Source organism: Xanthomonas bonasiae (assembly GCF_014836395.1).
GTDB lineage: Bacteria > Pseudomonadota > Gammaproteobacteria > Xanthomonadales > Xanthomonadaceae > Xanthomonas_A > Xanthomonas_A bonasiae.
On sequence record NZ_JACSQX010000007.1, the window covers coordinates 145,501 to 189,488 of the forward strand.

Annotated in this window: 43 protein-coding genes; 21 read left to right on the forward strand and 22 right to left on the reverse strand. The window is 69.9% G+C overall.

The features are described from left to right. Positions 1–42 precede the first annotated feature (42 nt). Both H9658_RS12880 and H9658_RS12885 read right to left on the reverse strand, forming a co-directional pair. Positions 43–807 carry a DUF4349 domain-containing protein gene (locus H9658_RS12880; RefSeq protein ID WP_191825627.1) on the reverse strand — a complete coding sequence of 255 codons (765 nt, stop codon included), beginning with the start codon at positions 805–807 and terminating at the stop codon, positions 43–45. Positions 808–962: 155 nt separating this feature from the next. Continuing rightward, a complete protein-coding gene (locus tag H9658_RS12885; protein ID WP_179565925.1) occupies positions 963–1,319 on the reverse strand; it encodes a GFA family protein in 357 nt (118 codons plus the stop codon). Positions 1,320–1,422: 103 nt separating this feature from the next. Here H9658_RS12885 and H9658_RS12890 point away from each other — a divergent pair, with 103 nt between their 5' ends. Further along, positions 1,423–3,240, forward strand: coding sequence for a DUF885 domain-containing protein (locus tag H9658_RS12890; protein WP_191825628.1), 1,818 nt, complete (start codon positions 1,423–1,425; stop codon positions 3,238–3,240). A gap of 209 nt (positions 3,241–3,449) precedes the next feature. Here H9658_RS12890 and H9658_RS12895 read toward each other — a convergent pair whose 3' ends face one another. Together H9658_RS12895 and H9658_RS12900 are read right to left on the reverse strand one after the other, a co-directional pair. After that, complete coding sequence (locus tag H9658_RS12895; protein WP_191825629.1) at positions 3,450–5,279, reverse strand: ABC transporter ATP-binding protein; 1,830 nt, start codon at positions 5,277–5,279, stop codon at positions 3,450–3,452. A gap of 100 nt (positions 5,280–5,379) precedes the next feature. Then, on the reverse strand, positions 5,380–6,342 hold the full coding sequence (locus tag H9658_RS12900) for a helix-turn-helix domain-containing protein (protein ID WP_191825630.1): 963 nt from the start codon (positions 6,340–6,342) through the stop codon (positions 5,380–5,382). 91 nt (positions 6,343–6,433) lie between these two features. Between H9658_RS12900 and H9658_RS12905 the strand changes: the two genes are divergently transcribed. Further along, entirely contained in the window at positions 6,434–6,850 is a 417-nt protein-coding gene (locus H9658_RS12905; protein ID WP_179565933.1) for a rhodanese-like domain-containing protein, read from the forward strand. Between the two features lie 738 nt (positions 6,851–7,588). Here H9658_RS12905 and H9658_RS12910 read toward each other — a convergent pair. The 6 genes from H9658_RS12910 to H9658_RS12935 form a co-directional block, all read right to left on the reverse strand. Continuing rightward, complete coding sequence (locus tag H9658_RS12910; RefSeq protein WP_206259551.1) at positions 7,589–7,999, reverse strand: VOC family protein; 411 nt, start codon at positions 7,997–7,999, stop codon at positions 7,589–7,591. Next, positions 7,996–9,603, reverse strand: a complete 1,608-nt coding sequence (locus tag H9658_RS12915; protein ID WP_191825631.1) for a serine hydrolase — start codon at positions 9,601–9,603, stop codon at positions 7,996–7,998. Before H9658_RS12915 ends, H9658_RS12910 begins: the two co-directional genes overlap by 4 nt. Before the next feature lie 256 nt (positions 9,604–9,859). After that, complete coding sequence (locus H9658_RS12920) at positions 9,860–11,113, reverse strand: RNA polymerase sigma factor (RefSeq protein ID WP_191825632.1); 1,254 nt, start codon at positions 11,111–11,113, stop codon at positions 9,860–9,862. A gap of 55 nt (positions 11,114–11,168) precedes the next feature. Continuing rightward, positions 11,169–11,576 (reverse strand): VOC family protein, encoded by a 408-nt coding sequence (locus H9658_RS12925; RefSeq protein WP_179565939.1) that lies wholly within the window; start codon positions 11,574–11,576, stop codon positions 11,169–11,171. A 42-nt stretch (positions 11,577–11,618) separates the two neighbouring features. Beyond that, positions 11,619–12,041 (reverse strand): VOC family protein, encoded by a 423-nt coding sequence (locus H9658_RS12930; protein ID WP_191825633.1) that lies wholly within the window; start codon positions 12,039–12,041, stop codon positions 11,619–11,621. Positions 12,042–12,083: 42 nt separating this feature from the next. Next, complete coding sequence (locus H9658_RS12935; RefSeq protein WP_191825765.1) at positions 12,084–12,500, reverse strand: YciI family protein; 417 nt, start codon at positions 12,498–12,500, stop codon at positions 12,084–12,086. A 178-nt stretch (positions 12,501–12,678) separates the two neighbouring features. Here H9658_RS12935 and H9658_RS12940 point away from each other — a divergent pair, with 178 nt between their 5' ends. After that, on the forward strand, positions 12,679–13,080 hold the full coding sequence (locus H9658_RS12940; protein WP_191825634.1) for a YciI family protein: 402 nt from the start codon (positions 12,679–12,681) through the stop codon (positions 13,078–13,080). Positions 13,081–13,190: 110 nt separating this feature from the next. Here H9658_RS12940 and rraA read toward each other — a convergent pair whose 3' ends face one another. After that, positions 13,191–13,673, reverse strand: a complete 483-nt coding sequence (gene rraA, locus H9658_RS12945) for a ribonuclease E activity regulator RraA (protein ID WP_191825635.1) — start codon at positions 13,671–13,673, stop codon at positions 13,191–13,193. A 135-nt stretch (positions 13,674–13,808) separates the two neighbouring features. Between rraA and H9658_RS12950 the strand changes: the two genes are divergently transcribed. The 3 genes from H9658_RS12950 to H9658_RS12960 all read left to right on the forward strand — a co-directional run bounded on the left by H9658_RS12950 (position 13,809) and on the right by H9658_RS12960 (position 16,849). Then, positions 13,809–14,639, forward strand: a complete 831-nt coding sequence (locus H9658_RS12950; protein ID WP_191825636.1) for a DUF72 domain-containing protein — start codon at positions 13,809–13,811, stop codon at positions 14,637–14,639. A 215-nt stretch (positions 14,640–14,854) separates the two neighbouring features. Then, positions 14,855–15,820, forward strand: a complete 966-nt coding sequence (gene kdgT, locus H9658_RS12955) for a 2-keto-3-deoxygluconate transporter (RefSeq protein ID WP_191825637.1) — start codon at positions 14,855–14,857, stop codon at positions 15,818–15,820. An 81-nt stretch (positions 15,821–15,901) separates the two neighbouring features. Next, the gene (locus tag H9658_RS12960; protein ID WP_179565953.1) at positions 15,902–16,849 is read left to right on the forward strand and encodes a DMT family transporter; all 948 of its coding nucleotides are present in this window, start codon (positions 15,902–15,904) and stop codon (positions 16,847–16,849) included. Positions 16,850–16,867: 18 nt separating this feature from the next. On the opposite strand, the gene H9658_RS12965 is transcribed toward H9658_RS12960, so the two are convergent. The 3 genes from H9658_RS12965 to H9658_RS12975 all read right to left on the reverse strand — a co-directional run bounded on the left by H9658_RS12965 (position 16,868) and on the right by H9658_RS12975 (position 20,881). Next, positions 16,868–17,935 carry a GGDEF domain-containing protein gene (locus tag H9658_RS12965; protein WP_191825638.1) on the reverse strand — a complete coding sequence of 356 codons (1,068 nt, stop codon included), beginning with the start codon at positions 17,933–17,935 and terminating at the stop codon, positions 16,868–16,870. An 88-nt stretch (positions 17,936–18,023) separates the two neighbouring features. Continuing rightward, the gene (locus H9658_RS12970) at positions 18,024–18,743 is read right to left on the reverse strand and encodes a pseudouridine synthase (RefSeq protein WP_179565957.1); all 720 of its coding nucleotides are present in this window, start codon (positions 18,741–18,743) and stop codon (positions 18,024–18,026) included. A gap of 131 nt (positions 18,744–18,874) precedes the next feature. Beyond that, entirely contained in the window at positions 18,875–20,881 is a 2,007-nt protein-coding gene (locus tag H9658_RS12975) for a DEAD/DEAH box helicase (RefSeq protein ID WP_179565959.1), read from the reverse strand. Positions 20,882–21,040: 159 nt separating this feature from the next. Here H9658_RS12975 and H9658_RS12980 point away from each other — a divergent pair, with 159 nt between their 5' ends. The 4 genes from H9658_RS12980 to H9658_RS12995 all read left to right on the forward strand — a co-directional run bounded on the left by H9658_RS12980 (position 21,041) and on the right by H9658_RS12995 (position 22,970). Next, positions 21,041–21,547, forward strand: coding sequence for an RNA polymerase sigma factor (locus H9658_RS12980; protein WP_191825639.1), 507 nt, complete (start codon positions 21,041–21,043; stop codon positions 21,545–21,547). 21 nt (positions 21,548–21,568) lie between these two features. Continuing rightward, on the forward strand, positions 21,569–22,228 hold the full coding sequence (locus tag H9658_RS12985; RefSeq protein WP_191825640.1) for a serine/threonine protein kinase: 660 nt from the start codon (positions 21,569–21,571) through the stop codon (positions 22,226–22,228). Between the two features lie 123 nt (positions 22,229–22,351). Beyond that, on the forward strand, positions 22,352–22,573 hold the full coding sequence (locus H9658_RS12990) for an RNA-binding S4 domain-containing protein (RefSeq protein WP_179565964.1): 222 nt from the start codon (positions 22,352–22,354) through the stop codon (positions 22,571–22,573). 58 nt (positions 22,574–22,631) lie between these two features. After that, positions 22,632–22,970: a hypothetical protein gene (locus tag H9658_RS12995; protein ID WP_191825641.1), complete on the forward strand. Its 339-nt coding sequence runs from the start codon at positions 22,632–22,634 to the stop codon at positions 22,968–22,970. A 364-nt stretch (positions 22,971–23,334) separates the two neighbouring features. Here the strand turns inward: H9658_RS12995 and ubiM are convergent, their stop codons facing one another. From ubiM to H9658_RS13020, 5 genes are all read right to left on the reverse strand, one after another. Beyond that, on the reverse strand, positions 23,335–24,522 hold the full coding sequence (gene ubiM, locus H9658_RS13000; protein WP_191825642.1) for a 5-demethoxyubiquinol-8 5-hydroxylase UbiM: 1,188 nt from the start codon (positions 24,520–24,522) through the stop codon (positions 23,335–23,337). A gap of 120 nt (positions 24,523–24,642) precedes the next feature. Next, positions 24,643–25,032 (reverse strand): MAPEG family protein, encoded by a 390-nt coding sequence (locus H9658_RS13005; RefSeq protein ID WP_218848113.1) that lies wholly within the window; start codon positions 25,030–25,032, stop codon positions 24,643–24,645. 50 nt (positions 25,033–25,082) lie between these two features. Further along, the gene (locus H9658_RS13010) at positions 25,083–25,637 is read right to left on the reverse strand and encodes a DUF4019 domain-containing protein (protein ID WP_179565972.1); all 555 of its coding nucleotides are present in this window, start codon (positions 25,635–25,637) and stop codon (positions 25,083–25,085) included. Positions 25,638–25,711: 74 nt separating this feature from the next. Continuing rightward, on the reverse strand, positions 25,712–25,972 hold the full coding sequence (locus H9658_RS13015; RefSeq protein ID WP_179565974.1) for a hypothetical protein: 261 nt from the start codon (positions 25,970–25,972) through the stop codon (positions 25,712–25,714). Positions 25,973–26,059: 87 nt separating this feature from the next. Continuing rightward, positions 26,060–27,142, reverse strand: a complete 1,083-nt coding sequence (locus H9658_RS13020; protein ID WP_179565976.1) for a COG3904 family protein — start codon at positions 27,140–27,142, stop codon at positions 26,060–26,062. Positions 27,143–27,332: 190 nt separating this feature from the next. Between H9658_RS13020 and H9658_RS13025 the strand changes: the two genes are divergently transcribed. The 3 genes from H9658_RS13025 to H9658_RS13035 all read left to right on the forward strand — a co-directional run bounded on the left by H9658_RS13025 (position 27,333) and on the right by H9658_RS13035 (position 31,105). Next, positions 27,333–28,808, forward strand: a complete 1,476-nt coding sequence (locus H9658_RS13025) for a DNA-3-methyladenine glycosylase 2 family protein (protein WP_179565978.1) — start codon at positions 27,333–27,335, stop codon at positions 28,806–28,808. Further along, positions 28,801–29,325, forward strand: a complete 525-nt coding sequence (locus H9658_RS13030) for a methylated-DNA--[protein]-cysteine S-methyltransferase (RefSeq protein ID WP_191825643.1) — start codon at positions 28,801–28,803, stop codon at positions 29,323–29,325. The genes H9658_RS13025 and H9658_RS13030 overlap by 8 nt, the downstream gene beginning before the upstream one ends. A 382-nt stretch (positions 29,326–29,707) precedes the next feature. Then, positions 29,708–31,105, forward strand: coding sequence for a chloride channel protein (locus tag H9658_RS13035; RefSeq protein ID WP_191825644.1), 1,398 nt, complete (start codon positions 29,708–29,710; stop codon positions 31,103–31,105). Between the two features lie 190 nt (positions 31,106–31,295). Here H9658_RS13035 and H9658_RS13040 read toward each other — a convergent pair whose 3' ends face one another. Further along, a complete protein-coding gene (locus H9658_RS13040) occupies positions 31,296–31,481 on the reverse strand; it encodes a 30S ribosomal protein THX (protein WP_003468076.1) in 186 nt (61 codons plus the stop codon). 110 nt (positions 31,482–31,591) lie between these two features. Further along, entirely contained in the window at positions 31,592–32,005 is a 414-nt protein-coding gene (locus H9658_RS13045; protein ID WP_191825645.1) for a MerC domain-containing protein, read from the reverse strand. A 168-nt stretch (positions 32,006–32,173) separates the two neighbouring features. Here H9658_RS13045 and H9658_RS13050 point away from each other — a divergent pair, with 168 nt between their 5' ends. Beyond that, positions 32,174–34,237: a TonB-dependent receptor gene (locus H9658_RS13050; RefSeq protein WP_406848127.1), complete on the forward strand. Its 2,064-nt coding sequence runs from the start codon at positions 32,174–32,176 to the stop codon at positions 34,235–34,237. Between the two features lie 304 nt (positions 34,238–34,541). On the opposite strand, the gene H9658_RS13055 is transcribed toward H9658_RS13050, so the two are convergent. Further along, entirely contained in the window at positions 34,542–34,904 is a 363-nt protein-coding gene (locus H9658_RS13055; RefSeq protein ID WP_179565988.1) for a winged helix-turn-helix transcriptional regulator, read from the reverse strand. A 165-nt stretch (positions 34,905–35,069) separates the two neighbouring features. Between H9658_RS13055 and H9658_RS13060 the strand changes: the two genes are divergently transcribed. From H9658_RS13060 to H9658_RS13090, 7 genes are all read left to right on the forward strand, one after another. Continuing rightward, a complete protein-coding gene (locus H9658_RS13060; RefSeq protein ID WP_191825647.1) occupies positions 35,070–35,477 on the forward strand; it encodes a DoxX family protein in 408 nt (135 codons plus the stop codon). 13 nt (positions 35,478–35,490) lie between these two features. Then, a complete protein-coding gene (locus tag H9658_RS13065; RefSeq protein ID WP_191825648.1) occupies positions 35,491–36,234 on the forward strand; it encodes an SDR family NAD(P)-dependent oxidoreductase in 744 nt (247 codons plus the stop codon). A gap of 4 nt (positions 36,235–36,238) precedes the next feature. After that, on the forward strand, positions 36,239–36,625 hold the full coding sequence (locus tag H9658_RS13070; RefSeq protein ID WP_225209965.1) for a VOC family protein: 387 nt from the start codon (positions 36,239–36,241) through the stop codon (positions 36,623–36,625). Positions 36,626–37,091: 466 nt separating this feature from the next. Then, entirely contained in the window at positions 37,092–39,482 is a 2,391-nt protein-coding gene (locus H9658_RS13075) for a TonB-dependent receptor (RefSeq protein ID WP_191825649.1), read from the forward strand. Positions 39,483–39,823: 341 nt separating this feature from the next. After that, on the forward strand, positions 39,824–40,657 hold the full coding sequence (locus H9658_RS13080; RefSeq protein WP_191825650.1) for a 2Fe-2S iron-sulfur cluster-binding protein: 834 nt from the start codon (positions 39,824–39,826) through the stop codon (positions 40,655–40,657). Beyond that, a complete protein-coding gene (locus tag H9658_RS13085; RefSeq protein WP_191825651.1) occupies positions 40,644–41,645 on the forward strand; it encodes an FAD binding domain-containing protein in 1,002 nt (333 codons plus the stop codon). Before H9658_RS13080 ends, H9658_RS13085 begins: the two co-directional genes overlap by 14 nt. Positions 41,646–41,667: 22 nt before the next feature. Further along, entirely contained in the window at positions 41,668–43,863 is a 2,196-nt protein-coding gene (locus H9658_RS13090; protein WP_191825652.1) for a xanthine dehydrogenase family protein molybdopterin-binding subunit, read from the forward strand. Positions 43,864–43,988 lie beyond the last annotated feature (125 nt).

Sequence of the window (43,988 nt, forward strand, 5' to 3'; positions counted from 1 at the left end):
ACCCCGCTCCTACACAAGTGGCACCTGGCGAGCGCCAACTTTCTAAGCGCGCCTGCGTCGCCGACGCAGCCAGGCGACCAGCCACCACAGCATCACCCCGAGCAGCACGAACGGGGTCAGCGCCGCGATCGTACGGATCGCCCAGGCGGTGGCGGAGGCGAAGATCGCGCCCGTGTCGGCGAAGGCTTCGCCGATCTCGCTGCGGCTGCGTTCGCCGTCGAGCGCGGCGAACTGCAGGGTCAACCGCTGCGTCTCGATACGCCGGCGCTGCTGCGCCGCCTCCTGGCTGGCGGCCAGCAATTGCGTATCGAGTTCGGCCAGCTTCGCCGACAGGCTGATCATGTCGGCGACGCTGAGGTCGCGGCGCTGCTGGAATTCCTGCAGGCGGCGCTGTTCGGCCTGCAGGCGCTGCTGCAACGCGGCGTTGTCCTGCACCGCCTGCGCCAGGTCCTCGGCATGGGTGCTGCGGCTGCCGATCTCGCCGCCATTGCCGGCCTGCGCGATCATCGGCTCCACCCCGGCGGGCACGATGCGCACGCTCAGTGCGGCCCGCGGATAATCACCGCCGCTTTGCTGCAGCGACAGCACGTTGCAGGCGCCGAAGCGTCCGTTGAGGCAGCTGTCCTGGGCCTGCTTGAGCCGCGCCTCGATCTGCGCCGCCGGCAGTTGCACGTTCACCTCGTGCTCGTAGGCCAGCATCGCCGCGCGTCCGTCCGCGGTCGGTGCCGCGGCGGGCGCGGCAGCGGGCGCCTCGGCCGCGCTTTCGGCGCTGTGCTTGGAGCAGGCGGCGAGCGCCAGCATCAGCATCAAGGGCGCACAGACGATGCGGATGGTGCTTCTTGCGGGAGCGACGCCGGGTGGACTCGGGCCATCCGTCGCGACAGGCCTTCCCGGTGCAGCCCGTCGCGACTGAACTCGCTCCCACACCATGGTAGGTAGCCACCAGTACCGCGAGCGCGCCGTCACAGGCTCGCTCCGTCCACCGCGTGCACCTGCAGCGCGCGCAGGTCCAGTTCGGGCAGGCAGCGCACGTTGACCGCCACCGTCGCCTCGCCGGTCTTGGGATGGGTGCCTTCGCTGAACGGCGCGATGCCGCAGTCCGGGCAATGGTGATGGTCGATGTGCTGGCGATGGAACCGATACGTGCCCAAGGCCTGCGGCGCGCTGCGCAGCGATAGCGCCGCGCGCGCGCCGAACCACAGCAGCCCGCCGCGGCGGCGGCACATGGAGCAGTTGCAGTCGTAGACCTCGGCGATCGGCGCCTCGGTTTCCAGTTCGAATGCGATGCGGCCGCAATGGCAACTGCCCGTGTAGTTCATCCCTGCGCTCCCGTCCAAGAAGAGGCGCCAGAATAATCCACGACAGGTGCGCGCGCCGCCGCGGCCGCCTATGCTTGGGAATCGACCCACCACAGGAAACCCGATGCGCAAGCACCTGCTCGCTGCCGCCCTGCTCGCCGCCCTCGCCGGCTGCCAGAAACCCGCCGACGCGCCGACCGCGGCGCCCGCCGCCACGCCCGGCGCGGCCGCCGATGCGGCCGACCCGGCCGCCGACGCCGCCTTCGCCGCGCTGTCCAAGCGTGCCGTGGACACCTGGATGCAGCTGTCCCCGGTCGGCGCCACCCAGACCGGCGATCACCGCTACGACAGCGAGCTGGACGATCTCAGTGCCGCCGGCCGGCAGAAGAGCCTGGAGGCGAGCAAGCAGCTGCTGGCGGACCTGGACAAGCTGCAGGTGACCAAGCTCTCGCGCGAGAACCAGGTGGATGCGGCGATCCTGCGCAACCAGTTGCAGTCGGACATCTGGAGCAGCGAAGTGTCGCAGAGCTGGGCCTGGGATCCGCAGGTCTACAACGGCCTGGCCGGCGGCGCGATCTACGGCTTGATGGCGCGCGAATTCGCGCCGCTGCCGGAGCGGCTGAAGTCCGCCACCGCGCGCATGGAGAAGATCCCGGCGCTGTTCGCGCAGGCGCGCGCGAACCTGGACCCGGCGCGGGTGCCGCAGATCAACGCGCAGACCGTGGCCAAGCAGAACCAGGGCATCCTCAGCATCGTCGATACGTTCATCGCTCCGCACGTGAAGGAACTGCCGGATGCCGACGCGCAGCGCCTGCAGGCGGCGATCGACGGGCTGAAGAAAGCGGTGGCCGAACAGCAGACCTGGCTGGACAAGACCCTGGTGCCCAACGCCAAGGGCGATTTCCGCATCGGCGCGGAGAAATACGACCAGAAGCTGAAATTCGCGCTCAACTCCTCGCTGTCGCGCGCCGAGATCAAGCAGCGCGCCGAGGCCGAGCTCAAGCGCGTGCGCGAGGAGATGTACGGCATCGCCCGCACCGTGCTGAAAGACCGCCCGAACGTGCCGGCGCTGGTCGATGCGCCGAGCGACGCGCAGCAGCAGGCCGCGATCGAGGCGGCGCTGGAGCTGGCCTACGCGCAGCACCCGGCGCGCGACAAGGTGGTCGAGGACGCCAAGGCGTCGCTGGCTTCCTCCACCGAATTCGTCCGCAGCAAGAACCTGCTGACCCTGCCCGACGCGCCGGTGGACATCATCCTGATGCCCGAGTTCCAGCGTGGCGTGGCGGTGGCGTACTGCGACTCGCCCGGCCCGCTGGACAAGAACCTGAAGACCTTCTACGCGGTGTCGCCGATTCCCGACGACTGGAGCGCGCAGCAGGCCGAATCGTTCCTGCGCGAATACAACGGCCGCATGATCCACCTGCTGAGCATCCACGAAGGCGTGCCCGGCCATTACGTCGAAGGCTGGCACTCGGCCAAGTTCCCCTCGACCCTGCGCGGCGTGCTGCGCTCCGGCACCTTCGCCGAGGGCTGGGCCGTGTACACCGAACGGATGATGCAGGAGCAGGGCTACCTGGACAACGATCCGCTGTTCCATCTGGTGCAGCTGAAGTTCTACCTGCGCACCCTCGCCAACGCGCTGCTCGACCAGGGCGTGCACGTGGACAACTGGAGCAAGGAACAGGCCATGCGGCTGATGGTGCACGACACCTTCCAGCAGCAGAGCGAAGCCGAAGGCAAGTGGGTGCGCGCGCAGCTCACCTCCGCGCAGCTGCCGACCTACTTCGTCGGCGTGCAGGAACACCTGGACCTGCGCAAGGCGATGCAGGCCAAGCTCGGCGACAAGTTCGACCTGAAGGCCTACCACGACCAGGTGCTGTCCTACGGCGCGCCGCCGGTGCGTTTCGTGCGCGAGCTGATGCTGGACGAGCCGATTCAGTGAGAGGCCGGGATTTGGGATTCGGGAGTGGGGATTCGTAGAAGCGGTCCCCCGCGCCCGATAACCTCGCGCGATCCAACTGGAGAAAAGCCCCCCTTGAGTCAAGGGGGGCGCGCCGACAGGCGCGGGGGATCTGGATGGTGATGAGCCGGGGCCCACGGTTTGCGTAGCAAACTGTGGGGGCGTTAGCGCGAATGCGATGACGCCGCTCGCTAGCGCGCTCCGACGAATCCGCCGGTCTGCCGCGCCCACAGCCGTGCGTACAGGCCTCCGTGCGCGACCAGTTCGGCGTGGGTGCCGGTTTCGACGATCGCGCCCTGGTCCATGACCACCAGCCGGTCCATGCGCGCGATGGTCGAGAGCCGGTGCGCGATCGCGATCACCGTCTTGCCTGCCATCAGTTCGTCCAGGCTGTCCTGGATCGCCGCCTCCACTTCCGAATCCAGTGCCGAGGTGGCTTCGTCCAGCACCAGGATCGGCGCGTCCTTCAGCAGCACCCGGGCGATGGCGATGCGCTGGCGCTGGCCGCCGGACAGCTTGACCCCGCGTTCGCCGACATGCGCCTCGTAGCCGCTGCGGCCTTCGCCGTCGCGCAATGCGTCGATGAAGCCGTCGGCGCGCGCCTTGCGCACCGCCGCCAGCAGTTGCGCCTCGCTGGCGTCGGGGCGGCCGTACAGCAGGTTGTCGCGGATCGAGCGGTGCAGCAGCGAGGTGTCCTGGGTGACCAGGCCGATTTGCCCGCGCAGGCTTTCCTGGGTCACCGTGGCGATGTCCTGGCCGTCGATCAGGATGCGCCCGCTCTCCAGGTCGTACAGCCGCAGCAGCACGTTGACCAGGGTCGATTTGCCGGCGCCCGACGGCCCCACCAGGCCGATCTTCTCGCCTGCGCGCACCTGCAGGTCGAGCCCGGCGATCACCCCGCCGCGCTTGCCGTAGTGGAAATGGATGTGCTCGAAACGCACCTCGCCGCGGCTGACCTGCAGCGCCTGCGCATCGGCGCGGTCCTGCACCTGGATCGGCTGGGCCACGCTCTCCATGCCGTCCTGCACCGTGCCGATGTCCTCGAAGATGCCGTTGACCACCCACATGATCCAGCCGGACATGTTGTGGATGCGGATCACCAGCCCGGTGGCCAGGGTGATCGCGCCGACGCTGATCCGGCCCTGGCTCCACAGCCACAGCGCCAGCGCGCAGGTGCCGACGATCAGGAAGCCGTTCAACGCGGCGATCGAGGAATCCATGGCGGTAGTCATCCGAGTCTGCCCGCAGTGCTTGACCGCAAGCTCCTGGATCGACTCGCGCACGTAGGCCTCCTCGCGCCGCGCATGCGCGAACAGCTTCAGCGTGGCGATGTTGGTATAGCCGTCGACGATGCGGCCCATCGCCTTGGAGCGCGCCTCCGAGGCGATCCACGCACGCTGCTGCAAGCGCGGCACGAAGTACGCCATCAGTGCCACGTAGGCGACCAGCCAGCCGATCAACGGCAGCATCAGCCGCGCGTCGGCCTGCGCGAACAGGTACAGCGCGGTGCCGGTGTAGACCAGGATGTACCACAGCGCATCGACCATCTGCACCGCCGAATCGCGCAGCGAGGTACCGGTCTGCATGACCCGGTTGGCGATGCGTCCGGCGAAATCGTTCTGGAAGAAATTCAGGCTCTGCCGCACCACGTAGCTGTGCATCAGCCAGCGCGTGCGGTTGCTCAGCCCGGGCAGGATCGCCTGGTTGACCAGCAGGTTGTGCAGCCCGGTCAGCAGCGGCCGCGCGATCAGGGTGATGGCGGCCATCCACAGCAGTTCGTCGCGGTGGCGCGCGAAGAAGTCCAGCCCCGGCGCCTCCGCCACCAGATCGACGATGCGCGCCAGGAAATCGAACATCGCCACCTCGACCAGCGCCAGCAGCAGCCCGGCCACCAGCGTGGCGGCGAACACCGGCCATACCGGGCGCAGGTAGAACGCGTAGAAGCGCCACACTCCGCGCGGCGGCGTGCGCGGATCGATCTCGGGGAATACGGGAATCAGCGACTCGAACCAGCGGAACATTGCGGACCATCCTCTTGCAAGACGCGCAGCGTAGCCGATGCCGGTGTCCTCGCCATGTGCGCTCGCGCTGGGTGGCTCGGCCTGCGCACGCGTTCAGGCCTCAGGCGAACTGCCCGAAGCCGCTGCGGTACACCGAAGGCGCCACGCCCACATGGCGCCGGAACGCGGCCCGGAACGCCTCCAGCGTCTCGAAGCCGCAGGCCGCGGCCACCCGCTCCAGATCCAGCCGTCCGTCCTCCAGCAAGGCTTTCGCCGCGCGCACCCGCTCCTGCTGCAGCCAATGCGCGGGGGTGGTGCCGATCGCGGCCTTGAAGCGGCGGTAGAAGTTGCGTTCGCTCATCGCCGCCGCCCGGGCCAGGTCCGCGGCGCCGATACCGGTGTGCAACTGCTGCCGCGCCCAGTCGAACACGCCGTCGAACGGATGGCTGCGCGGCGCGGCGACCGGGCTGGCGACGAACTGGCGTTGCCCGCCCTCGCGGTGCGGCAGCATCACCAGGCGCTGCGCCACGCGGTTGGCCACGGCGGTGCCGAAGTCGCTGCGGATCAGATGCAGGCCGGCATCGATGCCCGCGGCGCTGCCGGCCGAGGTCACGATGCGGCCGTCTTCCACGTACAGCGCATCGCAGACCAGCGTGCTGGCCGGAAAGCGGTCCTGGAACTGCTGCGCGTAACGCCAATGCGTGGTCGCCCTGCGCCCGTCGAGCAACCCGCAATGGCCGAGCAGGAACGCGCCCGAGCAGATCGACAGCAGCCGCGCGCCGCGTGCATGCGCCGCGCACAGCGCCGCCTTCAAGGCTGCGCCGGGCAACACCGCCGTCCCGCTCCAGCCCGGCACCACGATCGTATGCGCCTTGCGCAACAGTTCCAGACCGCCGTCGGCGGCGACCCGCAGCCCGCCGATGCCGCTGTGCACCTTGCGCGCGGTCATCGCCACGCCGAAGCGGTACCAGGGCAGGTCCAGTTCCGGCCGCTGCAGGCCGAACAGCTCGGCGGCGATGCCGAACTCGAACAGGCACAGGTTCGGATAGGCCAGCGCGACCACGTAGGGCGGCGTTTTCGTCATGGCAGAAAATGACCGATGTTCGTCAATCCTGCCAGTGTAGCCGCGGTGGCGCCGGCGGCACACTGTCCGCTCCCACCCCGAGGACACGCCCATGCCGAACCCCGTGCTGCAGACACCTGCCGCCTCCAGCGCCGACGCGCTGCGCCATTTCGCCGCCAAGCGCTCGCTGGAGACCGATTGCTGGGACGTGCACGCCGCGATGTCCGGCGCCGACGCCGGCTTCGTCCTGCTCGACGTCCGTTCCCCGGCGCTGTACGCACAGGGCCACCTGCCGGGGGCGCGCAACCTGCCGCACGCCAAGATCGTGCAGGGCAAGCTGTCCGCCTATCCGGCCGACACCCTGTTCGTGGTGTATTGCGCCGGCCCGCACTGCAACGGTGCCGACAAGGCGGCCGTGCGCCTGGCCGCGCTGCAACGGCCGGTGAAGCTGATGATCGGCGGCGTCACCGGCTGGCTGGACGAGGGTTTCGCGCTGGTGCGCGGCGATACCGGTACCGACGCGGCATGATCGATCGCGGTCACCTGGCACTGCACGAGTAACTGTGGGAACGGTGCTGCCGCTATATGGTTTCTTGCGGGAAGGACTTCCGTCCCGACTGCTGCCGGAGCCGCAGACCCTCTGGCTTCGATGTCGCGGCTGAAGCCGCTCCTACGAAAAGCCGTGCGTGTCGGAGGCTATCCGCACGTCCGGCCAGGCTTCTTGTGGGAGGGACTTCCGTCCCGACTGCTGCCGGGGCCGCAGGCCTTCCGGCTTCGATGTCGCGGCTGAAGCCGCTCCTACAAAAAAGCGGTGCGTGGCGAAGGCTATCCGCACGCCGACCTGCTTCTTGTGAGAGAGACTTCAGTCCCGGCTGCTGCCGGGGCCGCAGGCCTTCCGGCTTCGAGGTCGCGGCTGAAGCCGCTCCTACAAAAAGCTGTGCGTGTCGGAGGCTATCCGCACGCCGACCTGCTTCTTGTGGGAGGGACTTCAGTCCCGACTGCTGGCGGAGCCGCAGGCCTTCCGGCTTCGATGTCGCGGCTGAAGCCGCTCCTACAAAAAAGCGGTGCGCGTCGAAGGCTATCCGCACGCCGACCTGCTTCTTGTGGGAGGGACTTCAGTCCCGACTGCTGGCGGAGCCGGAGGCCTTCCGGTTTCCAGGTCGCGGCTGAAGCCGCTCCTACAGCTGGCCTGGCGATCTACACTCGTTTCCTGCGCCGCGCACCTGCACCGGGACGGCGGCCCGCGGCATCGCCGCAGCCACCGTGCTCATTCCGCGCCATGGCAGCACACGCACAGCTTGTTGCCGTCCAGGTCGCGGAAGTACGCGCCGTAATAGTGCGGGTGGTAGTGCGCGCGCAGCGCGGGTGCGCCTTCGCAGCGTCCGCCCTGTGACAACGCCAGCGCATGGCAACGATCCACCAGCGCCCGGTTCGCCGCCTGCAATGCGAGCATCTGCCCGTTGCCCGGGGTCGCCGGCTGGCCGTCGAAGGCACGGCCGATCAGCAGCAGCGGCCGCGGCGCGTCCGCCGCGGTCCAGCCGGCCCAGCCGCGCGCGTCGTCGCGGAATTTCAGCTGCAGCCCCAGTGCCTGCAACAGCGGCGCATAGAACGCGAACGCGGCCGGGAAGTCGTTCACCCCGAGATGCGCGTGCGAGAGCATCGCCACGGCCTCGTTCACGACGCGGCGGCCACCGGGGTCAACAACAGGTCCTGGAAATCGAAGCTGAAATCGGTCAGCGGCGAGATCGCTTCCATGCGTACCTCGCGCACCTTGCCGTCGGGGGTCAGCGCGAAATTGACGAAGGCATCGGCATTGAGCGAACGGTCGCGCCAGCGCACGATGAAGGTGTCGTGCTGCCAGTGCTCCAGCGTGCCGACCAGTTGCGCGGTCTTGCTGAAACGCAGTTCCAGCTGCTTGCCGCGCTGCACGATCGCCACCTCGCCGTACCACGGATCGCGATAGGTCCCTGCATAGCCGGCCAGCGGCAGCGACGGCCTGGAGGTGGCATCGCGCGCAGCCTGGTGCTTGCTCCAGTCCTCGTCGGCCTTCGCGTCGGCCTTGGCCACCGCGGCGGCATAGGCGGCGGTCCAGTCGGTCGTCGGCGCGCCCAGGTAGGCATCGAGCACCTGCAGGGTGAGCGCGTTGAACGCCGCGCCGACCTCCTGGTTGGTCAGCACGATCACGCCCAGCTTCTGCTCCGGCAGCAGCGTCAGCCGCGACACCATGCCCGGCCAGCCGCCGGTGTGCCAGACCAGCTTGTGCCCGCGGTAGTCGCTCAGGCTCCAGCCCTCGCCGTAGCCGGCGAAGTTGGGTTTGGCCGGCAGCAGTTGCGGCACGCTCGGTTCGGCGATGGCGATCGGGGTGATCACCTGCCACATCTCCTGCTGCCGCTGCGCGCTGAACAGGCGCCGCTCCTGGCCATCGGCCGACGGCAGGCGTCCGCCGTCGAGCTGCACCTGCATCCACTTGGCCATGTCGTGCACGCTGGCGTAGATGCCGCCAGCGCCGGAATTGTTCGACCAGGTCAGGGGCGGCACCGGGCGCAGGTCGCGGAAATCGAACTTGGCATGGCCGACCGCCGCGCGATCGCCGGGCTGCAGGTAGTCGCTGTTGATGCGCGCGCCGCTCATGCCCACCGGCACGAAGATGCGCTGGCGCACGAATTCTGCGTAGGACTGCCCGGAAACCTGCTCGATCACCTTCTGCGCCACTGCGTAGAGGATGTTGTCGTAGGCATAGCGGTCGCGGAAGCCGCCCTTCAGCGGCACCTGCGCCAGGCGCCGCACCACCTCCTCGTTGCTGTAGCTGGTCGCCGGCCAGAACAACAGGTCGCCGGCGCCCAGGCTCAGTCCGCTGCGGTGGCTGAGCAGGTCGCGCACGCGCATCTCGCGGGTCACGTAGGGATCGGCCATCTGGAACCACGGCAGGTGCTCGATCACCCGGTCGTCGAGCGCGAGCTTGCCCTCGTCGGCCAGGATCGACAGCGACGCGGCGGTGAACGCCTTGGTGTTGGAGGCGATCGCGAACAGGGTCTGCGCGTCCACCGGCTCGGGCTTGCCGAGTTCGCGCACGCCGTAGCCGCGCTCCAGTACCACCTGGCCGTCCTTGACGATGGCGATGGCGATGCCGGGCACGTCGAACTGCTTGCGCACGCGCTCGACCCGCGTATCCAGGTCCTGCAGCGCAGGCGGCAATGCGGCGTCCACCTGAGCGGGCGCCTGCGCCTGCGCGGTGGCGGTCATCGCCAACAACAGGCCGCAGCCCATCGACATCGTCTTCAAATCCGTCGCTCCTCGCAGAAAAAACCGAAAAAGAACCAAGCCGGCGCAGTACCGCGGCTTACGTCCGCGGCGCGGCGCAGGCCGCCTCGCCAACCACCATGCCAGCCGTCAAACCGCAGGGCGATCCGGCAGTGAGGCGAGGCGGCACCCCTGCCCGACATCGTCCGCAGCGCAGCGATGCCGCATGCGCCACCCCACCCCGCGCCAGCGCAGCACGGAGTGTAGGACAGCCGGCGGCATGCGCGGCAGTGCCGCGCTACAGCGCCGCCGCTCGCGCCAGCAGCGCCTGCCGCTCGCGCATGTTGGCGGTGAGCGCGGCGGCCTGCGCGAAGGCCGCGCGCGCCTCATCGGTGCGGCCCAGGCGCTGCAGCACATCGCCGCAGGCCGCTGCCAGCGGCGCGTAGTCGCGCAGCCGCGGATCCTCGCGCAAGGGCTGCAGCAAGGCCCAGGCCGCAGCCGCGCCCTCGGCACGCGCCACCGCCACCGCGCGGTTGAGCTCCACCACCGGCGAAGGATGCCGTTGCGCCAGCCGCGCGTACAGCGCCGCCAGCCGCGTCCAGTCGGTGTCCTCGGCGCGGCGCGCGCAGGCATGGCATTCGGCGATGGCCGCCTGCAGCACGTAGGCGTCGTCGCCGCCGCCCAGCGCATGCGCGCGCCGTAGCGCGTCCTGGCCGCGCGCGATCTGCAGCCAGTCCCAGCGCGCCCGGTCCTGCTCTGGCAACAGCACCGGGCTGCCGTCGGCGCGCACCCGCGCAGCGCTGCGCGAGGCCTGCAGTTCCATCAGCGCCAGCAGCCCATGCACCTGCGGCCACGCCGGCAACCGATGCGCCAGCACCCGGCCCAGCCGCAGCGCCTCCTCGCACAGCGCCGGACGCATCCAGTCGTCGCCGGCACTGGCCGCATAGCCTTCGTTGAACACCAGGTAGACCACTTCCAGCACCGAGGCCAGGCGCTGTCGCAGCGCCGCCTGCCGCGGCACCTCGAACGGCACCCGCTTCTGCGCCAGGGTGCGCTTGGCGCGGACGATGCGCTGCGCGATGGTCGGCTCCGGCAACAGGAACGCGCGCGCGATCTCCTCGGTGGTCAGACCGCCGAGCAGGCGCAGGGTCAGCGCCACCCGCGCGTCGGCCGGCAGCAGCGGATGGCAGGCCACGAACATCAGCCGCAGCAGGTCGTCGCCGATGTCGTCCTGCAGCGCGTCGCTGTCGTCCGGCGCGGGCAGCGCCTGCGGCTGCAGCGCCTCGCCCCACTGCGCGTGCTGGCCGGCGATGCGCTGGTGCTGGCGCAGCACGTCGATGGCGCGATTGCGCGCGGTGGTCATCAGCCACGCTCCGGGGTTGTCGGGAATGCCCTGCGCGGGCCAGCGCTCCAGCGCGGCCAGCCAGGTGTCCTGGACCAGTTCCTCGGCGCGGCCGACGTCGCCGCCGAGCAGCCGGGACAGGCGCGCGATCAGGCCCGGCGCCTCCATGCGCCAGACCGTCTCCAGGCGTTGCGCGAACGCGGTCTCCATGCGCGGAATCAGAGCACCGGATGCGCCGCGGCACAAGCCGCGGCGGCAGTCGCGCTCAGCCCGGCGCGCCGCTCATGTGCGCGATCTCCCACAGGTGGCCATCGGGATCCTCGAAGCCGCGCTGGTACATGAAACCGTAGTCGCGCGGCGGCTGCGGCTCGCGCGCGCCTGCGGCCAGCGCTTTTCCCAGCAACGCATCGACCGCGGCGCGGCTGGGTGCCGACAACGCGGTGATGACCTCGGTGCGCACACGCGCATCGCTGATCGGCTTGCTGGTGAAGCCGGCGAAGAACGGCTCGGTCAGCAGCATCACGAAGATGCTGTCGCTGACGATCATGCAGGCCGCATTCTGGTCGGTGAAGGTCGGATTGAAGGCGTAGCCCAACGCCGCGAAGAAGGCCTTGGAGGCCTCCAGATCGCGGACCGGGAGGTTGACGAAGATCATCTGCGGCGCATCGGACATGGCGGCGTTTCTCGATCAAGGGCATGCAGGAATGCGTGGGAATCACGGCTGTTTCATGCAGTTGACCATCCACGGCTTGCCGTAGCGATCGACCAGCATGCCCCAGCGCTGCGCCCAGAACGTCTCGGCGAGCGGCATGCCGACCTGGCCGCCGGCGCCCAGCGCGGCGAACACCCGTTCGGCCTCCTCCACCGAATCCACCTCCACGTTGATGGTGGTGGTGCCGGCGCCCTGCGCGGCGTGGCTGTCGGCCGCCATCAGCACCGCGCCGCCGGCTTCGAGCTGGCTGTGCGCGACCTGGTCCAGCGTGTCCGGCGGCATCTCGCCGCAGCCGTCCATGCTGTCGCTGGGCGGCATGTCGCGATAGGTCATTTCCGACACGACGCTGCCGCCCAGGGCCTGCGCGTAGAACGCCATCGCCTCGTGGGTGCTGCCGTCGAAGCTCAGGAACGGAATCAGTTTCATCTTGGTCTCTCCTTGCGGTGGTGGTGGCAGTGATGGCTTGGCTCAGCCGGGATTGCACTCGCGCAGGCGGCGTTGCCGGGCCTGCAGCAGATCGGGAGGGAGGGCGTCGCCAAGTTCCTGCAGGTCCATCAAGGGGCGCAATTCGACCTCGGTGCCTGCTTCGAACGGGGCACGCTTGAGCCACTCGGTGGCCTCGTCCAGCGAGCGCACCTGCCACAGCCAGAATCCGGCCACCAAGTCGCCCGTCGCGGCGAAGGGACCGTCGATCGCCTGCCGCTGCTGCGGCTCGAAACGCACGCGGCGGCCGCGAGAGCTGGGCTGCAGGCCTTCGGCTGCAAGCAGGATCCCGGCCTCGGCCAACTGATCGTTGTAGGCGCTCATCGCCCGCCACTCGTCCTCGCTGGGCAGGCGCCCGGTCTCGGAGTCGGCAGTCGCCTTGACCAATACCATCACTTTCATCGCGTTCTTCCTGGGTGCGGCCGCTGGTGGGACCGTGCATTGGGTACGACGCCCGGGGAAGACGGAAATCGACAGACCTGCGCAAAAAATTTCGGGGAGATCGGATGCGGCGCCGCAACACACGGCCGCAGCGCGCTGAGCGATCATGGGCCTCCCGTTGCCGCCGGCCGCTCGCCCCATGCAATTCCTGCTGCTGATCTACATCGACGACTCCTTGCTGCAGGCCCTGCCCGCCGAGGAATACGACAGCCTGATGCGCGATTGCCTGCAGCACGCCGATGCGCTGCAGGCCGACGGCACCCTGGTGCTGGCGCAGCAACTGCAGCCGGTGGCCAGCGCCCGCACCCTGCGCTCGCGCCAGGGCCAGCTGCGCATCACCGACGGCCCCTTTGCCGAGACGCGCGAACTGCTCGCCGGCTTCAACCTGATCAATGCGCGCGACCACGACGAGGCGGTACGCATCGCCAAGCACTTCCCGTGGTCGCGCTTCGGCAGCATCGAGGTGCGGCCGCTGGCCGACATGGACGCCGAACGCGCGCGGGTCGGTGCGACGGCCGCGAGTCGGATCTCCGCTGCATAGCCGCGCCGCGTCCGCCAGGCGCGGGCTGCCGGGGAGTACCGCAGCGGCGCGGGTGCCGCGCGCGTGGCGCAGCCGCTAGGCAGGGCGTCAGCCCTGCCGAGAAGACACGCTCACGCCGCGTGCAGCGCCTGCGCGGCGACCAGCACGCCGTTGCGATCGGCGTACAGCCAGTGCCCGGGCACGAACGCCACGCCGGCAAACTGCAGCGGCACATCGACCTCGCCGAGGCCGCGTTTTTCGGTCTTGCGCGGGATCGCGGCCAGCGCCTGCACGCCCAGCGGCAGCGCCGCCAACGCCTCCACGTCGCGTACGCCGCCGTAAATCAACAGCCCGGCCCAACCGTTGCGTACCGCGTTCTCGGCGATCTGGTCGCCGAGCAGCGCGCAGCGCAGCGAGCCCTGCCCGTCGACGACGATGACGCGGCCGGCGCCGGGCGTGGCCGCCAATTCGCGTACCCGCGAGTTGTCCTCGAAGCAGCGCACGGTGACGATCCGCCCGCAGAACGCGGCGTGGCCGCCGTAGCTGTGGAACAGCGGTTCGGCGACCTGCACCTCGGGATGGTCGTCGCACAGATCGGGAGTGGTCCAGGTCATGGTCGGTCCGGGCAGTAGGCGGCGCCTGGATGGTAGCGCGACGCCAACGCGGCGGCAGCCGCAGCGGCCATGCACGCGACACAGGCGCGGGCTGCGGCACAATTCGCCTCCCTGTCCGCGCCGGCGTGCACTGCCATGAACGATCTCTTCGACTCCGCCCCGGCCGCGCCGGACGGCATCCGCGTCGGCATCGGCGGCTGGACCTATGCGCCATGGCGCGGCGGCATGTTCTACCCGCAGGGACTGGTGCAGCGCCGCGAGCTGGAATACGCCAGCCGCCACGTCACCAGCATCGAGATCAACGGCACCTACTACGGCACGCAGAAACCGGATACCTATGCGCGCTGGCGCGACGAGGCGCCGGCCGATTTCCTGTTCTCGGCCAAGGCGCCCAAGCGCATCACCGGCATGCGCAAGCTGGCCGCGGCCGGCGCGCAGATCCAGGACTTCGTCGGCGGCATCGCCACGCTCGGCGACAAGCTCGGCCCGCTGGTCTGGCAGTTCGAGCACGGCCGCACGCTCGACCTCGACGAGCTCGCCGCATTCCTGGAGCTGCTGCCGCCGCAGGCCGGCGGCCGCCGCCTGCGGCATGTGCTGGAAGTGCGCGACCCGGCCTGCGTCGGCCCGCGCCTGCTGGAGCTGGTGCGCCGCCACGGCGTGGCCACGGTGTTCACCGATTCGCCCGACTTCCCCTCCTTCGCCGATCTAAGCGCCGACTTCGTCTACGCGCGGCTGATGCGCAGCCGCGCCGAACTGGCGCACGGCTATGCGCCCAAGGAATTGCGCGCCTGGGCGGCGCAGGCGCAGGCCTGGCGCCGCGGCGAGGATCCGGACGCGCTGCCGCACGCCGGCACGCCGACCGCCAGGGCCAAGCCGCGCGAGGTCTTCGTCTATTTCATCAGCGCGGCCAAGGAACGCAATCCGGCCGCAGCGATGGCGCTGCTGGCCGAACTCGGCAAGCGCTGAGCACACGGCAGCGGCGCGAGCGAGCGCGGGCAGGCGCAGGCGCAGGCGACCGACCGCACAGTACCGCTGCGACGTGCGGCTGAACCGGGCACAGACGGCACCGCGCCGCGACACCCTTCGCGCAATGCAGTTGCAGTACAAGCGGGAACGCAGAACGACACCGGCGCATGCCGGCGCCGGACGCGCCTTTTTTCCCGAGCGGACATCCAATCCCGATGCAGATCAAGCGCACGCTCGAACGCGTTCCAGGCGGCATGATGCTGGTGCCGCTGCTGCTCGGCGCCGCCTGCCATAGCGCATGGCCGCAGGCCGGCGCCTTCCTCGGCTCGTTCAGCCAGGGCCTGATCGGCGGCGTGGTGCCGATCCTGGCGGTGTGGTTCCTGTGCATGGGCGCCTCGATCCAGCTGCGCGCCAGCGGCCGGATCCTGCGCCAGTCCGGCGTGCTGCTGCTGACCAAGCTCGGCGTGGCCTGGCTGGTGGCGGTGCTCGCGGCACGGCTGCTGCCGCCGGCGGGGATCGCGCAGGGCTGCTGGAAAGGCGTCTCGGTGCTGGCCCTCGTCGCGGCGATGGACATGACCAACGGCGGGCTGTTCGCCTCGCTCATGCAGCAGTACGGCAAGCCCGGCGAAGCCGGTGCGGTGGTGCTGATGTCGCTGGAATCGGGCCCGTTGATGACCATGCTGATCCTCGGCAGCGCCGGCATCGCGGTGTTCGAGCCGCGCCTGTTCCTTGGTGCGGTGTTGCCGCTGCTGGTGGGGTTCGCGCTCGGCAACCTGGATCCGCAGCTGCGCGCGCTGTTCGCCGCGGCGGTGCCCGCGCTGATCCCGTTCTTCGCCTTCGCGCTGGGCAATACGCTGGACCTGCACGTGATCGCCAGCGCCGGCGTGCCCGGCGTGCTGCTCGGCATGCTGGTCGTCGTCGTCACCGGGATCCCGTTGCTGTTCGCCGATCGGCTGCTCGGCGGCGGCAGCGGCAGCGCCGGCATCGCCGCCTCCAGCACCGCCGGCGCCGCGGTGGCCACGCCGGCGCTGATCGCGGCGATGGCGCCGCAGTTCCGTGCGGCGGCCCCGGCCGCCACCGCGCTGGTGGCGACCTCGGTGATCGTGACCTCGCTGCTGGTGCCGCTGCTGACCGCGCTGCACGCGCGTGCGCGCGCAAAGCGCGCTCCACCCGGCGATTGACGCGGCACCGGCGACGCGATTGCAGGGTCCCCGGCGAAAACGCCGTCCGCCGCGCCGGCGGTTTACGCGACAATAGGCGCCATGCCCCTGCACCCCACCACCAAAGCCCAACTGCAAATCCATTTCTGCGTGCTGCTGTGGGGAATCACCGCGATCCTCGGCAAGCTGATCACCCTGCCGGCGCTGCCACTGGTGTGGTGGCGGATGCTGATGGTGGTGGCGGCACTGGCGCTGCTGCCGCGGGTGTGGCGCGGGCTGGCCGCGCTGACCCCGAAGCTGGCGCTCGGCTACGCCGTGGTCGGCGCCCTGGTCGGCCTGCACTGGCTGACCTTCTACGGCGCGATCAAATTGGCCAACGCCTCGGTGGCGGCGACCTGCATCGCGCTGGCGCCGGTGTTCACCGCGGTGATCGAACCGTGGGTGGCCAAGCGCCCGTTCCGCCCCAGCGAACTGGTGTTCGGCCTGGCGGTGCTGCCGGGCGTGGCGCTGGTGGTCGGCGGCGTGCCCGACGGGATGCGCGCCGGCGTCGTGGTCGGCGCGGTCTCGGCGCTGTTCGTCGCCGCGTTCGGCTCGCTCAACAAGCGCCTGGTCGACCATGCCGATCCGCTGACCGTGACCGCGCTGGAACTTGGCGCCGGCACCCTGACCCTGACCCTGCTGGCGCCGCTGCTGCCGTTCGTGCTGCCGGCGCTGAGCGGCCCGTTGCTGGTGCTGCCGAGCCTGCACGACACCTTGCTGCTGCTCGCCCTGGCGCTGCTGTGCACGCTGCTGCCGTTCGCCCTGGCGCTGGTCGCGCTGCGCCGCCTCAGCGCCTACGCGGTGCAGTTGGTGACCAACCTGGAGCCGGTCTACGCGATCGTGTTCGCGATCCTGCTGCTGGACGAGCAGAAGGAGCTCACCGCGCTGTTCTACCTCGGCGTGGCGGTAATCCTGGGCGCGGTGTTCCTGCATCCGTTGCTGACCCGCGACAAGCCGCTGCGGCACCCGGAACTGCTGGCGACCTCCGAAGCGAAGAACGCGCTGGACTGAACCCGCCGCCGGCGCGGTTCACTGCGCCAGCGAGACGCAATCGCGGCCGGCGCGCTTGGCCCGGTACAGGGCCTGGTCGGCGCGCTTGAGCAACTGATCGGCGTTTTCGCCCGGCTGCTGGGTGGCCACGCCGAAGCTGGCGGTCAACGGCACGCCGAGCTGCAGCAGGGAGACTTCCTGGCGCAGCGTCTCGCATTCGTGCATGGCCTGGCGCGCGTCCAGCCCCGGCAGCAGGATCGCGAATTCCTCGCCGCCGTAGCGCGCCACCAGGCTGTCCGGCGGCGCCTGCGCGCGCAGCATGTCGGCCAGCGCCAGCAGCACCGCGTCGCCCTTGTCGTGGCCGTGCAGATCGTTGATGTGCTTGAAATAGTCCAGGTCGAGCAAGGCCACGCTGAGCGGCACGGCGCCGAACTGCGCGGTCTCCGCATTGACCATCAACGCGGTGGCGAAGGCGCGGCGGTTGAACAGCCCGGTCAACGGATCGGTGCGCGATTGCTCGAGCAGGTCGGCGTTGAGCGATTCCAGCGAAGCCTGGTACCGGGCCAGTTGCTGCTCGTAGCGTTCGCGTTCGCGCAGTTGCAACGCCAGCGCGTGGCTGGTGCGGCGCAGCTCGATCAATTGCATCACCTGCCGCGACAGCGCCTGCAACGCCACCACCTGCTCGGGCTCGAGCGTGCGCGGGCGGTGGTCGAGCACGCACAGCGCGCCCACTGCCAGCCCCTCGCGGTTCAACAGCGGCGCGCCCGCATAGAAGCGGACGCCGACCTCGGTGACCAGCGGGTTGAACGCGAACCGCGGATCCGCGGCCGCGTCGGCGACCACCAGCACGTCCTGCGGGGCGAGAATGGTGTGGCCGCAGAACGAGTCGTCGCGCGAGGTGCTGAGCAGGGTGACGTTGCGCTGCGACTTCAGCCACTGCCGCTCGTCATCGACCAGCGAGATCAGCGCCGACGGCGTATCGCACAGGCTGGCGGCGATGCCGACCAGGTCGTCGTAGGACGCTTCCGGCTCGGTATCCAGGATCTGCAGCGCATGCAGCGCGCGCAGGCGGTCGGCTTCGTTGTCGGGCTTGCGTGGCTTGATCACGGGAGCGGGCGGCAGGGCAGCGGGATGCGCCGCGGAGTATCGCCAATTTCGGCACAACTGCCAGTGAAAAGCCGCGCCGCGGCCGGCCTTACCAGTCCTGGCGCTGCGGCAGCAGGCCGCGCAGTTCCTGCTCGGTGAGGTTGCGCCACTGCCCCGGCTTCAGCGCGCCGAGCTTGATGTTGTCGATGCGCACCCGGCGCAGCTGGGTGACGCGGTAGTCGAACGCGGCGGCCATCAGCCGGATCTGCCGGTTCAGACCCTGCTCGAGCACGATGCGGAAGCCGAACTTGGCGATCCGCGCGGTGCGGCACGGCAGCGTGGTCTCGTTGTGCACGCGTACCCCGCGCGCCATGCCGCGCAGGAACTCGTCGCTGACCGGCTTGTTCACCGCCACCAGGTATTCCTTCTGGTGGCGGTTCTCGGCGCGCAGGATCTCGTTGACGATGTCGCCGTTGCTGGTCATCAGGATCAGGCCCTCGGACTCCTTGTCCAGGCGCCCGATCGGGAAGATGCGCTGCTCGTGGCCGACGAAATCGACGATGTTGCCCTTGACCTCGCTCTCGGTGGTGCAGGTCACCCCGACCGGCTTGTTCAGCGCGATGTAGACATGGCGGCGGCCGGATTTCTGCTTGGCGCGCGCGCGCAGCGGCTGGCCGTCGACCTGCACCTCGTCGCCCTCGCCCACCACCGCGCCGACCCCGCCGGGCCGGCCGTTGACGGTGACGCGGCGCGCGGCGATCAGCCGGTCGGCCTCGCGGCGCGAACAGTAGCCGGTTTCGGCGATGTGCTTGTTGAGGCGGATGGACATTGAGCGGGGATTCGGGAGTCGGGATTCGGGAGTGGCAAAAGCGGGCTACCGCCATCTGTGGCGGCAGCGAGGGACTCAGGGACACAGGAGCGGGGACGAATCCCCACTCCCGAATCCCCAATCCCGGCCCCTCAGCGCTTCGGCGGCCCCTTGCGCGGCGGGCGTTCGCCGGCGCGGTCGGCGATGCGGGTGGCGGCGCCGGCCGGGCGCGGACCGGCCGCGTTCGGGCGGCCGCCGGGCTTGCCGGCGGCGCGCGCGAACTTCGGCTTGAACGGCGCGCTGGCGCCGGCGTCGTCGCCGTCGAGCTTGCGCATCTGCAGTTGCTGGCCGGAGACCCAGACCTTCTTCAGGTGGGTCAGCAGTTCGCGCGGCATGTCCGCCGGCAGGTCCAGCACCGAATGGTCGTCGTGGATGTCGATGCGGCCGATGTACTTGCTCTCCAGGCCGGCCTCGTTGGCGATCGCGCCGACGATGTTGGCCGGCTTGACCCCGTGCTGGTGGCCGACCTCGATGCGGTAGGTCTCCATGCCCACTTCCGGCTCGCCGCGCGGCGCCTTGGGCGCCTTGTCGCGGCGCGGCGCCTCGAAGCTGCCGACGTCGCGCTGGTAGTCGAAGTCGGGGCCGTGCCCGGCCGGCGCGGGACGCGGCGCACGCGGCGCGCGCTCGCCCTCGTCGCGGCGCGGCGGGCGCGCCTCGCGGTCGAACTTGGGCTCGAACTTGGGACGTTCGCTGCGCTCGCCGCGGTCGGCGCGCTCGCGGCGCTCGGCGCCCGGGCGCTCGAAGCGCTCGCCCTGCGGCGGACGCGCCCGCTCCGGCGCCAGCAGCAGCGGCGTGTCGCCCTGCAGCAGGCGCGCCAGCGCGGCGGCCACTTCGACCATCGGCACGTTCTTCTCGGTCTCGAAGCGCTGCAGCAGATCGCGGTAGGTGTCGATGCCGCCGCTTGCGATGGTCTCGCTGATCTTTTCCATGAAGCGGGTCACGCGCTGGTCGTTGACCGCGTCGACGCTGGGCAGCTGCATCTCTTCGATCGGCTGCCGGGTGGCGCGTTCGATCGCGCGCAGCATGCCCTTCTCGCGCGGGCTGACGAACAGGATCGCCTCGCCGCTGCGGCCGGCGCGGCCGGTGCGGCCGATGCGGTGCACGTAGCTTTCGGTGTCGTACGGGATGTCGTAGTTCAGCACGTGGCTGATCCGCTCCACGTCCAGGCCGCGCGCGGCCACGTCGGTGGCGACCAGGATGTCGAGCTTGCCGTCCTTGAGCTGCTGGATCACCCGCTCGCGCTGCGACTGCTGGATGTCGCCGTTGATCGCCGCGGCGGCCAGGCCGCGCGCCTGCAGCTTCTGCGCCAGTTCGTCGGTGGCGGCCTTGGTGCGCGCGAACACGATCATCGCGTCGAACGGTTCCACTTCCAGGATGCGGGTCAGCGCGTCGAGCTTGTGCAGGCCGCTGACCGCCCAGTAACGCTGGCGGATGTTCGCCGACGTGGTGGTCTTGGAGGCGATGATGACTTCGGCCGGATCGTTCAGATAGGTCTGCGCGATGCGCTTGATCGCGGTCGGCATGGTCGCCGAGAACAGCGCCACCTGGCGCGAGGCCGGCAGCTTCTTCAGCACCGCCTCGACGTCGTCGATGAAGCCCATGCGCAGCATCTCGTCGGCCTCGTCCAGCACCAGCGTCTTCAGCTCCGACAGATCCAGGGTGCCGCGCTCGAGATGGTCGATGACCCGTCCCGGGGTGCCCACCACCACGTGCACGCCGCGCTTGAGCGCCGACAGCTGCTGCACGTAGGGCTGGCCGCCGTACACCGGCAGCACCTGGAAGCCGGGGATCGCGCCGGCGTAGCGATGGAACGCCTCGGCGACCTGGATCGCCAGCTCGCGGGTCGGCGCCAGCACCAGCGCCTGCGGCTTGCGCTGGTTGAAGTCCAGCCGCGACAGAATCGGCAGCGCGAACGCGGCGGTCTTGCCGGTGCCGGTCTGGGCCTGGCCGAGCAGGTCGCGGCCGGTCAGCAGCGCGGGAATGGTGGCGGCCTGGATCGGCGACGGCGACTCGTAGCCGACATCGGCGACGGCCTTCATCACAGCAGGCGAGAGGCCGAGATCTGCGAACAGCAGCGGCGCGGGGGTATCTTGGGACATGGGAGACTCCGGAGGCGCCGCAGAGAACCGGCAGGCGCAAAGAAGCACATTGTGCGCCTTGGCGGGCCGCATGTCGAAACCGGGTGAACGAAGCCGTTCAGGCGTGAGAAACCTCGGCCTGCCGCGAACCACCTTGCAGACCCTTCCGCGACCCGTCCCATGCCCGACGCTCCCCCCCCCGCCGCCCCGCCCCCAGCCGACTTCGCCACGCTGTTCCAGGCGCACCGCGGCATCGCCGCGAAAGTGGCCGGCAGCTATTGCCGGGATCCGGACGACCGTGCCGACCTGATCCAGGAGATCGCCGCGCAGGCCTGGCGGGCCTTCCCCCGCTACGACCGGCAGCGGCCGTTCTCCACCTGGCTGTACCGGATCGCGCTGAACGTGGCGATCGGCGACCTGCGCGGGCGCAGCCGCGCGCACCGGCAGACCCTGCCGCTGCAGGACCTGGACATCGCCGACCCGCATGCCGCCGACCCGGAGCGCGAACGCCAGGTGCAGGCCCTGTACCGCTTCATCGCGCAGTTGCCGGCGCTGGAGCGGGCGCTGGCGCTGCTGTACCTGGACGACCGCCCGCAGCGCGAGATCGCCGAGATCCTGGGCATCGGCGAAAGCAACGTCTCCACCAAGATCGGCCGCCTCAAGCAACGCCTCCGCGACGAACTCTGACTCTTCCACAGGACCCGCCCCATGCACCCCGACGAACTGAAACAAGCCTGGCACGCGCTGGATCAGCGCCTGCAACGCCACGACCGCCTGCAAGCGCAGCTGCTGCTGCAGCACAACCTGCAGCGCGTGCAGCGCAGCCTGCGCCCGCTGCTGTGGGGCCAGCTCCTGCAGCTGCCGTTCGGCCTGTGCTGCATCGCCCTGGCCGGCCTACTGTGGAGCCGCGGCGGTGCGCTGCCGGCGTACCTGATCGCCGCCGGCGTGGTGGTGCATGCCTATGGCGTGGCCACCGTGGCGCTGGCCGGCATCGTCCTGGGCCGGCTGCTGCAGATCGACTACAGCGCACCGGTGCTGGAGATCCAGCGCCGGATCGCGCGCACCCGGCGCTGGTACGTCGGCAGCGGCGTGGTCTGCGGGCTGTCGTGGTGGCTGCTGTGGGTGCCGGTACTGATGGTGCTGGCCGCGCTCGCCGGCATCGACCTGCTGGCGCGGGCGCAGGCCGTGGTGTGGATCGGGCTCGGCGTCGGGGTGGCGGGTCTTGCGGGCAGCGCATGGCTCTATCGCTGTTCGCGCCATCCCGGGCGGCCGCGGCTGCGGCGCATAGTCGACGACAGCCTGGGCGGAGCGAGCCTGCGCAAGGCCAGCGGTCTGCTCGACGAGGTGGAGCGTTTTCGGCACGACTGAGGGCGCAGCCACTGCGTCGCGGTACACGCGCAGATGTCCAGCGCGGCGTGCGCGGCGCGAAGTCCGAGCGTTTCGTCCGCGAATGACCGACAATGGGCGCCGATTTCCGAACAGCGTCCCCCAATGCAGACCATCGATCTCCAATTAGAAAGCGACTACGTCGAACTCAAGCACCTGCTGAAACTGACCGGCGTGTGCGACAGCGGCGGCGCCGCCAAGACCGTGATCAGCGAAGGCCAGGTGCGCGTGGACGGCGAAGTGGAAGTGCGCAAGGCCTGCAAGATCCGCGCGGGCCAGGTGGTGGCGCTGGACGACGTGCAGATCCGGGTGATCGGCAAGGCATGAGCATGGACGGCGCGCCTTGCGCGTCGCTTGCCCGGTGGCACGACGCGGCAGCAGCGCCATGCTGATCAGCATCGGCATGCGCAACATCGCGCCGTCTGCGGACGATCCGCTGCACGACGTGTACGAAGTGCTGGTCGATCCGGCCGCAGCGCGGCCGCTGTGCCTGGCGCAGTCCATCCATGGCGGGCATGCCGACCGTGGCGGCGCGATCTTCCTGGGGCTGGACGAGCTGGATGCCTGGGCCGGCGACTGGCGCCTGCACCTGCGCCACGCCGACTGCGCCTGGGCCATCGCGCCGATCGAAGCGGCGCAGCGCTCGGGCGATGTGCAAGGCGCCCTCGCCCAACTCATCGCCAGGGCTGACGAACGGCGTCTCGGCGACACGCCGCAGCGCTAGGCGCTTTCCTGCATCGGTCCCAGGCAACGATATTTTTTGTGGGAGCGACTTCAGTCGCGACGGGCGTTACCGGTAGAGCCCGTCGCGACTGAAGTCGCTCCCACAATTACTTCGCCGAACGAATAGGACAGCCGACATCCGCGTGCCGATCAATCCGCCATGCCACCACCGCCTTTTGTAGGAGCGGCTTCAGCCGCGACCGGAACTTTCCTGGTGACGCCCTGTCGCGGCTGAAGCCGCTCCTACAGGGTGCATGTAGGCAGGCGCAAGAAGCGTTGCGGTGGCGCTGTCCTGGCGGCTCGGCTGTCGCTGTGGCTCGCCGAGCAACGGATATGCCTCCCAACATCCCACGCGCGTCCGCGCCTCAGCGCGCACCCACCGCCGCGCGCTGGGTCAGATGCGCGGCGATCGCGCGCTTGAACGGCGCCACCCGGTCGGCCACGCGCAAGGCCGCGTTGCGCAGCGCGCGCGCCGGCAGGCGGTCGTCGGTGTACAGCGCGGCGATCGCGTTGGTCGCCTCGTACAGCGGGCGCGTGGCCAGGCGGTGGCCGCGTTCGTAGCCGGCCAACAGGGCCGGCGCGGCGATGTCGCGGCCCTGCGCCGCGGCCGCATGCAGCGCGCGCGCCAGCCGCGCCTGGCTCTGCAGGCCGAAATTGAAGCCGTGCGCGGTCACCGGATGCATGCCCACCGCGGCATCGCCGATCAGCGCGTAGCGCTTGCCGACGAAACGTCGCGCGTACACCGCGACCAGCGGATACACCTGCGGCCGCACGATCGGCGTCATCGCGCCGAGCCGGTGCTCGAAGCGGGCGCTGATCTCCGCGCCCAGCGCGGCTTCGTCCATGTCCAGCAGCGCCTGCGCGCGATCCGGCGGCAGGGTCAGCACCGCCGAGGCCTGGTTGCCGTGCAGCGGCAGCAGCGCCAGGGTCTGGCCGTAGCCGAACCATTCCCACGCGGTATGGTGGTGCGGGCGCTCGTGACGCACCCGGCATACCAGCATGCTGCGGCCGAAATCGCGCATCTGCGCGCCGATGCCGAGCATGCGCCGGGTCGTCGAGAAACGGCTGTCGGCCGCCACCACCAGGCGCGCGGTCAGCGCCTGGCCATTGGACAGGCGCAGCTGCGCCTGGCTGTCGTCGCTGCGCAGCGCCTGCACCGAGACGCCGTCGAGCAGGGTCAGGCCCGGCTGCGCCTGCACCGCGGCGAACGCGGCGCGGCGGATCAGGTGGTTGGGCACCAGCCAGCCCAGGTCGCCGCGGCGGTCCTGGCTGGCGGCGAAGGTCAGCGCGAATGGCGAGGAGCCGTTCATCACCCGCGCATCGCGCAGCGGCGCGATCGCGTCCGGATCGATCCGCGACCACAGGTCCAGTTGCTCGAGCAAGCTGCGCGAGGCGTGGGTCAGCGCGATCTCGCGCCCATCGAAGGCGGCCTCGGCCAGGGCCGCGCGCGGCTGCGGTTCGATCAGCGCCAGCGACAGGCCGCTACCGGCCAGCGACCGGGCGAAACACAGGCCCGCGGGGCCGGCACCGACAATGGCGATATCCACATGCATCGCTGCGCTTCCTGTCCAAGACGCAGCCAGCATAAACCCGCCGCGGCGCGCGGCATTGATCTGGATCAGCGCTGCGGCAAACGGTCGCAGCGTCGCGCTTCGAACGCGATGCGCGCAGCCTCAGACCAGCGCCCACACCAGTTGCAGGATCGACCACAGCGACACCACCCACACCAGGCTGCGCAGGTAGGGCACGCCCGCCGCATACAACGGCACATAGGCCAGCCGCGCCCAAAAATACAGTTGCGCCGCCAGCGCGGTATGCGCACTGCCCTTGCCCATCGCCACCACCGCCAGCGCCGCGGCGGCGAAGAACGGGAAGGTCTCCAGGAAGTTGCGCAGGGCGCGGTCCAGGCGCCCGGCGACGCCGCCGGGCGGCGGCAGCGTCGCGTCGCGCGCGCCGGCATTCCACTTCAGGCCGCGCTGCGCGGTGACGAACGCGGCGGCCAGCAGCAGTTGCACGATCCCGAGCAGGATCGCCCAGGCCAGCATGCGGATTTCGATACTCATCGACACCTCGGTCGGTTGCGAAAAACTAAGGAGCGACGCGCGCGTGCGCGTCAGTTCGGCGGACCGACGTGGTAGCCGACCAGGCGCCAGGTCTTGTCCTCGTCCAGGCGCAGCGAGACCAGCTCGCGCACCGGCTGCGGCGCGTTGGCGAACCGGCTGGGGAAGCTGATGTTGACGTAGACCCCCGGCGGCACCTGCGAACCGGCCGCGTACTGCACCCGCGCCACGCTGGCCACGCCGCGGCCGAGCAGCGCGCCGAGCCGTGCGCGGCTGGCATCGACCTGACGTACGAACACATCGCGCGCGACGGCCTTCTTGGCCACCGCGGATGCGCCATCCCACAGCTCGCCGCTGCGTCCGGCATCGACCAGCTGCGCGGCGCGCAGGCCGGCCTGCGCCATCTGCGCGTCCTGCTTGGACAGCGGTCCCGGCGCGGCAGGATCGGCACGCTTGGCTGCGGCGGGTTTCGCGGCGGCAGGCTTGGGCGCCGCTGGCTCGGCCGGCGCGGGCTGCGCGGGAACGCTCTGCGTGGGTGCGGTCTGCGCCGCCGCAGCGAACACGGCAGCGCCCAGCAACGCGGGGAACAGGCGAAGTGACAACGGCATGGGCATCGCTCAGGCAGCGCGGTGACGGCGGGGGCCGCAGTCTACGCCGGCCACGCGCGCCTGCGCAGCGACGCTCATGGCTCCTCGCCCGGCGCGGTCGCGGTCACCGGCACCGCATAGCGCTGCCGGTGCCAGGCATGCCAGCTGACGCCCAAGGCCCAGGCGGTGCCGCCCAGCAGGCCGGCCAAGCTCAGCAGCGAGGCGATGCGCGCCAGGATCTGCGCATGCGCGCCGCTGGCGAAGTGCAGCAGCAGTTCGGCGGCCACAAAGCCACCCAGCACCAGCAATGCCGGCGGCAGATAGAGCCGCACCATCAGCCTGGTTCCGATCGCCATGCGCCTGCTCCCGAAGTGGATGGCGCGGACGCTAGCGCCGCCGCGGTGCCTGGCGCGTGAACGCCGGGCGCAGCGCGCAACCGGCGTTCAGGCCCCGGGCGAGGCCAGCGGCAGCGTGGCCACGTCGATTTCCGACAGCGGGCTCTCCGCCGGGCAGGCCTGGTCGGGGAAGCCGAAGCGCTGCTTCAGCGCCTGGCCGCAGGCGGTCAGCGTTTCCAGGTCCACGCCCTTGGCCTTGCACTCGTGGTCGAAGGCGATCAGGAACGCGTCCTTGCGCCGCACGAAATCGTCGCCGCACTTGCGCAGCTGCTTGATACGCTCCAGGTCGTCCTGCACCGCGTTGGTCCCGTCCAGCCCGTACTGTTTGAGTTCGTCGCTGCTGAGCAGGCGCAGGCTGCGATTGGGCACGGTCATCATCAGGTCGGCCACCGCCACCGCCACGCCGTTGCGCTCCAGGTAGTCCTTGACGTTGCCGTAGACCTCCTGCAGTTCGCGATTGAGCTCGGCGCGCGAGGTCGCGGTGGAACTGATCCGCATCATGCGGTGGATGCCGACCTTGCCGGAGATCAGTCGGTTGTCGCCGGCGGCGAGCACGAACACGCAGGCGCTGTGGCAGATCGAGCCTTCGCGCACCCAGATGGTCCAGCCGGACTCGCCGATCGCATCGCCGGCGCGGATCGCGGCCTCGACCTGGCCGCCGCTGGAATCCAGGTCCAGCACGCGCTTGCCGATGCCGGCGTGCGCGGCGACCTCGGCCAGGCGCCGCACCATCTCGGCGAAGCCGGCGTTGATCTTGCCTTCGTAGCGCACCCGCAGCAGGCCGCGCTCGCGGCAGGGCGCCAGCGCCGCCTCGATCGTCGGCCGGTCCAGCCCGGCCAACGCCTCGCCGTCGCCGGCCTCGGCCGCATAGTCGGTGTCGCAACTGACGAAGGCCTCGCCGTTCTCCAGCGCCGCCTGGTCCCAGACGTCGGGATCGGGCTTGGGCGTGGCCGCAGGCCGCGGCGCGGGCGCCGGCGGCGGCGTGCCGACCGACACCATGTGCTCGCCGTCGCCGGGCGGGCTGTCGGCCACGGTCCTGCCGGCGGATGGCGCGCCCTGCTGGCACGACAACAGGCCGACGCAGCACAACGACAGCCACCAGGTTTTTGACGGAAGAGGCAAGCAGGACATCCGCGAAGGAAGGGACGGCGCTTTCGAAGGTGCGCGTCGCTAGTCTAGTGCCGATACGCATTCGGTTCCCAACTGCGCCTAAACCGCAGGCATCCCGCCACGGGAACATCCGCATGGACCACGCCGGGGCCGATGCATCCATGTCCGAAAACGGCGAGTCCGGCGCGCCGGCGCGGACTAGACTGGCCGCATGCCGCACACCACGCTCGACGATCACGACCTCTACGACCGCGCCCGCCAGTCCCGCGATGCGCGCTTCGACGGGGTGTTCTTCACCGCCGTGCGCAGCACCGGCATCTACTGCCGGCCGGTGTGCCCGGCACCGCCGCCCAAGCGCAGCAACGTGCGCTACTACCCCAGCGCCGCCGCCGCGGCCGCCGCCGGCTACCGTCCGTGCCTGCGCTGCCGGCCGGAGCTGTCGCCGGAAGCGCAACAGCACCTGGGCGAGGAATCGGTGCAGCGTGCGCTGGCGCTGATCGCCGAGGGCGCGCTGCAGGACGCCAGCGTCGAACGGCTCGCCGCCGACGTCGGGCTCAGCGCGCGCCAGTTGCAGCGCGTGTTCGTCGCCCAGCTCGGCGCCACCCCGGCCGCGGTGCATGCGACGCGGCGCCTGCTGCTGGCCAAGCAATTGCTGACCGAGACCGCGCTGCCGATCACCCAGGTGGCGCTGGCAGCCGGTTTCAACAGCCTGAGGCGCTTCAACACCGCGTTCCTGGAGGGCTGCGGCATGCCGCCGTCGGCGATCCGCAAACAGCGCGCCGAGGTGCCCGGCGGCGACCTGCTGCTGCGCCTGGGCTACCGCCCGCCGCTGGATTTCGCGGCCATGCTGGCGTTCCTGCGCAAGCGCGCGATCCCCGGCATCGAGCGCATCGGCGAGGCCAGCTACGAGCGCGTGCTGGGCCCGCTCGACGCCTCCACCAGGATCCGCGTCGAGGCCGATCCGCAGCGCCACGAATTGCGCCTGCAGATCGCCGCGGCCGATCCGCGCGCGATTCCCGACATCGTGCGGCGGGTGCGCCGCATCTTCGATCTGGATGCCGACCTGCGCGCCGTGCACGCCACGCTCGGCACCGAGCCGCTGCTGGCGCGCGCGATCGCGCGGCGCCCGGGACTGCGCGTGCCCGGCGGCTGGGACGGCTTCGAAGTGGCGGTGCGCGCGGTGCTCGGCCAGCAGGTCAGCGTGGCCGGCGCGGCGACCCTGGCCGCGCGTCTGGTCGAGCGCCACGGCGCGCAGCGGCCCGGCCAGCCGTCCGGCCTGGACCGCGCGTTCCCGGCGCCGCAGGACCTGCTGGACGCGCCACTGGAGGCGATCGGCCTGCCGCGCTCGCGCGCGGCCACGATCCGCGCGCTGGCCGCGGCGGTGGTGGACGGCCGCCTGCCGTTCCGCGCCGGCCAGCGCCTGTCCGACTTCGTCGAACGCGCCACCGCCCTGCCCGGCATCGGCGCCTGGACCGCGCACTACATCGCGCTGCGCGCGCTCGGCCAGCCCGATGCGTTCCCGGCCGGCGACCTGGTCCTGCAACGCATGCTCGGCGCCGACGGCGCGCGCCTGAGCGAACGCGCCACCGACGCCCGCGCGCAGGCCTGGCGGCCATGGCGCGCCTATGCCGTGCTGCACCTGTGGCATCTGGCCGGCGATCCACCCGAGGAGACTCCCGATGATTGAGCAACGCCTGTACTACGACGCCTTCGCCACCCCGATCGGCGAACTGACCGTGGCCGTCGGCGACGACGGCGTGCGCCACATCCTGTTCCCGGAGAACCGCTACGACGCGCGCGGCCGTGCCGACTGGATCCGCGACGCGGCGCCGGTGCGCGCGGCGCGCGAGCAGTTGCTGGCGTATTTCGCCGGCGAACGCAGCCGCTTCGACCTGCCGCTGGCGCCGCGCGGCACCGCCTTCCAGTGCCGCGTGTGGCAGGCGCTGGCGCAGATTCCGTTCGGCGCGACCTGGAGCTACGCGCAGCTGGCGCGGCATATCGAGCAGCCACGTGCGGTGCGCGCGGTCGGCGCCGCCAACGGCCGCAATCCGCTGCCGATCGTGCTGCCCTGCCACCGGGTGATCGGCGCCAACGGCACCCTGACCGGCTTCGGCGGCGGCCTGCCGACCAAGGCCGCGCTGCTGGCGTTGGAGCGGCGTGGCGCCGTCGAGGCGGACGGCGCGACGGCGTCGTTGTTCGACTGAACCGCGGCGCGGCTGTCCCCCGAAAACAACTGAGCGCACCGCGGTGCAGGACGATCGCTCCCTTCTCCCTGCGGGAGAAGGTGCCCCGAAGGGGCGGATGAGGGTACGGGCGAAGCCTGGAAATTCCGGTATATCAGACCGCTCGTGCCGACGTACCCTCACCCCAACCCCTCTCCCGATGGGAGAGGGACTGCTGCATCCACAGCACTTCGCAACCCTTGCCGAGTCACTCCCACGCCACGTTGCCGACGGCAGACCGCGTCGCCTCCACCCGCGTTCGACGAAGTAAGGTGCCCAAGCGCGCAACCCCACACTGCGCCGGGCATGAATGTGTGGAAGAGGCGACAGGCCCACGCGATGGCGCGCATGCGACAATCCGCGCATGCAGTCGCCCGATCCCGTGCCGCCGCCGCGCATGCGCCATCGCCTGCGCCCTTTGCTTTCGCACGAGAGCTGGAAACAGCGCGCGGTGCTGTGGGGCGGCGCGGTCGCGGTGGCGCTGGTCGCGATCGTGTTCGCCAAGGCCAGCGACGCGGCCTTCCACCTGTTCCAGCGCATCGTCGCGCACTCGCCGTGGTGGGCGCTGCTGCTCACGCCGAGCGTGTTCGCGCTGCTCGCCTGGCTGACCAACGGCGTGTTGCGCCCCACCCGCGGCAGCGGCATCCCACAGGTGATCGCCGCGCTGGAACGGCCCGACGACGCCTTCCGGCAGACCAACCTGTCGCTGCGCGTGTCCGCCGGCAAGCTGCTGCTGACCACGCTGGCCTTGCTGGGCGGCGCCTCGGTCGGGCGCGAAGGCCCGACCGTGCACGTCGGCGCCAGCCTGATGTACGTGCTCGGGCGCTGGTTCGGCTTCCGCGATCCGCGCCAGGCCTCGCATTTCCTGCTCGCCGGCGGCGCCGCCGGCATCGCCGCGGCGTTCAACACGCCGCTGGCCGGGGTGGTGTTTGCGATCGAGGAACTGAGCGGCCGCTTCGAACACCGTTTCTCCGGCACCTTGCTGACCGCGGTGATCGTCGGCGGCGTGATCTCGCTGGGCCTGCTCGGCAACTACACCTACTTCGGCAAGGTGTCCGCAGCGCTGCCGCTGGGCCGGGCGTGGCTGGCGATCGTGCTGTGCGGGGCGGTCGCTGGCCTGCTCGGCGGCGCGTTCAGCCGCATGGTGCTGGCCACCGTCGCCGGCAAGCCGCGCTGGCTGGGCGCGCTGCGCGCCCGCCATCCGGTCCTGCTGGCCGCGGCCTGCGGCCTGGCCCTGGTCGCGCTGGGCCTGATCTTCGGCAACGGCGCGTTCGGCACCGGCTACGAGCAGGCGCGCAGCCTGGTGCAGGGCCACGCCAGCGTCGGCCACGAGTTCGGGCTGATGAAGCTGCTGGCGAACCTGGTGTCGTACGTGGCCGGCATTCCCGGCGGCCTGTTCTCGCCGGCGCTGGCGGTCGGTGCCGGCGTCGGCCACAACCTGGCGGTGCTGATGCCGGACGTGGATCCGCGCACCTTCGTGCTGCTCGGCATGTGCGCCTATCTGACCGGCGTCACCCAGGCGCCATTGACCTCGGCGGTGATCTCGCTGGAACTGACCGACAGCAGCGACATGCTGCTGCCGATCCTGGCCACGGTGCTGATCGCGCGCGGCGCCTCGGCGCTGGTGTGCCGCACGCCGATCTATCGCGGCCTGGCCGAACACCTGCTGGCGGTGCCGAGCGTCGCCGAGCCCGAACCCGAGCCGACGCCGCTGACCACCGACCTGGCCGGCGACAGCGGCGAGGACGATCCGCCGCGCTGAGCGCCGACTCCGCGAGTCGCTTCGCGCCGGACCCTCACCCAACCCCTCTCTCACACAGGGACTTCCTTCGGTCGCCGGGGGGAGAGGGGCTTAAGCTGCGCCCTGCGGGGCTGTGGGGCTGCGGCTTTTTTTCGAGGCAAAAAAAACGCGGCGCAAGCGCCGCGTTCTTTCGTACTGCTGGAGCCGAGGCTCAGCCGGCCTTGGCGACCGTCTTCTTGGCCACGGCCTTCTTCGCCGCCGGGGCCTTGACCACCGACTTCTTGGCGACCGGCGACGCGGCGCCCACGGCCACCTTGCTCACGCTGTGCGAGCGCGAATTGCCATAGCTGGCGTTGTAGCGCTTGCCCTTGGCGGTCTTGCGGTCACCCTTACCCATGCTCATCGACTCCTGAATGTGTGTGCGAAAATCCCCGCGCGGTGCACGGGTTTGGCGAGGCCAACGCGGTCAGCGCCCTCGCGCAAGGGCGGCAAGCCTATCACGTGCGCTCAGTGGGCGCAGCTGGCGTCGTGCACGTGGCCGTGGTTCAGGCGCAGGTTGAGCAGGTGCGCGAGCCCGACCAGGGTGCCGCCGAAGGTCATGATCGCCGCGTGCGGCGCCACCGCATGGTGCAGCGCCGGCACCAGCATGCCGGCCCACAGCGACAGCAGACCCAGCAGCAGCAGGCCCAGCGCCTGCCAGGCGCGATGCCGGCGGTAGCCGAGCACCAGGCTGAACAGGCCCAGGCAGCTCACGAACAGCACCAGCGTGCGTTCCACGCCATCGCCCAGCCACACCGACAGGCCCAGCGAGGGCAACACGGCCAATGCCAGCGGCAGCAGCGCGCAATGCACCGCGCACAGCAGCGAACCGGTGGCGCCGAGGCGGTCGAGCAGTGCGCGCAGATCGGAGGTGGGCGACATGACTTCCAGCACAGTGGTGATTGCGTTATAGAATAATATAACATTACCCGGCCGGCGACCAGGGGGTCGCCACGCCCCCCATGCCATGCCTGCCGCCGCCTCCGCGCGGCGCACGCGAGCGCCCGCGCTCGCCTGGCGGCGCCTTTTTTCCTCCCATTCGGTATGCCTATGTCCTCCTCCCGCTCCCGCTCGCTCCGTCGCACCGCCCTGTCCCTGGCGCTGGGCGGCCTGCTCAGTCCCGCCCTGGCCCTGGCCGCCGATGCGTCCGCCGCGGACGCCGCCACGCCGCCGGCCAGCGACAGCCGCCATGCCGATGGCCGCAAGCAGGACCGCCACGTGAAGGACATGGACGCGGTGGTGGTCACCGCCAGTCCGCTGCGCGACGCCGCCGGCGACCTGAGCCAGCCGGTGGAGGTGCTGGCCGGCGAGCGCCTGGACGAGAACCGCGGCGCCAGCGTCGGCGAGACCGTGGCCAGCCTGCCCGGCGTGCAGAGTTCCAACTTCGGCCCCGGCGTGGGCCGACCGATCATCCGCGGCCTGGACGGCCCGCGCGTGGCGGTGCTCAGCGACGGCCTGTCCACCCAGGACGTGTCCACCGTCAGCCAGGACCACTCGCCGGCCGTGGAATCGTTCCTGGCCGACCAGATCGAAGTGCTGAAGGGCCCGTCCACGCTGCTGTACGGCTCCGGCGCGATCGGCGGCGTGGTCAACGTGGTCGACGGGCGCATCGCCGAGACCCCGGTGGACGGCGTGCACGGCCGCGCCGAAGTGCGCTTCGACGGCGGCGACAAGGACGGCAACACCGACATGTTCCGGGTCGATGCCGGCAACGGCAGCGGCCTGTCGATCCATGCCGACGGCGTGTACCGCAACCAGAAGGACTACGACACCCCGCAGGGCCGCCAGGCCAATTCCTTCCTGGACACCAAGACCGGCTCGATCGGCGCCTCGCTGGCCGGCGACTGGGGCTTCGTCGGCGTGTCGGCCTCGCGCTTCCGCGACAACTACGGCAACCCGGGCGAACCCGGCGACCTGGCCGCCGGCGAGCGCGGCGTGTCGCTGCGCATGCACCAGGACCGCTACGAGCTCAAGGGCGGGCTGACCGATCCGTGGGGCGACGGCAGCGCGCTGCGCTACAGCTTCGGCCACACCGCCTACACCCACACCGAGTTCGAAGGCGAGGAAGTGGGCACGGTGTTCGACAAGCGTGCCAACGAAGGCCGCGTCGAAGCCTCCTTCACCGTCGGCGGCGACTGGCAGACCGCGTTCGGCGTGCAGGGCAGCGATTCCACCTTCCAGGCGATCGGCGAAGAGGCGTTCGTGCCGAAGACCGACACCCGCGCCATCGGCGTGTTCGCCGTGGCCCGCAACAACTGGGACCGCGTCACCGCCGAAGTCGGCGCGCGCGTGGACAAGGTCAAGTACGAGACCGACACCGGCGTGGACCGCGACTTCACCCCGAAGAGCTTCTCGCTCAGCGGCGGCTTCCGCTTCAACGAGCAATGGCGCCTGACCGCCAACCTGGATCACGCCGAGCGCGCGCCGGCCGAGGAGGAACTGTTCGCCGACGGCCCGCACATCGCCACCCTCGCCTACGAGATCGGCGACGCCGACCTCAAGCCGGAGAAGGCCAACCAGGCCGAGCTTGGACTGAACTTCAAGAACGCCTGGGTGGATGCCAAGGTGGCGGCGTACTACAACCGCTACGACGATTTCATCTACATCGTCGATACCGGCGCGCAGTGGTTCCACGAGGAAGACAACGACTTCCTGCCGATCCGCCAGTGGACCCAGGCCGACGCGATCTTCCATGGCTTCGAGGGCGAGGCCACCTTCCACCTGGCCGACAACGACAGCGGCGCCTGGGACCTGCGCGTGTTCGGCGACACCGTGCGCGCGCGGCTGAAGGACGGCGGCAACCTGCCGCGCATCGCCCCGGCACGCTACGGCGCGCAGCTGCGCTGGGACGCGAGCAACTGGCGCGCGTCGCTCGGCGCGACCCGCTACCAGAAGCAGGACAAGGTGGCGGTCAACGAGACCCCGACCGACGGCTACACGCTGGTCGATGCGCACCTGGCCTACCACGTCGATGCCGGCGCCACCGCGTGGGAAGTGTTCCTGGACGGCAACAACCTGACCGACCAGGACGCGCGCGTGCACACCTCGTTCCTGAAGGACGACGTGATGCTGCCGGGCCGCAACGCTTCGTTCGGCGTGCGCCTGTTCTTCTGACGCGGTTCCCCTCCCGCCCGCGCCGGAAGCGAGGCCGCCTCAGGGCGGCCTCTTTTTTTGTGTCCCCGCCCTGATGGGGCGGCGCTCCCAAAAGGCGCCGCGCGCAGCAGGTCCGCTCGGAAAACGAAAGCGGCGCACAGCCAGCGCTTCGGTGCGCGCTCGCGCGCGCTCCCGGATTATCCGACGCCCGGATCCGCTGTCGTCGCGCATATGCACAGGCCGCATCGGAACCATTCCGGCCGCCAAAGCCGGGGTGCGCGGGCTCCCGTGCCAGATGCGATGCAGGCCAAGGAAGCGGCCTCGGTCATTTCGGCTTTCGGCCCCGCGCGTTCGCCTTGGTCGGCACCGTCTTTCCATGCTCATTCCACCAGGCGGTGAGCGCCTGCATCGTGGGACCAAGGCCTCGCGCCTTGTCGGTCATCGCGTACTCCACGCGCGGCGGAACCTCTGCATAGACGGTGCGTGAGATGAGGCCATCCAGTTCCAGCTCGCGCAACTGCGACGTCAGCATGTGCTGGGTGATGCCCGGGATCGACTTGCGCAATTCGCCGAAGCGATACACCCGCTGATTGAGCAGCCACATGATCTCGAGCTTCCATTTGCCCGAGAGCATCGAGAACGCACGGCGCATCTCATCCTGCATGGTGAAATCACCTTTCGGTTTCATTGGTCTGCTTTTCCATACTTGGTGTCGATAATTCATCCTACTTGTGCGGATTCATCAAGCGCGTAAATTCTTATACATGCTCTTTGCCGCAGCGCAAACGAGCGAACGAGCGAAACGAAAATCGACAAAAGGCCTTGCCCAGGCGCGAGGCGACCGGAAACAACCATGACCCCGATCATTATCTATTGGATCAGCACGGCGCTATTGTCGCTGCTCTATCTGAGCTCCGCATTTGTATACGCGAGCAAAGCAGCGTGGGTCCGGCGGATCCTTGCCGAGCTGCATTATCCTGCCGCCTATCTGGTGCCGCTCATGATCGTGGTGAAGCTGCTCGCGCCGCTCGCGATCCTGTCGCGCTTCAGCGTGCCGCTGAGCGACCTGGCCTATGCCGGCATCTTCTTCCACCTGCTGCTGTCCGGGTCTGCGCACCTTGGCGTGCGCAAGCCGAAAGGCGCGCTGCCGGCCGTCGTCGGCCTGGCCCTGCTGGCCGCGTCCTTCACCACGCAGAACGTAGCGCGCGACATGCCCTCGCCCTACGGCTCGACCGCTGCGATCCACGACACAGCCCACTGAACGGAGCAACGAAATGGCACGACTGAATGGAAAGATCGCGCTCGTCACCGGCGCCACGCGCGGGATCGGCCGCGCCACCGCCAGGCTGTTGGCGGCCGAAGGCGCCAAGGTGGCCGTGCTGTCGCGCACCGCGGCCACTGTCGACGCCGTCGTGGCCGAGATCGAGGCCGCCGGCGGCACCGCGATCGGTATCGCCGCCGACATCAGCGACGCGCAACAGATCAAGGCGGCGGTGAACAGGGCCGTGGAAGCGTTCGGCGGGCTCGACATCCTCGTCAACAACGCCTTCGATCCATCGGCGCCGTTCTCTTCCGTCATCGAACTGTCGGCGGAGCAGTTGCAGCGCAATTTCGACACGGGGCCGATCGCCTATCTGCGCACCATGCAGGCCGCCTATCCGTATCTGAAGGCCAGCGGCGAAGGCCGCGTCATCAATTTCGGCTCATCGGCCGGCGTGGTCGGCTTGGCTGGCTATACGCCCTACAACATGGCGAAGGAGGCGGTCCGCGCCCTGACCCGCACCGCTGCGCGCGAATGGGGCGCCGACCGGATCACCGTGAACAACGTCCTGCCCGTGGCCGAGACCTGGGGTCCGGAACACGACGTGCCGCCGCCGACCAATGCGTTGGGCCGCTTCGGGCAACCGGAACCGGATATCGCCCCTGTCGTGCTGTTCCTCGCGACAGCGGATTCACAGTTCATCACGGGATCCAGCCTGACCCCTGACGGCGGACTCATCATCGACAGCGCCCGCTGAGACGCTGCGGCGCCGCACCGCGGCGCCGTGCCCTTCAACAAGGAAAACGCCCATGAAAACGCATGCACTCACCATCGACACGATCGACCCGCAGGCACTGGCAGCGTGGTGGTCGCAAGCCCTTGGCGTCGCGATCGGCACCGATCATGGCGTGCTCGTCACCCTGGACACGCCACCGCACCTTCTCCCGTTGCAGTTCTTCAAAACCGAACGGGCGACAACGGGGCGCAACAGGGTGCATCCGGATTTCAGGACGCCGGACCTGGACAAGGAGACCGAGCGCCTGTCCGCGCTCGGTGCGAGCGTGGTACAGAAATACGAACTGCCGCAAATCCGCTTCACGACCCTGGCCGACCCGGAAGGCAACACGTTCGATCTGATCCAGGAGTGATCGGGCGCGGCGATCCTCTCCCGCCAGGAGGATGCGACCGGCACAGGCGCAAAGCGTCGCATCGCCGCTGTGGCACTGCCGAAAACGAACGGCCCGCTGTCGTGTCCGCTCTGCGTATCGATGGCGCCAGGTATTGGCGACAAGGCGCGCGCCGCTCCACCGGCCATTCGCAGCGGGAGACGCTCCAGCTCTGCAGCGCTGCGGCGAAGCGATCGGCGCGGCAGCGCCTGCGCAGCGCCTCGCACGCGACGCCCGGCGGCGGCGATCGGCCTGCGCAGCCTGTCACGCAAACGCTGCCTCTACCGCGCTGCACAATGGCCTGGCCGCGCAACGGCGTTACAAAGAGTCCCGCGCGATGCCCCCTGCGTCGCGCTGTGCCGGCCGATCCTGCGTTGACCTGCGCTGCGCGCGCGGGCCGCCATGCGCACCGGCGCACCGTTGCGAATGAAGAAAGGAGAGATTCTTCATGAAACCTGCCATGCCCCTGCGCCTGCTGCCGCTGTCCATAGCCGCCACCCTGCTTGCACCAACGGCGTTGGCGCAGACCGCCACTGCACCCGCCGCGCCCACAACGCAGTCCGATGCCACCACCCTGGATACCGTGGTGGTCAGCGGCACCGCGCGCTTCAAGGGCCTACGCAAGCGCGACGCCAGCTTCTCGATCACCACCGCCACGCCCGAACAGATCCAGCAGGCGGTGCCGCAGAGCAGCGCCGACCTGCTGAAGATCGTGCCCGGCGTGTGGGCCGAGCCCAGCGGCGGCGGCACCGGCGCCAACATCTTCGTGCGCGGCATGCCGTCGGAAGGCGATGCGCCGTTCGTCACCTTCCAGCTCGACGGCTCGCCACTGTTCCCGCCGCCGACGCTGTCGTTCCTGGAAAACTCCACCCTGTTCCGCACCGACGACACCGTCGAGCGCCTGGAAGTGCTGCGCGGCGGCTCCAGCCCGATCTTCTCCAACGGCCAGGCCGGCATCACCGCCAACTTCATCCAGAAGCAGGGCCAGGACGAGCCGGCGGGCAGCGTGCGCCTCACCGGCGGCAGCGACAATCTGCGCCGCATCGACCTGTTCAACAGCGGGCCGATGGGCAACGGCTGGTACTACAGCATCGGCGGTTTCTTTCGCGAGACCGACGGCGTGCGCGACCCGCAGTTCTCCGCCGACAAGGGCGGCCAGTTCAGCGCCACCCTGAGCAAGCGCTGGGACAGCGGCGACCTGACCTTCTACGCGCGCCACACCGACGACAACAACGCCTTCTACACCGCGATCCCGCTGCTGTCGCGCAACAACGGCAGCGACCTGTCCAGCTTCCCCGGGCTCAACGCGCAGACCGGCACCCTGCTCAGCAACGACTTCCGCAATGTCAGCCTGCCGGTCGGCCCGAATGGCGAGACCGTGCAGCGCGACCTGGCCGACGGCCGCGGGGTCAACATCGACGTGTTCGGCGGCGAACTGAACTGGCAACTCGGCGACTGGACCCTCGCCGACCGTTTCAGCGTGATGGGCGGCACCGCGCCGACCTATGCATTGTTCACCGGCGATGCGCCGCAGCGCCTGGGCGATTTCATCGCCGGCTACGGCAGCACCGGCAGCGCCAGCTATACCAACGGCGGCGGCGCGGTCGATCCCGACCAGCAGGTGCTGGAAGCCGGCTGGTGGTCGGTGGACAAGCGCCTGAACTCCTTCACCAACGACCTGCGCCTGAGCCGCGAGCTGTTCGCCGGCAATACGCTCACCATCGGCAGCTACTACGCCAAATACTCATCCAACGACACCTGGTACCTGGGCAACACCATGCTGCTGACCGCGCAGAACCACGCGCGGCGCATCGACGTCAGCCTGGACGACGGCCGCCAGCCGACCCGCGACGGCTTCACCAGCACCGCCTTCTTCGCCCTGCGCGCGCACTACGACGGCGAGAACACCGCGGTGTTCGTCGCCGACGAATGGGAACTGGACGAACGCCTGCGCCTGGACCTGGGCGTGCGCTACGAGCGCCAGCGCGTCACCGGTACCGTGCACGACACCGCCACGGTGGACCTGGACGGCAACCCGGCCACGCTGTACGACAACGCCACCTCGGTCTCGCTGCCGAGCGCGCGCCGCATCGACCAGGACGACAATGCGCTGTCGTGGACCGCCGGCCTGAACTTCAAGCTCGACGACCACAACAGCCTGTTCGCGCGGGTCAATTCCGGGGTCAAGTTCCCCGGCTTCGACAACCTGCGCGACGGGCAGACCAAGGTGCAGGACATCGACCAGTACGAACTGGGATTGAAGTCCGGTGCGACCGCCTACGACCTGTACCTGACCGCGTTCTACAACACCTTCAAGAACTCGCCGTTCCAGGCTTTCCTGGCCAATGGCAGCAACTTCACCACGGTCGGCGATTCGCGCGCCTACGGCCTGGAGGTGGAAGGCGCGATCCGTCCGTTCGGCGGCTTCGAACTGGCCGGCACCGGGGTATGGCTGGACGCCAAGTACCGCAACTACCGCGAGTACACCGGCAACCAGGTGATGCGCCAGCCCAAGCGCCAGTTTAGGCTGACCCCGAGCTACTACTGGATGCTGCCGTTCGGCGACCTGCGCGTGTTCGCCACCTACTCCTACATCGGCGAGCGCTACGCCGACCTGGCCAACAGCCAGCGCCTGCCGTCCTACGACATGCTCGATGTCGGCGCCAGCCTGCATGCCGGCGAGCACTGGGAAGTCACCGCCAGCGGCAGCAACGTGACCGACGAACTGGGTCTGACCGAAGGCAATGTGCGCGTGCCCGGTGCGGCCACCGGCGGCGTGTTCATGGGCCGCCCGATCGCCGGCCGCCAGTACCAGGTGTCGGTGGCGTATCGCTGGTAGCGCCTGCGCATTGCCACCGCCGAAATTCCGCTCGGCACGCTGTCGTAGGAGCGGCTTCAGCCGCGACAGGCGCTATCCGTAGCGCCTGTCGCGGCTGAAGCCGCTCCTACAGGAACGCAAAACGCTGCACCCTTGCGAAGTCCCGAATCCCGGCGACATCACCACCCCACCACCCTCCCTTCGCAATCTCTTCGCGACGCCGCTGCAATGCTCGGGCATGGGCGTCTCAGCGCGCCCGTGCGCCGGTGCCGCGATGGCGGCACCGCTACCCAGGTCGAACCGTGCATCCGTTGTTGCGCCAGCGCGCAGCGATGCGGCGGTCCCCCAGGCAGGAGAGACCGATGCAGCACGATCCTCACCCTTCCCAGGCCGCGCCCGGCGCCGCCGACCCCACGCACGATGCCGGGCTGAGCGACGACGAGGCCGCGCTCGCGCGCCGGCTCGGGATCAGCGGCCTGTCGCGGCGCGAATTCCTCGCCCTGCTGTCGGCCGCCGGCCTCAGCAGCGCGGGCGGGCAGATCGTCTTCAGCGACGCCGCCTTCGCCGCGCCGGCCCCCAGTGCGGCCACGCCGCAGAACGCGATGCCGGTGGTGCTGCAGGTCAACGGCCAGCGCCACCCCTTGCAGCTGGATCCGCGCACCACGCTGCTGGACGCGCTGCGCGAACACCTGGCGCTGACCGGCACCAAGAAGGGCTGCGACCACGGCCAATGCGGCGCCTGCACGGTGATCGTCGACGGCGAGCGGCGCCTGTCCTGCCTGACCCTGGCCGCGCAGGCCGAGGACGCGCAGATCACCACCATCGAAGGCCTGGCCGACGGCGAGCGGCTGCATCCGATGCAGGACGCGTTCGTGCAGCACGACGGTTTCCAGTGCGGCTACTGCACGCCCGGGCAGATCTGCTCGGCGGTGGCGCTGCTCAACGAGATCAAGCGCGGCGACGCCAGCCATGTCAGCGCCGACGTCAGCCAGCCGGTCACCGAACTCAGCGACGCCGAGGTGCGCGAACGCATGAGCGGCAACATCTGCCGCTGCGGCGCCTATCCGAAGATCGTCGCCGCGATCCAGGACGTGCACAGCGGCGGCGCGCCGCGCCCGCTGACCTGGCGCTACGTCAACCAGTCCCAGCTGACCGCGCTGAAGCTGGCGAAGGAGGTGGCCGATGACGCCGTTTGACTACCGGCGCGCCAGCTCCGCCGAAGACGCGGTGCGCCGCGTCGCCGCCAATCCGAACGCGCGCTTCCTCGGCGGCGGCACCAACCTGCTCGACCTGATGAAGGAAGGGGTGACCGGCGCCGACGAGATCGTCGACCTGACCCGGCTCAAGGGCCTGGCCGAGATCGCCGAAACCGCCGACGGCGGCCTGCGCCTGGGCGCGCTGGCCAACAACACCTACACCGCCAACCATCCGCTGGTGCGCCAGCGCTATCCGCTGCTGAGCCAGGCGATCCTGGCCGGGGCGACGATGCAGTTGCGCAACATGGCGACCAACGGCGGCAACCTGCTGCAGCGCACCCGCTGCGGGTATTTCTACGACACCGCCCTGCCCTGCAACAAGCGCACTCCCGGCAGCGGCTGCGGCGCGCGCGAGGGGCTCAACCGCACCCATGCGATCTTCGGCCACAGCGAACACTGCGTGGCGGTACATCCGTCGGACATGTGCGTGGCCCTGGCCGCGCTGGAGGCGACGGTGCAGGTGCGCACGCCCGCCGGCACCCGCCGCGAGATTCCCTTCGCCGACTTCCACCTGCTGCCCGATGCCAGCGCCGACCTGGACAACCAGCTGGCGCACGGCGAGCTGATCGAGTCGATCGTCCTGCCCGCGCAGCGCTTCGCCGCGCACAGCCACTACCTGAAGGTGCGCGACCGCGCCAGCTACGCGTTCGCGCTGATCTCGGTGGCCGCGGCGTTGGCGCTGGAGCCGGACGGGCGCATCCGCGAGGCGCGCATCGCGATGGGCGGGGTGGCGCACAAGCCATGGCGCGCGCACGCCGCCGAACGCGCGCTGGTCGGGCAACGCGTCGGCGAAGCCGCCTTCGCCGCCGCCGCGCAGGCGGAGATGGCCGCCGCGCGCCCGCTGGCGCACAACGCCTACAAGGTGCCGATGGGCACCCACGCGATGATCCGCGCCCTGCACCGCGCCAGCGGCAGCGACGCCGCGTGAGCACCGAACCGGAGAACCCGCAATGAACTACATCGGCAAGGAAATGCGCCGCGTCGACGGTTACGCCAAGGTCACCGGCAAGGCGCGCTATGCGGCGGAATTCCAGATCCCGCACCTGACCCACGGCTACATTCTCACCAGCACCATCGCCAAGGGCCGCATCGTGCGCATCGACACCCGCGCCGCCGAGGCCGCGCCAGGGGTGATCAAGGTGCTGACCCATCTGAATTCGGTCAAGCCGGTGTCCGACGAGGTCAAGAAGAAAGGCGAAGACCTGTCGTTCCGCGCGCTGGTCGACGACCGCATCCATTTCAGCGCGCAGCCGATCGCGGTGGTGGTAGCCAGCACCTTCGAGCAGGCGCGGCATGCGTCGCGGCTGATCCAGGTGGACTACGCCGCGGAAACCGCGCACACCGATTTCGACGCGCTGCTCGGCCAGGCGCACGATCCGACCCCGGACGAGTCGCCGAAGCCGCGCGGCAACCCGGCCGCCGCGTTCGCGGGCGCAAAGGTCAAGGTGGAAGCCGCGTACACGATGCCGATCGAGCACCACAACCCGATGGAACCGCATGGCGGCATCGGCTACTGGATCGGCGACACCCTGACCGTGGTCAACAAGAGCCAGAACGTGCACCAGGACCGCGAGCAGTTGGCCGGTTACTTCGGCATTCCGATCGAGCGGGTCAACGTGGTGTCGCTGTTCGTCGGCGGCGCGTTCGGTTCATGCCTGCGCCCGAACTACTACACCTTCCTGCTCGGCGCGGTGTCCAAGGCGGTCGGCCGCCCGGTCAAGATCGTCTACACGCGGCGACAGATGTTCAGCGGCCACGGCTACCGCCCCTACTACCGGGTGGAACTGGGGCTGGGCGCCGACGCCGCCGGCAAGCTGCAGGCGATCCGCTACCGGCACGTGCTCAACACCTCGCGCATCGAGGCGTTCAACGAGGCCTTCTTCCGCAACGCGCGCTCGCTGTACGCCTGCCCCAACGTCGAGGACCGCTTCGAGGTGGTGGAGACCGACCTGCCGACGCCGCAGGCGATGCGCGCGCCCGGCACCATCAGCCAGATGTTCGGCATCGAGTGCGCGATGGACGAACTGGCCTACGCGCTGAAGATGGACCCGCTGCAATTGCGCCTGGCCAACTACGCCGAAACCGATCCGGAAACCGGCAAGCCGTTCTCGAGCAAGGCGCTGCGCGAATGCTATTCGCTCGCTGCCGAAACCTTCGGCTGGAGCAAGCGCACGCCCGAGCCGCGCTCGATGCGGGACGGCCGCCTGCTGGTCGGCTGGGGCATGGCCACCGGCACCTGGGCGGCGATGCAGATGCCGGCGCTGGCGCGGGTGGTGCTCAAGGCCGACGGCAGCGCCCAGGTCGGCAGCGCCACCGCCGACATCGGCCCCGGCACCTACACGGTGATGACCCTGATCGCCGCCGAATACCTGGGGCTGGACGCCAAGCGCGTGCAGTTCGAACTCGGCGACACGCGCCTGCCGAAAGCGCCGTCGCAGGGCGGCTCGTGGACCACCGCCAGCGTCGGCAGCGCGATCCACGGCGCCGCACGCGAGATTCGCGGCAAGCTGCTGGACCTGGCCAGGCAGGACGGGCAAGCCGCGTTCGCCGGGCTGGACGTGGACAAGGTGGAACTGGCCGACGGCCGCCTGCAGCCGATCGGCAACCCCGACGCCGGCCTGGACGTGGCCAAGCTGATGCGCCAGCACGGCTTGCAGCAACTGGAAGTGGTGCACGAGTCCAAGCCCTCGGCCGAGCGCAAGAACTACGCCACTGCCGCGCACGGCGCGCAGTTCATCGAGGTCAAGGTCGATCCGGACACCGGCATGGTGCAGGTGACCCGGGTCATCGAGGCCACTGCCTGCGGCAAGATCATGAATCCGCTGACCTCGCACAGCCAGGAGATCGGCGGCGTGGTGATGGGCATCGGCATGGCGCTCAGCGAAGGCACCGAGGTCGATCATCGCTACGGGCGCATGCTCAACGCCTCGCTCGCCGACTACCACGTGCCGGTCAACGCCGACGTGCACCTGATCGAGACCATGTTCGTCGAGGAGAACGACACCATCGTCAACCCGCTCGGGGTCAAGGGCATGGGCGAGCTGGGCATGGTCGGCATTCCCGCGGCCATCGCCAACGCCGTGTTCCACGCCACCGGCAAGCGCATCCGCGAACTGCCGATCACCCCGGACAAGCTGATCGGCTGACCCGCCATGCCTGCCACCGATTCACCGCGCGCGTTCGGCGGCAGGCCATCGCGCGCACCTCACCCACCTGTAGGAGCGGCTTCAGCCGCGACGCTTTCCCGATGGAGACGGGTCGCGGCTGAAGC

What these genes read in the sequence shown, in the direction of transcription:
- H9658_RS12880 (WP_191825627.1), bottom strand. Translation starts at nt 807, where the DNA reads ATGCTGATGCTGGCGCTCGCCGCCTGCTCCAAGCACAGCGCCGAAAGC.
- H9658_RS12885 (WP_179565925.1), bottom strand. Translation starts at nt 1,319, where the DNA reads ATGAACTACACGGGCAGTTGCCATTGCGGCCGCATCGCATTCGAACTG.
- H9658_RS12890 (WP_191825628.1), top strand. Translation starts at nt 1,423, where the DNA reads ATGCGCAAGCACCTGCTCGCTGCCGCCCTGCTCGCCGCCCTCGCCGGC.
- H9658_RS12895 (WP_191825629.1), bottom strand. Translation starts at nt 5,279, where the DNA reads ATGTTCCGCTGGTTCGAGTCGCTGATTCCCGTATTCCCCGAGATCGAT.
- H9658_RS12900 (WP_191825630.1), bottom strand. Translation starts at nt 6,342, where the DNA reads ATGACGAAAACGCCGCCCTACGTGGTCGCGCTGGCCTATCCGAACCTG.
- H9658_RS12905 (WP_179565933.1), top strand. Translation starts at nt 6,434, where the DNA reads ATGCCGAACCCCGTGCTGCAGACACCTGCCGCCTCCAGCGCCGACGCG.
- H9658_RS12920 (WP_191825632.1), bottom strand. Translation starts at nt 11,113, where the DNA reads ATGGAGACCGCGTTCGCGCAACGCCTGGAGACGGTCTGGCGCATGGAG.
- H9658_RS12925 (WP_179565939.1), bottom strand. Translation starts at nt 11,576, where the DNA reads ATGTCCGATGCGCCGCAGATGATCTTCGTCAACCTCCCGGTCCGCGAT.
- H9658_RS12930 (WP_191825633.1), bottom strand. Translation starts at nt 12,041, where the DNA reads ATGAAACTGATTCCGTTCCTGAGCTTCGACGGCAGCACCCACGAGGCG.
- H9658_RS12935 (WP_191825765.1), bottom strand. Translation starts at nt 12,500, where the DNA reads ATGAAAGTGATGGTATTGGTCAAGGCGACTGCCGACTCCGAGACCGGG.
- H9658_RS12940 (WP_191825634.1), top strand. Translation starts at nt 12,679, where the DNA reads ATGCAATTCCTGCTGCTGATCTACATCGACGACTCCTTGCTGCAGGCC.
- rraA (WP_191825635.1), bottom strand. Translation starts at nt 13,673, where the DNA reads ATGACCTGGACCACTCCCGATCTGTGCGACGACCATCCCGAGGTGCAG.
- H9658_RS12950 (WP_191825636.1), top strand. Translation starts at nt 13,809, where the DNA reads ATGAACGATCTCTTCGACTCCGCCCCGGCCGCGCCGGACGGCATCCGC.
- kdgT (WP_191825637.1), top strand. Translation starts at nt 14,855, where the DNA reads ATGCAGATCAAGCGCACGCTCGAACGCGTTCCAGGCGGCATGATGCTG.
- H9658_RS12960 (WP_179565953.1), top strand. Translation starts at nt 15,902, where the DNA reads ATGCCCCTGCACCCCACCACCAAAGCCCAACTGCAAATCCATTTCTGC.
- H9658_RS12970 (WP_179565957.1), bottom strand. Translation starts at nt 18,743, where the DNA reads ATGTCCATCCGCCTCAACAAGCACATCGCCGAAACCGGCTACTGTTCG.
- H9658_RS12975 (WP_179565959.1), bottom strand. Translation starts at nt 20,881, where the DNA reads ATGTCCCAAGATACCCCCGCGCCGCTGCTGTTCGCAGATCTCGGCCTC.
- H9658_RS12980 (WP_191825639.1), top strand. Translation starts at nt 21,041, where the DNA reads ATGCCCGACGCTCCCCCCCCCGCCGCCCCGCCCCCAGCCGACTTCGCC.
- H9658_RS12985 (WP_191825640.1), top strand. Translation starts at nt 21,569, where the DNA reads ATGCACCCCGACGAACTGAAACAAGCCTGGCACGCGCTGGATCAGCGC.
- H9658_RS12990 (WP_179565964.1), top strand. Translation starts at nt 22,352, where the DNA reads ATGCAGACCATCGATCTCCAATTAGAAAGCGACTACGTCGAACTCAAG.
- H9658_RS12995 (WP_191825641.1), top strand. Translation starts at nt 22,632, where the DNA reads ATGCTGATCAGCATCGGCATGCGCAACATCGCGCCGTCTGCGGACGAT.
- ubiM (WP_191825642.1), bottom strand. Translation starts at nt 24,522, where the DNA reads ATGCATGTGGATATCGCCATTGTCGGTGCCGGCCCCGCGGGCCTGTGT.
- H9658_RS13005 (WP_218848113.1), bottom strand. Translation starts at nt 25,032, where the DNA reads ATGAGTATCGAAATCCGCATGCTGGCCTGGGCGATCCTGCTCGGGATC.
- H9658_RS13010 (WP_179565972.1), bottom strand. Translation starts at nt 25,637, where the DNA reads ATGCCGTTGTCACTTCGCCTGTTCCCCGCGTTGCTGGGCGCTGCCGTG.
- H9658_RS13015 (WP_179565974.1), bottom strand. Translation starts at nt 25,972, where the DNA reads ATGGCGATCGGAACCAGGCTGATGGTGCGGCTCTATCTGCCGCCGGCA.
- H9658_RS13020 (WP_179565976.1), bottom strand. Translation starts at nt 27,142, where the DNA reads ATGTCCTGCTTGCCTCTTCCGTCAAAAACCTGGTGGCTGTCGTTGTGC.
- H9658_RS13025 (WP_179565978.1), top strand. Translation starts at nt 27,333, where the DNA reads ATGCCGCACACCACGCTCGACGATCACGACCTCTACGACCGCGCCCGC.
- H9658_RS13030 (WP_191825643.1), top strand. Translation starts at nt 28,801, where the DNA reads ATGATTGAGCAACGCCTGTACTACGACGCCTTCGCCACCCCGATCGGC.
- H9658_RS13035 (WP_191825644.1), top strand. Translation starts at nt 29,708, where the DNA reads ATGCAGTCGCCCGATCCCGTGCCGCCGCCGCGCATGCGCCATCGCCTG.
- H9658_RS13040 (WP_003468076.1), bottom strand. Translation starts at nt 31,481, where the DNA reads ATGGGTAAGGGTGACCGCAAGACCGCCAAGGGCAAGCGCTACAACGCC.
- H9658_RS13045 (WP_191825645.1), bottom strand. Translation starts at nt 32,005, where the DNA reads ATGTCGCCCACCTCCGATCTGCGCGCACTGCTCGACCGCCTCGGCGCC.
- H9658_RS13050 (WP_406848127.1), top strand. Translation starts at nt 32,174, where the DNA reads ATGTCCTCCTCCCGCTCCCGCTCGCTCCGTCGCACCGCCCTGTCCCTG.
- H9658_RS13055 (WP_179565988.1), bottom strand. Translation starts at nt 34,904, where the DNA reads ATGAAACCGAAAGGTGATTTCACCATGCAGGATGAGATGCGCCGTGCG.
- H9658_RS13060 (WP_191825647.1), top strand. Translation starts at nt 35,070, where the DNA reads ATGACCCCGATCATTATCTATTGGATCAGCACGGCGCTATTGTCGCTG.
- H9658_RS13065 (WP_191825648.1), top strand. Translation starts at nt 35,491, where the DNA reads ATGGCACGACTGAATGGAAAGATCGCGCTCGTCACCGGCGCCACGCGC.
- H9658_RS13075 (WP_191825649.1), top strand. Translation starts at nt 37,092, where the DNA reads ATGAAACCTGCCATGCCCCTGCGCCTGCTGCCGCTGTCCATAGCCGCC.
- H9658_RS13080 (WP_191825650.1), top strand. Translation starts at nt 39,824, where the DNA reads ATGCAGCACGATCCTCACCCTTCCCAGGCCGCGCCCGGCGCCGCCGAC.
- H9658_RS13085 (WP_191825651.1), top strand. Translation starts at nt 40,644, where the DNA reads ATGACGCCGTTTGACTACCGGCGCGCCAGCTCCGCCGAAGACGCGGTG.
- H9658_RS13090 (WP_191825652.1), top strand. Translation starts at nt 41,668, where the DNA reads ATGAACTACATCGGCAAGGAAATGCGCCGCGTCGACGGTTACGCCAAG.